The organism is Streptomyces sp. NPDC032822 (genome assembly GCF_055578825.1).
On the sequence record NZ_JBVIOL010000001.1, the window covers coordinates 1,140,039 to 1,196,834 of the forward strand.

Sequence of the window (56,796 nt, forward strand, 5' to 3'; positions counted from 1 at the left end):
GTCCAGTGTCGTCTGAGGGCGTCCAGCAATGCGTACAGGATGCCTTGACCGCGTCCTTTCGCTGGGGAACAGGTAAAGGGCTTCGGTCGGCAGTTGCCAGATAGGCATCGGTACGCACCTCCAGGCCCGCAGCGTCCTGATGCCTACAGCGGTGGACTCTATGCCAACTTCGGGATCGTCGCCGGCTAGTCGCTGGGCCTTGACGCCCTCTCCTCGGAAGATGTTAGAAGCAGGCGTTCGAGAAACTCGACTATGGCTGTGATGCGACGTGATACCTCGGCTTTGAACTGGTCCGTGTTGTAGATGAAATCATTCGTCTTCTTGAGGCTGGGTCTGTCGAGCGAAATGCTCCCTGCCTCGGATGCGAACCGGTGGCATTCCTCGAACTCCGAGACGACACCGTTGACGTAGTGTTCGATGTTGCCGTAGTGCACGGCGAGTGTTCCCTCCGCAGGCCCGCGCTTGCCTCCGTTCTTGGGGCCGGCCTCCTTAACCACGATGGTGGAGTCGTCGGGCAGAAGCTTCTGGATGAGTGGAGCTCTGCGTGCCAAGGTCTCGAAAACGAGTTGGTACTCAGAGAGTTCGGGTAGCAGTCGGGAGTACGCCTCGGCCGTGATGGCCGACGATGTTCTGGAGGCCGTCTCGGCCTTGAGTAAGCGGCGAATCTGCTTGATGCCGTGGTAGGCGTCCAGCATCTCGGTAAGGAAGGCCCGGATTCGGTCGTCTCGACGCTGCCTCTCCAGGTGTGCCTGCTGCACGATGAAGGTCGCCCATCCCACGAAGAACCCCACGACGGAGATGCCGAGCACCTGCACGCACACGCGCACCACTTCGTAGGGCACTGTGTTCGACTCAGGCTTGAAGGGCAGCACAATTCCCAGGACCACGGCCGCGGTCGCTGCAACAACGGCGACGAAAGCCAGGGCACGTCGCTCGGCTCGACCACCTAACCACTGCTTGTCTGCGGTCGACTTCTGATGGGTCACCGTGTGGGCGTGATCGCGCTCCTCGGGAACGTCCATGAGGGCAGCATCCAGCGCAGGACCGGAGGGCGCCATAGGCAGGAACGGAACGATGAAAGCGTTGCTTTGCCTGTGGTTCCTCCAGCCACACCTGCAACCTGATCGGTCGGAGGGGCCGAGAAGCTGTTGTTGTGCCGTTGAAGGGCGGCCCACAGCGACCAACAACGATTTTGCACGACCGCACGGTGGTGTGAGTCACTCGAGGACCGCCGCACGCCGCACAAGTTCCTGCGCTACAAGCGCCAGGAGTGGGAGGAGTACCGCAGCGAGGTCACGGCCTTCGAGCTGCGGAAGAATTTGCCGGTGCTGTAGGGGCTTCGCCGTAGAGGCGCGGGGTCTGCCTGAGCGCGGTCGCGGCCGGTGGGAGCTTCTCGCTCCCACCGGCGCGGAGCCGCGCATACACACGGCCCCGCGCCCCTGGGCGGGCGCTCCTACTCGGTGGTTTGTGCCAGTACCTGGTGCAGCGGCTCCGTAGCCCGCCTCCGGTACTCCTGGATCGCCCAGCCGTTGCCGTCCGGGTCCTGGAAGTACATGAAGGTGGCGCCGTCGTCGGGGGTGTACTGGACCGGCTCGGAGACGTCGAGGCCGCGCTCGGTCAGTTCGGCGTGGGCGGCCTTGATGTCGGCCACGCAGAGTTGGAGGCCCTGGTAGGAGCCGGGGGCGGGGCGCTCGCCCTGGACCATCTCCCAGATGCTGTCGCCGAGAGCGATCGAACAGCCGGACCCGGGCGGGGTCAGCTGGACGATCCGCATCCCCGGCATGACCTCCTGGTCGATGTCCACATGGAAGCCGACCTTGTCCCGGTAGAAGTCCCTGGCCCGGTCGATGTCGGTCACGGGCAGCGGAATCACTTCGAGGGTGAAGTCCATCGCTGGTTCTCCAAGTCGCCGTTGACGGGAGTTGCAGTGGGTGTCTTACGCGTTACGGGTATCAGACGAACCGCCAGCGCGTCTGGCTGAACGGCTCCCCCTTACCGAAGCCGAAAACGGTGTGCGGCGCCACCGCGAAGACGACAGCGTGTCCCGCGCCGTGATGGAAATACCCCTCCTGCACCTCGAAGCTCCAGAAATCTCCGTACTTCGTCTGCCACGCGGCGGCCAGCTCGCGCAGCCGGCCGTCGTCGGACACGCGCACCGCCTCGCCCTCCACCACGAGGTCGTAGCCCTTGTCCCAGATGTTGGTGCCGGTGGTCAGCGTCACGTGCGCGTTGTGCGCGAGGTTCTTCGCCTTGCGTTCGTCGGGCCCGGTGCAGAAGTGCAGCGCGCCGTGCGCCCACACCGCGGGCAGCGGCGTCACGTGCGGCCGCCCGTCCGGCCGTACCGTCGAGATCCAGAACAGCTCGGCCGCGGCGAGCAGCGACTCGGCGTCGGACCAGGGGATCGCGGTCGCTGATTCGTCGCTGTAGCGGGGGTCGAGCCGGGCCTTCGGTGCCTTCGCGGGTTCGTCGTCCGTCATCTGCGGGCCTCCTGACAGGTCTCACCCCACAGGATCACAGGACCTCCGCCTCGGGGAACACCCTGGCCACCGCCGCCGCGCGGCTGGACACGCCCAGCCTGGTGAAGGCGTTCTCCAGGTGCTTGCGGACGGTACTGGGGGAGACAACGAGCTGTTCGGCGATCCGCGGCGTGCTCAGGCCGAGGGCGACGCAGCGCAGGACGTCCAGCTCACGCAGGGTGAGCCGGACGGGCGGGCGGCGCCTGCGGGCGGCCTCACGGTAGAGCGCGTACACGTGGGGAGCCATCAGCCGCAGGGTCGTCATCTCGTGGTCGCTGAACGGCTTCGAGTCAGTGCGGAAAAACTGGAAGACCCGGGTGCGACCCGGCGCGGTGGGCAGGGCGATGTCCGCGATGGAGGGGAAGGGGCGCAGGAACTCGGTATAGATCGGCTGGTTCCGCAACCGGCGCAGGGACAGGAAGTCCGCCATCTGCGTGACCTCCGGGGCGCTGTGCGACTGGGAAACCTGCACGCACTGCAGGTGTTGGTGGCGCCAGCGCCAGTACTCTTCGAAGGGCCCCTGTTCCTCGTCGAACGGCGTCTCCTGCTCGTTGAGCGAGATCCTGGCCGGGATGTCCAGCTCCGAGAAGCCGGCGCAGTCGCAGCGGACGAGCCGTTGGAGGCCCAGCAGCAGGGACTTCGGAGGGACGTCCCCCGACAGATCGTGCGCTGCCTCGTCCAGGACGTCCGCCATGCGGCGCAGCTGGACCTCGGCTGTCGTACCGGCTGATGTCATGACGGCCTCCCGGGGCCGGTTCGTACCTGTTGCGACGGTACGCCCCCGCACCGGCCGGTGGCGCGGGAGATTCGTCAAATGACGAATGGGCTACGGCCGTTGAGGGGGCCACTGTCGACACAGGCAGTCGGCTCGGCTGCCGGGCGAGACGGAGGCACCTCGTGAGCTCACACCCGCACCCGCACCCGCGTCAGCTCCGGCTCACGGCCCTCGCCGCGGGGATCGCCCCGCTGGTCGCCGCCCTGCTGGCCACGGGATGCGACGCGCAGTCCACCGCCTCCGCGGCGGCGGACGAGGCCTTCTCCGGGGTCCGGTTCACGCTCGGGTCCCGCGGCGGCATCGAAGTGTCCGGGGTCTCACGAGAGGCGGTCGCACCGGCCGGGTCCTACTCGGTGGCGAACGGCCGCGCGCACCCGTTCGCCCGGCCCGACGACAAGGTGCTCGTGGTGCTGCGCCACTGGCCACAAGACCGCGCCTCGCGCGGACGGGCGCCCCGGCTGCTGCCACCGGAGGACTCCTCGGTCGAGACCGCCTTCCTGGTCGACACCGCGAACTGGGCGCTGGCCGACCTCGACGGGAACCCCTTGCAGTGGCTGCGCCGGGACACGATCCGTGTCGACACCACGAACAACGCCGCCGAGGACGTCACCCGGCTCACGCTGTCCGGACCGCACGGGGGTCGGTCCGGGCAGCCCACACCGCCGCCGGACGACCGCGCGTGCGAGGGGCTCGACCCCTCCGTCCCCCGGAAGGTGGTGCTCCCCGCCGTAGCGCCGGGCGCGCCGGTCCCCGAGACGGTGGCCCACCTGCGGCGGCAGTGTCTCGACGTCCGGTACGCCGCCACCACCGGGGGTGTGCGTCCCGGCACCGTGCGGCAGATCGCGGTGCCGATCGCCGGACGCCCGACCGCCGCGGCCGTGCTGCCGCCCCTGGACGGCCTTGCCGTCCCGCACCGCATGCCCGGCGACACCGTCCTCACCGACCCGTCCCGGCCGGCCACCGTCACGGTGACCCGCTGGAACCGCCCCGGCCCCCCGGCCGCCCCGGCGCTTCCCCCGGCTTCTGCGGTTAGGCTCATGGCCGGACGACCTTGATCCGACAGGAGGCCGGGGATGACGGCGCCGGGGCGCAGGAGCAGTACCTTCACACGGCTGCTGCGGCACGGCTTCACCGATCCCGCCGCCGCCGAACGCCTCCTGGAGAGTGCCGAGCTCGGCGGCCTGCGCGACGACCCGGTCCTGCTGGAGGCCCTCGGCGCGACCGCCGACCCGGACCTCGCGCTGCACGGTCTGGTAGAGCTCCTGGAGGCCCAGCCCGCCCCCACCGCCCGGCGCGAGCTGCTCGACACGGTGATAGCGGCCAAGCCGCTGCGCGACCGGCTGCTCGGGGTGCTCGGCGCCTCCGCGGCCCTCGCCGACCACCTGGCCCGGCATCCGAGCGACTGGCACGCCCTCGTCATGTACGAGCCGCGTGACCTGCACCCCGGGGTGGAGGAGTTCGAGTGGGGCCTCGCGGAGGCCACCGACGCCGTGTCCCTGCGCGTCGCCTACCGCCGCTGCCTGCTGTCGATCGCCGCCCGTGACGTGTGCGGCACCACCGACCTCGCCGAGACCGCCGCCGAACTCGCCGACCTCGCCACCGCGACCCTGCGCGCCGCCCTCGCCCTCGCCCGCGCCGCCGCGCCCGACGACACCGCGCTGTGCCGGCTCGCCGTCATCGCGATGGGCAAGTGCGGCGGCCACGAGCTGAACTACGTCTCCGACGTCGACGTCATCTTCGTCGGGGAGGCCGTCGAGGGGGCCGACGAGACCAAGGCGATCCGGGCCGCCACCCGGCTCGCCTCGCACCTGATGCGGATCTGCTCCGAGACCACCGTCGAGGGCTCGATCTGGCCCGTGGACGCCAACCTGCGCCCCGAGGGCAGGAACGGCCCGCTGGTGCGCACGCTCTCCAGCCACCTCGCCTACTACCAGCGCTGGGCCAAGACCTGGGAGTTCCAGGCCCTGTTGAAGGCCCGCCCGGTGGCCGGCGACCTCGCACTGGGCGAGGCGTACGTCGCCGCCCTCGAACCCCTGGTCTGGAAGGCCGCCGAGCGCGACAACTTCGTCCCCGACGTGCAGAAGATGCGGCGCAGGGTGATCGAGAACATCCCGGTCGCGGAGATCGAGCGCGAACTGAAACTCGGCCCCGGCGGCCTGCGGGACGTCGAATTCGCCGTCCAGCTCCTCCAGTTGGTGCACGGCCGCGCCGACGCCTCCCTGCGCAGCGGCACCACCCTGAACGCCCTGCAGGCCCTCGCCACCGGCGGCTACGTCGGCCGCGCCGACGCCGTCCAGCTCGACGACGCCTACCGCTTCCTGCGCTCCATGGAGCACCGCATACAGCTCTACCGGCTGCGCCGCACCCACCTCGTCCCCGAGGAGGAGGCCGACCTGCGCCGCCTCGGCCGCTCCCTGGGCCTGCGCGCCGACCCGGTCGCCGCGTTGACCCGCGAGTGGAAACGGCACGCCAGTGTCGTACGACGGCTGCACGAGAAGCTCTTCTACCGCCCGCTGCTCGACGCGGTCGCCCAACTCGCCCCCGGCGAGACCCGGTTGAGCCCCGAGGCGGCCAGGGAGCGGCTGGTCGCGCTCGGGTACGCCGACCCGGCGGCGGCGCTGCGGCACCTGGAGGCGCTGGCGTCCGGGGTCACCCGCAAGGCGGCCATCCAGCGCACGCTCCTGCCGGTGCTGCTCGGCTGGTTCGCCGACTCGGCCGACCCGGACGCCGGACTGCTCAACTTCCGCAAGGTGTCGGACGCGTTGGGCAAGACGCCCTGGTACCTGCGGCTGCTGCGGGACGAGGGCGCCGCCGCCGAGAACCTCGCCCGCGTCCTGTCCGCCGGCCGCCTCGCCCCCGACCTGCTGATGCGCGCCCCCGAGGCCGTCGCCCTGCTCGGGGACGGCGACGGCGGCGGCCTGGAGCCGCGCGGCCGGGCGGCCCTGGACCAGGAGATCCTGGCCGCGGTCGGCCGCGCCGACGGTGCCGTGCAGGCGGTCACGTTCGCCCGCGGGGTCCGGCGCCGCGAGCTGTTCCGTACGGCCGCCGCGGACATCGTCGGCTCCTACGGCACCGAGTCCCAGCCCGTCGAGGCCGACCGGGGCACCCTCGTGGACCTGGTCGGCGGCGCGGTGTCCGACCTGACGGCCGCCACCCTCGCCGGCACCCTGCGCGCGGTGGTCCGGGACGGCTGGGGCGACACCCTGCCCACCCGGTTCGCGGTCATCGGCATGGGCCGCTTCGGCGGCCACGAACTCGGCTACGGCTCCGACGCCGACGTGCTCTTCGTGCACGAACCGCGCGAGGGCGTCGCCGAACGCGAGGCCTCCGAGGCGGCCAACAAGGTGGTCTCCGAGATGCGCCGCCTGCTACAGATCTCCAGCGCCGACCCGCCACTGCTCATCGACGCCGACCTGCGCCCCGAGGGCAAGTCCGGGCCGCTCGTACGGACGTTGAACTCGTACGGGGCCTACTACCGCCGCTGGTCCCTGGTCTGGGAGGCACAGGCCCTGCTGCGGGCCGAACCCGTCGCCGGGGACGAGGAGTTGGGCCGCCGCTTCATCGAGCTGGTCGACCCGCTGCGCTACCCGGCGGCCGGCCTCGGCGACGACGCCGTACGCGACATCCGGCGGCTGAAGGCCCGGATGGAGTCCGAGCGGCTGCCGCGCGGCGCCGACCCGAAGCTGCACACCAAGCTCGGACCGGGCGGTCTGTCCGACGTCGAGTGGACCGTCCAGCTGCTCCAGATGCGGCACGGCGCGCGGGAGGCGGGCCTGCGCACCACCCGTACCCGCGCCGCCCTCGCCGCCGCCCGGGAGGCCGGTCTCCTCTCCGAGGAGGACACCGCCACCCTCGACGAGGCCTGGATCCTGGCCACCCGGGTCCGCAACGCGGTGATGCTCGTCCGTGGCCGGGCCGGCGACACGTTCCCCTCGGACGGCCGCGAACTGGGCGCGGTGGGACGGTACCTGGGCTACGGCCCCGGTCACGTCGGCGACATGCTCGACGACTACCGGCGTACCGCCCGACGGGCGCGGGGCGTGGTGGACGAGCTGTTCTACGGGGCGTAGGCCCGGGGAGCGGGGGCGGCGGGCACCTCTGCCCGCGGCGCCCGCCGCCCTCGGGTCAGTGCCACGCCCGTCAGCACCACCGCCATCCCCGCGAGCACCCGCGGCCCGACGTTCTCGCCCAGCAGCAGCGCGCCCAGCGACACCGAGACCACCGGCAGCAGATAGCCGACCGTCGCGGCGGCCGTCGGGCCCTCGTCCGCGATGAGCCGGTAGTTGAGGTAGAAGGTCACGCCCGTGCCGAGGACCCCGAGCGCGGTGACCGCGAGCAGCCCGGTGAGGTCGGTGTCGAGGGGGCCGGCGGCCGGGAGGGCCAGGGCGCTCCAGGCGGTCGCCGTCAGGAGCTGGGCCGCGGAGACGGCGAGGGGGTCCCGGCCGGCGGTGAGTGTGCGGGCCATGTACGCGAACGCCACGGCGTAGCTCACGGCGGCGGCCAGCAGCGCCAGGGCGCCCCAGCTCAGCAGGCCGGACCGGTGCCAGGGGGCGAAGATCAGCAGCGTGCCGGCGAAGCCCAGGACGAGACCGGCCAGCCGCAGCGGGCGCGGGGCGCGGTCGGTGCCGAGGCACAGGCCGATGAGGAGCGCCCACAGCGGTGTCGTGGCGTTCAGGACGCCCGCGACCCCGGAGTCCACGCTCTGTTCGCCGATGCTGAACAGGGCGAAGGGCAGTGCGTTGCAGAAGAAGGCGGCGACGACGAGGTGCTTCCACGTCGTGCGGGACCGGGGCAGCCGCTGTCCCGCGGAGCGGGCGAGCAGCAGCAGGACCGCCGCGCCCAGCGCGCACCGGGCGATGGTGATCTGGGCGGGGGACAGGCCGTGGTTCAGGGCGACCTTGATCCAGAGGAAGCCGGAGCCCCACAGGAGGGCGAGGGCGGCCATGCGCAGGGTGGAGGAGGGCTGCATGACTCCACGGTCCGGGAACAAACGCGTGAGGACAAGTGAAGAGTTGTGGATAGACCGTTAAGCTGGTCTACATGCTTGATGTGAGGCGCATGCAGGTGCTGCGGTCCGTCGTGGCCTGCGGATCGGTGACCGGGGCCGCCGCCCGGCTCGGCTACACGCCGTCCGCGGTGAGCCAGCAGGTCGCCGCGCTGGAGAAGGAGGCTGGGGCCGAGCTGCTGGAGCGGGTCGGGCGCGGGGTGCGGCCCACGGCGGCCGGACTGCTGCTCACCGAGTACGCGGACGCGATCGGCCGCCAGGTCGCCGAGGCGGAGACCGCGCTCGCCGATCTGCTGGCGGGGCGCACGGGCCGGCTGTCGGTGCGGTACTTCGCGACGGCCGGGGCCTCGCTGGTCGCCCCGGCGGTGGCACGGCTGCGGGCGGAACACCCCCGCGTCCAGGTGGAGTTGCGGCTGACCGACCCGCACGACCCGCTGCCGGACGTGCGGGAGGGGCGGGCGGATCTCGCGCTGGTGGTGGGGGAGCGGGCCGGGGGCGATGGCGTACGGCTGCTGCCGTTGTTGGACGATCCGTACCTCGCCGTGCTCCCCAAGGGACACCGGCTCGCGGCCCGCCGGTCCGTGGAGCTCACCGAGCTGGCCGGGGAGCCCTGGGTCGGCAGCGAGTGGCCGGGGCCGTGCCTCGACGCGCAGCTGCACGCCTGCGAGGCCGCCGGGTTCCGCCCGCGCTTCGTGGTCGAGAGCGAGGACTACGTCACCGCGCAGGGCTTCGTGGCCGCGGGCCTCGGGGTGGCCCTGATCCCCCGCCTGGGCCTGGGCGGACGTCACCCGGACGTGGTCGTCCGCCCGGTCCGGCGCCCGGAACCGGTGCGGAGCATCCACGCGGCCGTACGGGAGACGGCACCGCCGCAGCCGGCCCTGGAGGCGTTCGTCGAGGCGCTGCGTTCGGCGGCCGGCTAGGCCTTCGCGGGAACCCGGGGCGCGTTTCGCGCGGGGACCGTCCTCGGCAGGGTGTACGGCAGGGCGCCGTACCAGAGGCGGGCCACGGCGAAGCCGAAGGCGAGGCACAGGAGGCCGCCCACCGCGTCGAGCCAGAAGTGGTTGGCGGTGGCGACGATGACCACCAGCGTGGCCGCCGGGTAGAGCAGGCCCAGCACCCGCACCCAGGGGACCGACGCCAGCGCGAAGATCGTCAGGCCGCACCACAGGGACCAGCCGATGTGCATCGACGGCATCGCGGCGTACTGGTTCGACATGTTCTTCAGGTCGCCGGAGGCCATCGAGCCCCACGTCTGATGGACCATGACGGTGTCGACGAAGTCGCCGCCGTTCATCAGCCGCGGCGGGGCGAGCGGGTACAGGTAGTAGCCGGCCAGGGCGACGACGGTGGTCGCGAAGAGCGCCAGGCGGGTCGCGGCGTAGCGGCCGGGGTGGCTGCGGAAGAGCCACACGAGCACACCCAGCGTCACCACGAAGTGCAGGGTGGCGTAGTAGTAGTTCATTCCGACGATGAGCCAAGTCACCGAGTTCACCGCGTGGTTGACGGACTCCTCGACGGCGATGCCGAGATGGTGCTCGGCGCTCCAGATCCAGTCGGCGTTGCGCAGCGCCTCGGACTTCTGCTCCGGGACCGCGTTGCGGACCAGCGAGTACGTCCAGTAACTCACCGCGATGAGGAGGATCTCGAACCAGAGGCGGGGCCGGCGCGGAGCCCGCAGCCGGCACAGGAAACGCTTCCCGGGCCCGGCCGTGACCGGCTGCGGAACGGCCTCGTCGGGCCCTTCCTGCGTCGCCACGGTCGTCTCAGTCATAGGCCCGAGTCTGCCAGAAAAGGGTTCCCCCGCCGATCATCCCGCGGTCGGGTCCGACCCGCATTTCCTACGACTGGAAGACCGCCCGGGGCTCCTACCGACGCACGGCGAAAAGGTCGTTTTCTCCGCCTTGGGGAGGAGCCCGGCGGGGCGCGGCCTCAGGGGCGTCCGCGCTCCCCGGGAGCCGACGCGGTCGACCCGCGCACCACCAGTTCCGGCATGAACACGAACTCGCTGTGGGGTGCGGGCGTCCCGCCGATCTCCTCCAGGAGGGTGCGGACCGCCGCCTGCCCCATCGCCGGGACCGGCTTGCGGACCGTCGTCATCGGCGGGTCGGTGAAGGCGATCAGCGGGGAGTCGTCGAAGCCCACCACCGACACGTCCTTCGGCACGTCCAGGCCGCGCTGGCGGGCCGCCCGTATAGCGCCCAGCGCCATCATGTCGCTCGCGCACACCACCGCCGTGCAGCTCCGCTCGATGAGCGCGCCGGCCGCGGCCTGGCCGCCCTCCAGGGTGTACAGCGAGTGCTGGACGAATTCGGTCTCGACGGTGTCGGCGGCCAGGCCCAGCTGGTCCTGCATGGTGCGGACGAAGCCCTCGATCTTGCGCTGCACCGGCACGAACCGCTTCGGGCCGAGCGCCAGACCGATCCTGGTGTGCCCCAGCGACACCAGGTGCGTGACCGCCAGGGCCATCGCCGCCCGGTCGTCGGGGGAGATGAAGGGCGCCTGCACCTTCGGCGAGAAGCCGTCCACCAGCACGAAGGGCACGCCCTGCGCGCGCAGCTGCTCGTAGCGCTGCATGTCGGCGGAGGTGTCCGCGTGCAGTCCGGAGACGAAGATGATGCCGGCCACGCCCCGGTCGACGAGCATCTCCGTGAGCTCGTCCTCCGTGGAGCCGCCCGGGGTCTGGGTGGCGAGCACCGGCGTGTAGCCCTGCCGGGTCAGCGCCTGGCCGATGACCTGGGCCAGCGCCGGGAAGATCGGGTTCTCCAGCTCCGGGGTGATGAGGCCCACGAGGCCCGCACTGCGCTGCCGCAGACGCACCGGGCGTTCGTACCCCAGCACGTCCAGGGCGGCCAGCACGGACTGGCGGGTGGTGGCGGCGACGCCCGGCTTGCCGTTGAGGACACGGCTGACGGTCGCTTCGCTCACCCCCGCCTGAGCGGCGATGTCGGCAAGCCGTGTGGTCACAGGGGTGGACTGTACCGGCCAGGTGTCACCTTGCGCACCAATGCGGCGACGTAGGCGCCCTGTTGACCGGCCCGGTCCGGGCTGCTGGGTCATCGCGCTCCCTCGTGAAAGTGATGGCAAGAGCTTGCAGAGTCTTGCACAGGCCGCCCCAACCGCTCTACGACGGCAAATAAGCGTCTCACAGCGGTCGCTGCCAGGTCACGTCCGGATAACTGCGGAGATCTCTTGCACTTTTTTGCTGCAAGGCCTTTCGTCGCGCTTGCATCGCTGTTACGTTCACGTCGCCCGGCGGCGGCAACGGCGCGGTCGGCAAGTCGACAGAGGCGGCGGACGGGCCCGTCTTCTGCGAGCACACGGGCTTTCACCCTCAAGGAGAACTCAATGCGGCGTGGCATAGCGGCCACCGCGCTGGTGGCGTCCTTCGCCCTCGCGGCGACGGCCTGCGGCGGAAGTGACGGCGGAGACTCGGCCGACGGTCCGGTCACCATCACCTGGTGGGACACCTCCAACGCCACCAACGAGGCGCCGACGTACCAGGCCTTGATCAAGGAGTTCGAGGCCGCCAACAAGGACGTCAAGGTCAAGTACGTCAACGTGCCCTTCGACCAGGCGCTGAACAAGTTCGACACCGCGGCCGGCTCCAAGGGCGCCCCGGACATCCTGCGTTCCGAGGTCGGCTGGACCCCCGCCCTCGCGAAGAAGGGCTACTTCCTGCCGCTGGACGGCACCGAGGCCCTCACGGACGAGAGCAAGTTCCAGCCCAACCTGATCGAGCAGGCCAAGTACGAGGGCAAGACCTACGGCGTCCCGCTGGTCACCGACACCCTCGCGCTGGTCTACAACAAGGAACTCTTCGACAAGGCCGGCGTCGCCGCCCCGAAGACCTGGGACGACCTGAAGAAGGCCGCCGCCACGATCAGCACCAAGACCGGCGTCGACGGCTACTGGGGCTCCACCCAGGCCTACTACGCGCAGACCTTCCTCTACGGCGAGGGCACCGACACCGTCGACGCCGACGCCAAGAAGGTCACCGTCGCCTCGGCGCCCGCGAAGAAGGCCTACGGAACCTGGCTGAGCCTCTTCGACGGCAAGGGCCTGCACAAGGCCGACACCACCGCCGACGCCTACGCCCACATCCAGGAGGCGTTCGTCAGCGGCAAGGTCGCCTCGATCATCCAGGGCCCGTGGGAGATCACCAACTTCTACAAGGGCACGGCCTTCAAGGACAAGGGCAACCTCGGCATCGCGACCGTCCCGGCCGGCTCCACCGGCAAGGCGGGCGCCCCGACCGGCGGCCACAACCTCTCGGTCTACGCCGGCTCGGACTCCGCCCACCAGAAGGCGTCCCTGAAGTTCGTCGACTTCATGACATCCGCGAAGTCCCAGGCGTCCATCGCCCTGAAGAACTCCACCCTGCCGACCCGCGACGACGCCTACACCGCCGAGGTCAAGGCCGACCCGGGCATCGCCGGCTTCCAGACCGTCCTGCCCGCCGCCCAGCCGCGCCCGGCCCTGCCCGAGTACAGCTCCCTGTGGGGCCCGCTGGACAGTGAACTGCCGCAGATCGCCGGGGGCAAGGAGTCCCTCGACAAGGGGCTCGGCACCGCCGAGACCGCGATCGCCAAGCTGGTCCCGGACTTCGCCAAGTGACCTCGGGTGACCGCCGGATCCCCCACGAACCGGGGGAGGGATCCGGCGGTCACCGGTCTGCGCCCGAGCAGCCGTGCGGCCATGGCCGCCGAGGCCGTTCAGTCCGCCACGGCCGCCGAGGCCGCCCAAGCCGTCCAGGCCGAAGAACTTCCAGAAGGTGTCGAACCATGACAGTCGCCATCGACCGCGCGACCGGCAAGCGCCGCGGTGACCGTGCGCCGAAGCCCGGGTGGAGCCGGCGCCTGAGGCACGCCTACCAGAAGCACTGGTACGCCTACGCCATGATCGCCCCGGTGGTGATCGTCCTCGGCGTCCTCGTGCTCTACCCCCTGGTGTACGGCGTCTACCTCACGTTCACCGACGCCAACAGCCTCAACACCGCCCGCACGATCGGCGTCAACCACATCGACGCCACCTACCAGTTCATCGGCCTCGACAACTACGCCGACATCCTGTGGGGCGACACCGCCTACGACCGCTTCTGGTCGCACTTCATCTGGACGATCGTCTGGACCGCGCTCTGCGTCACCCTGCACTACACGATCGGCCTCGGCCTCGCCCTGCTGCTCAACCAGAAACTGCGCGGGCGCACCCTCTACCGGCTGGTCCTGATCCTGCCGTGGGCCGTGCCGACCTTCGTCACCGTCTTCGGCTGGCGGTTCATGCTCGCCGACGGCGGCATCATCAACTCCTTCCTGGAGACGCTCCATCTGCCGACACCGCTGTGGCTGGAGGACACCTTCTGGCAGCGGTTCGCCGCGATCATGGTCAACACCTGGTGCGGGGTGCCCTTCATGATGCTGTCGCTGCTCGGCGGCCTGCAGTCCATCGACACCTCGCTCTACGAGGCCTCCGAGATGGACGGTGCGGGTGCCTGGCAGCGCTTCCGGTACGTCACCCTGCCGGGCCTGAGGTCCGTCAGCTCCACCGTCGTCCTCCTCGGCGTCATCTGGACCTTCAACCAGTTCGCCATCATCTTCCTGCTGTTCGGCAACACCGCCCCCGACGCGCAGATCCTCGTCACCTGGGCCTACTACCTCGGCTTCGGACAACAGCCCCGCGACTTCGCGCAGTCGGCCGCCTACGGCATCCTGCTGCTGGCCATCCTGATCGTCTTCACCTCCTTCTACCGCCGCTGGCTGAACCGCAATGACCAGCAGCTCGCGATCTGAGGCAGGAGTCCCCATGAGCACGCCCACCGCCGAGACCACCGCCCCGGTGACCGAGAAGGACCCCATGGCGCCGTCGCCGAAGAAGAAGGTCACCAGGCGTGGCGACAGCACCCCCGCCGCCCGCCTCGCCTCCCACGCCGTCCTGACCGTGGCGAGCCTGATCGCGGTCTTCCCGGTCGCCTGGCTGGTGTTCCTCTCCCTCGGCCCGGACAAGGACGACTACCTGCACCCCGGCGGCATCTGGGACAAGATGACGCTCGACAACTACGCGTTCGTCCTGGAGCACACGCAGTTCTTCGACTGGATGAAGAGCACCCTGATCGTCACCCTCGGCACCACCCTCATCGGCGTGGTCATCGCCTCGACCACCGGCTACGCCGTCTCGCGGATGCGCTTCCCGGGCTACCGCAAGTTCATGTGGGCGCTCCTGGTCACGCAGATGTTCCCGGTGGCCGTCCTCATGGTGCCGATGTACCAGATCCTCTCGGAACTGCAGCTCATCGACACCTACCTCGGCCTCATCCTGGTGTACTGCACGACCACCGTGCCGTACTGCGCATGGCTGATGAAGGGCTACTTCGACACCATCCCCTTCGAGATCGACGAGGCCGGACGGGTCGACGGGCTGAGCCCCTTCGGCACGTTCGCGCGACTGATCCTGCCGCTCGCCAAGCCGGGCCTGGCGGTCGCCGCCTTCTACAGCTTCCTCACCGCCTTCGGCGAGGTCGCGTTCGCCGCGACGTTCATGCTGTCCGACACGAAGTACACCTTCGCCGTCGGTCTGCAGACCTTCGTCAGCGAACACGACGCGCAGCGCAACCTGATGGCCGCCACCGCGGTGCTGATCGCCATACCCGTCTCCGCGTTCTTCTACTTCGTGCAGAAGAACCTGGTGACCGGCCTGACGGCAGGCGGAACCAAGGGCTGAGACGCCGGTTCACGAACGCGCCCCAAAGGGCTGCGGGACCGTATCGATATGCGGCTCCGCCGTGTGGGCCCGACCGGCCCCCACGCAGCCGCACTCAAACTCGAGGTGGCCGCGGTGACCATCCGACCCCGCTGTCACCGCGGCCGCCTCGTCACCAACTCCCCATGACCAGAACCTCGTTACGTACCTAGGACGCCATGACCCAGCAGCACTCCGTCATCGCCCCGGCACCCGACGCCGCCAAAGCCAAGCGCGGCGACTGGTGGCGGGACGCGGTGATCTACCAGGTCTATCCGCGCAGCTTCGCCGACAGCGACGGCGACGGCACGGGCGACCTGGAGGGCATCCGCGCCCGCCTGCCGTACCTGCGCGACCTGGGCGTGGACGCCGTGTGGCTCAGCCCCTTCTACGCCTCCCCGCAGGCCGACGGCGGCTACGACGTCGCCGACTACCGGGCCGTGGACCCCATGTTCGGCAACCTCCTCGACGCCGACGCCCTGATCCACGACGCCCGCGCACTGGGCCTGCGGATCATCGTCGATCTCGTCCCCAACCACTCCTCCGACCAGTACGAGTGGTTCAGGCGGGCCCTTCAGGAGGGACCCTGCTCACCGCTGCGCGAGCGCTACCACTTCCGGCCCGGCAAGGGCGAGAACGGCGAACTCCCGCCCAACGACTGGGAGTCCATCTTCGGCGGCCCGGCGTGGACCCGCGTCACCGAGCCGGACGGCACCCCCGGCGCGTGGTACCTGCACCTCTTCGCCCCCGAGCAGCCCGACTTCAACTGGGACCACCCGGCCGTCGGCGACGAGTTCCGCTCCATCCTCCGCTTCTGGCTCGACATGGGCGTCGACGGCTTCCGCATCGACGTGGCCCACGGCCTGGTGAAGGCGGCCGGTCTGCCGGACCTCGGGTCCCATGAACAGCTCAAGCTGCTGGGCAACGATGTCATGCCGTTCTTCGACCAGGACGGCGTGCACGAGATCTACCGCCAGTGGCGCCGGGTCCTCGACGAGTACGCCGGGGAGCGGATCTTCGTCGCAGAGGCGTGGACGCCGACCGTCGAGCGGACCGCGAACTACGTCCGACCCGACGAGCTGCACCAGGCCTTCAACTTCCAGTACCTGGCCACGGACTGGGACGCCGAGAAGCTGCGCGAGGTCATCGACCGCACCCTCGACGCGATGCGCCCGGTCGGCGCCCCCGCCACCTGGGTGCTGTCCAACCACGACGTCACCCGCCACGCCACCCGCTTCGCCAACCCGCCCGGCCTCGGCACCCAGATCCGCACGGCGGGGGACCGGGAACTGGGCCTGCGCCGGGCCAGGGCCGCCACCCTCCTCATGCTGGCGCTGCCCGGATCGGCCTACGTCTACCAGGGCGAGGAGCTCGGCCTCCCGGACGTCGTCGACCTGCCCGACGAGGTGCGCCAGGACCCCGCGTACTTCCGGGGCGCCGGCCAGGACGGCTTCCGCGACGGCTGCCGGGTGCCGATCCCGTGGACCCGCGAGGGATCGTCGTACGGCTTCGGCGCGGGCGGCAGCTGGCTCCCGCAGCCGGACGGCTGGGGCGAGTGGAGCGTCGAGGCACAGGAGGGCACGGCGGGCTCGACCCTGGAGCTGTACCGCTCCGCCCTCGCCGCCCGCCGCGCACAGCCCGACCTCGGCGCCGGTGACGCGGTGGAGTGGCTGAAGGCCCCCGAGGGCGTCCTCGCCTTCCGCCGCGGCGCGTTCGTCTGCGTCGCGAACACCGGCGGCGAGCCGGTGACCACCGTGGCCCACGGCCGCCTCCTCCTCGCCAGCGGTGAGATCGCCGAGGCGGACGGCGAGGCGAAGCTGCCGGCCGACACGACGGTGTGGTGGACGACCGCCTGACGGTCACGCAGACGTCGGTCGAGGGCCTGCCGCCCAACGGGGCGGCAGGCCCTTCGGCATGGGGTCGCCCCGGGACGATGTGAAACTTCTTGCCGTCAGTTGCATGTCTCTTGCTGTAAAGCTTTCGTCAGCGGTACGTTCACGCCGCGCCCGGCAACGAAGCCGTGCCGCGGTGCTGGGGGGACCCGACCGAGCCGCAATCGCAAGGAGTTCACGCCTGTGATATCGAGATGGTCCGTCACCGCGACCGCGCTGGCCGCCGCGGCAGCCGTTCTGGCCCCCGGCGCGACCGCCCACGCCTCCCCGCCCGGCACCAAGGACGTCACCGCCGTCCTCTTCGAGTGGAACTTCGCCTCGGTGGCGAAGGAGTGCACCAACACGCTGGGCCCGGCCGGTTACGGCTACGTCCAGGTCTCCCCGCCCGCCGAGCACATCCAGGGCCCGCAGTGGTGGACCTCGTACCAGCCGGTGAGCTACCGGATCGCGGGCCGTCTCGGTGACGCGACCGCCTTCAGGAACATGGTCGACACGTGTCACGCGGCCGGCGTGAAGGTCGTCGTCGACACCGTCGTCAACCACATGTCGGCGGGCAGCGGCACCGGCACCGGCGGCTCGTCGTACACGAAGTACACCTACCCCGGCCTGTACTCCTCCTACGACTTCGACGACTGCACGGCCACCGTCAGCGACTACACCAACCGTGCCAACGTCCAGAACTGCGAACTCGTGCAGCTCGCCGACCTGGACACCGGTGAGGAGTACGTCCGTTCGGCCATCGCCGGGTACATGAACTCCCTGCTCGGGTACGGCGTCGACGGCTTCCGCATCGACGCGGCCAAGCACATCCCGGCGACCGACCTCGCCAACATCAAGTCCCGGCTGAGCAACACGTCGGTGTACTGGAAGCAGGAGGCCATCTACGGCAGCGGCGAGGCGGTCCAGCCCACCGAGTACACGGGCAACGGCGACGTCCAGGAGTTCCGCTACGCGTTCGACCTCAAGCGGGTCTTCAACAACGAGAACCTCGCCTACCTGAAGAACTACGGCGAGGGCTGGGGCTACCTGAGCAGTTCCGTCGCCGGCGTCTTCGTCGACAACCACGACACCGAGCGCAACGGCTCCACCCTCAGCTACAAGGACGGCGCCACCTACACCCTGGCCAACGTCTTCATGCTGGCCCACCCGTACGGCGCCCCGGACGTCAACTCCGGCTACGAGTTCTCCGACACGGACGCCGGCCCGCCCAACGGCGGTTCGGTGGCCGCCTGTTGGCAGGACGGCTGGAAGTGCCAGCACGCCTGGCCGGAGATCCTGCGCATGGTCGCCTTCCGCAACGCGGTGCGCGGCGAGTCCGTCACCAACTGGTGGGACAACGGAGGCGACGCGATCGCCTTCGGGCGGGGTGCCAAGGGTTTCGTGGCCATCAACCACGAGTCGGGCAGCCTGGCCCGCACCTACCAGACCTCGCTGCCCGCCGGGACGTACTGCGACGTGCAGAGCAACAGGTCGGTGACCGTGAACTCCAGCGGCCAGTTCACCGCGACGCTGGGTGCCAACACCGCACTGGCGATCTACGCGGGCAAGACGAGCTGCTGAAACCCGCGAGGCCTCGACCCCTCGCGTGACCACGCCCGGTGCGACCGGTACGCGAGGGGTTGACGCATCCGGATGGACGGCTCGCACAGCATGGCCTGGATCGAGGACCCACCGATCTGAAAGTTCTTGCCAGTACTTTCAGGACTCTTGCTGTAAGCGTTTCGTCGGCGATACGGTCGCGCGGGGTCGGACCCACCAGAGCCGCCAGCGCAAGGAGTCCACTGCAGTGATACCGAGATGGCCGGTGCCGCGCAGGCGCCCTACCGCCCACGCCGGACGGATCGCGGCGGTCACCGTGACCGCGTTGGCCGCCGCACTCGTCCAGCCCCTGGCGGCCCGCGCGGACACCCCGCCCCCACCGCCCTCCGACGCGCGACTCGCCGCCGAGCCCGCCCGGCACGACGCCACCCGCGAGCAGTTCTACTTCGTCCTGCCGGACCGGTTCGCGAACGGCGAGACCGCCAACGACCGGGGCGGCCTGACCGGTTCCCGCCTCAGCACCGGCTACGACCCCACCGACAAGGGCTTCTACCAGGGCGGCGACCTCAAGGGCCTGACCCGGCGGCTCGACTACATCAAGGGCCTGGGCACCACCTCCATCTGGATGGCCCCGATCTTCAAGAACCAGCCCGTGCAGGGCACCGGGGACAACGCCTCGGCCGGCTACCACGGTTACTGGATCACCGACTTCACCCAGGTCGACCCGCACTTCGGCACCAACAAGGACCTGGAGACCCTCATCTCCCAGGCGCACGCCAAGGGCATGAAGGTCTTCTTCGACGTCATCACCAACCACACCGCCGACGTCGTCGACTACGAGGAGAAGTCCTACGACTACCTCGCCAAGGGCGCCTTCCCCTACCTGACCGAGGACGGCGAGCCCTTCGACGACGCCGGCCACGCGGGCACGGAAGACTTCCCCGAGGTCGACGCCGACTCCTTCCCGCGCACCCCCACCGTGCCCGCGGCGAAGAAGAACACCAAGGTCCCGTCCTGGCTCAACGACCCGACGATGTACCACAACCGCGGCGACTCCACCTTTACCGGCGAGAGCTCCACCTACGGCGACTTCTCCGGCCTCGACGACCTGTGGACCGAGCGTCCCGAGGTCGTCGAGGGCATGGAGCGGATCTACGAGAAGTGGGTCCGCGACTTCGACATCGACGGCTTCCGCGTCGACACCGTCAAGCACGTCGACAGCGCGTTCTGGACCCGGTGGGCCACGGCCCTCGACGCCTACGCGGCGAAGCGGGGCCGGGACGACTTCTTCATGTTCGGCGAGGTGTACTCCGCCGACACCTCGGTCACCTCGCCGTACGTCACCCAGGGCCGCCTCGACGCCACCCTCGACTTCCCCTTCCAGGAGGCGGCCCGGCAGTACGCCTCCCAGGGCGGCAGCGCCCGGCGGCTCGCCTCGGTCTTCGGCGACGACTACAAGTACACGACCGACAAGGCCAACGCGTACGAGCAGGTCACCTTCCTCGGCAACCACGACATGGGCCGCCTCGGGTACTTCCTGAACCAGGACGACCCGAAGGCCACCGACGCCGAACTCCTCACCAAGGACAAACTCGCCAACGAGCTGATGTTCCTCAGCCGCGGCAACCCCGTCGTCTACTACGGCGACGAACAGGGCTTCACCGGAGCGGGCGGCGACAAGGACGCCCGCCAGACGATGTTCGCCTCCCGAACCGCCGACTACCTCGACGACGACGAGATCGGCACCGACCGCACCCACGCGAGCGACGCCTACGACCCGAGCGCGCCCCTGTACCGGCAGATCGCCGCACTCGCCAAGCTCCGCAAGGCCAACCCGGCCCTCACGGACGGCGTCCAGACCGAGCGGTACGCGGCGGACGGCCCCGGCGTCTACGCCTTCACCCGCACCGACCCCGGGACGGGCACCGAGTACGTCGTCGCCTTCAACAACGCCGCTGAGGCGAAGTCGGCCACCTTCGCGACCGGTTCGGCGACCATGACGTACACCGGCATCCACGGCACCGACGCCACAGCCAGGTCGGACGCCGCCCGGAAGGTCACCGTCACCGTCCCGGCCGGCTCGGCCATCGTCCTCAAGGCCGCCGGCAGGCTCGCCAAGCCCGCCACCGAGCCGACGATCACCCTGAAGGCCCCAGCGGCCGGCGCCACCGGCACCGTCGAACCGAACGCCGACGTCGACGGCGGCCGGCTGAACCGGGTCGTCTTCGCGGCCCAGATCGGCAACGGCAGGTGGCGCACCCTCGGCTCCGCCGACCACGCCCCGTACCGGGTCACCCAGACCGTCGGCAAGAACGTCCCGGCCGGAACCCCCCTGCGCTACAAGGCCGTTGTCATCGACTCGGCCGGCCGCACGGCGAGCGCCACCGCCGCCACCACCGCCGGCACCCCGCCCGCCGAGGAGATCCCCTCCGCCTCCTCCCGCGACTACGCGGTCGTCCACTACCGCCGCACCGACGGCGAGGCGAGCGACCGGCCCGCCGACCACCCGTTCACCGGCCGGGACGCCTACGGGGCCTTCGCCTACGTCAAGTTGCGGCCCGGAGCGTCGAGCGTCGGCTTCACCGTGGTCGACAAGGACGGCACCAAGGACGTCTCCGCCGACCGCACGATCGACGTCACCAGGACCGGCGAGATCTGGATCGAACAGGGCAAGGAGGCCGTCCGCACGGAACGGCCCGAGTACCCGGCGCAGGACAAGACCAAGGCCGTCCTGCACTACCAGCGGGCCGACGGCGACTACGACGGCTGGGGCCTGCACGTCTGGACCGGCGCCGCGAACCCCACCGACTGGTCCAACCCGCTGAAGCCGGTGCGGACCGACAGCTACGGCGCGGTCTTCGAGGTACCGCTCGACGAGGGGGCCACCAGCCTCGGTTACATCCTCCACAAGGGCGACGAGAAGGACCTGCCCACCGACCGGTCGCTCGACCTCACGACCGACGGTCACGAGGCGTGGCTTCTGAGCGGCCAGGAGAAGTACCTGCTCCCGCAGCCGGCCGGCTCCGCCGCCGCGCTCGACCCGACCACCTCCAAGGCCGTCTGGATCGACCGGAACACGGTCGCCTGGAACGGCCCGGACGCGGCGGCCTCCACCCAGTTGCTGTACTCCCGCGACGGTTCGATCGAGGTGAAGGGCGGCACGCTGACCGGGGACGCCAAGTGGCTGAGGCTCTCCAGGAGCGCCCTCACCGACAGCCAGAAGGCCGCGTTCCCGCACCTGAAGGACTACACCGCCTGGTCCGTCGACCCCCGCGACCGCGACCGGGTGCGCGCGGCCCTCGGGGGCCAGCTCGTCGCCTCCGGGCGGGCCGCGAACGGCGCGGTGCTGGCGGCGACCGGCGTCCAGATCGCGGGCGCACTCGACGACCTGTACGCGGGGGCGACGAAGGCGGAGCTGGGCCCGGCCTTCCACAACGGGCGTCCCACCCTGTCCCTCTGGGCGCCGACCGCCCAGTCGGTGAAGCTGGAACTCGACGGCTCCACCGTCGCCATGAAGCGTGACGCCGCCACCGGCGTCTGGTCCGTCACCGGCCCCAAGTCCTGGAAGAACAAGGCCTACCGGTACGTCGTGACGGTCTGGGCGCCCAGCGTCCGCGAGGTCGTCACCAACAAGGTCACCGACCCCTACTCGGTCGCCCTCACCGCGAACTCCGAGCGCAGCCTCCTCGTCGACCTCGACGACAGGTCCCTCGCCCCCCGCGGCTGGTCCTCGCTCGCCAAGCCCGAGGCCGTTCCCCTCAAGGACGCCCAGATCCAGGAACTCCACATCCGGGACTTCTCGGTGGCGGACAAGACCGTGCCCGCGAAGGACCAGGGCACCTACCTCGCCTTCACCGACCAGGACAGCGACGGCTCGAAGCACCTGCGGGCACTGGCCGAGGCCGGGACGTCCCACGTCCATCTCCTGCCGGCCTTCGACATCGTCACGATCCCCGAGAAGAGGTCCGACCAGGCGGGCGTCGACTGCGACCTCGCCTCCTACGCGGCCGACTCGGACCGGCAGCAGGCCTGCGTCGCCGCCGTCGCCGCGAAGGACGCCTACAACTGGGGCTACGACCCCTACCACTACACGGTCCCCGAGGGCTCGTACGCTACGGACCCCGACGGCAGCGGCCGTACCGTCGAGTTCCGCAGGATGGTCAAGTCGCTGAACGAGGACGGCCTGAGGGTCGTCATGGACGTCGTCTACAACCACACGGCGTCGAGCGGCCAGGCGGACACCAGCGTCCTCGACAAGATCGTGCCCGGCTACTACCAGCGGCTCCTCGCCGACGGCTCGGTCGCCACCAGCACCTGTTGCGCGGGCACCGCCACCGAGAACGCCATGATGGGCAAACTGGTCGTCGACTCGATCGTCACCTGGGCCAAGGAGTACAAGGTCGACGGCTTCCGCTTCGACCTCATGGGCCACCACCCGAAGGCCAACATCCTGGCCGTCAGGAAGGCCCTGGACGCGCTGACCCCCAAGAAGGACGGCGTCGACGGCAGGAAGATCATCCTGTACGGCGAGGGCTGGAACTTCGGCGAGGTCGCCGACGACGCCCGCTTCGTGCAGGCCACCCAGCGGAACATGGCCGGAACAGGGGTGGCGACCTTCTCCGACCGGGCCCGCGACGCCGTGCGCGGCGGCGGCCCCTTCGACGAGGACCCGGGCGTCCAGGGCTTCGCGTCCGGCCTGTACACCGACCCCAACACCTCCACCGACAACGGCACGTCGGCCGAGCAGAAGGCCCGGCTCCTGCACTACCAGGACCTCATCAAGGTGGGCCTCTCCGGCAACCTCGCCGCCTACCGGTTCACCGACACCGACGGCAAGGAGGTCACCGGCGCCCAGGTCGACTACAACGGCGCCCCCGCCGGCTACGCGGACGCCCCGGGAGACGCCCTCGCGTACGCCGACGCCCACGACAACGAGACCCTGTTCGACGCACTCGCCTTCAAACTGCCCGCGGGCACGTCCGCCGCCGACCGGGCCCGGATGCAGGTCCTCGCGATGGCCACGGCCACCCTCTCGCAGGGCCCCGCCCTCTCCCAGGCGGGCTCCGACCTGCTGCGTTCCAAGTCTTTGGACCGCAACTCCTACGACAGCGGCGACTGGTTCAACGCCGTCCACTGGGACTGCCGGGACGGCAACGGCTTCGGACGCGGACTGCCGACGGCCGTCGACAACGCGTCCAAGTGGCCCTACGCCAAACCCCTGTTGGGGGCTGTCAGTGTCGGCTGCCCGCAGATCGAGGGTGCCTCGGCCGCGTACCGGGACCTGCTGACCATCCGCACCACCGAGCGGGACTTCTCCCTCGGCACGGCCGGCCAGGTGCAGTCGGCGCTCTCCTTCCCGCTGTCCGGGAAGGACGAGACACCCGGCGTGATCACCATGGAACTCGGTGATCTGGTCGTGGTGTTCAACGCGACACCGGACACCAGGGAACAGCGGATCGGAGCCCTCGCCGGGAGCGGCTACCGCCTGCACCCGGTCCAGGCGTCGGGCGCGGACGGGACCGTGAAGTCGTCGTCCTATGAACGGGATTCGGGCACGTTCACCGTTCCGGGGCGGACCGTCGCGGTATTCTCCCCGAATTCCTGACAAGGGCATTACCTTGGTGGGGCAGGCCCCGAACCCCGGTCTGCTCCACCGGCGGGTCATAGGGCTGGCATATGGACGTCAACGGCAAGCGGACCGGCATCACCGTGCTGGTCGTGGACGACGCGGCGGACAGCAGGTACGCCCTGGCCGCTGTACTCAGCCGCGCCGGCCACCAGGTCCTCACGGCCGGCTCCGGCCAGGAGGCGCTCGCCGAGACCGACGCGCGGCTGCTCAAGGGGAACCTGCCCCACGTGGCACTGATCGACGTGCACCTGCCGGACATGAGCGGCTTCGAACTGTGCCGCCGGCTCAAGGAACGGCCGCGCATGGCCGGCCTGTCCGTCGTGCACTGCTCGGCCCTCGCCGCGATCCCCGGCGACCGCTGCCAGGCACTGGCCGAGGGCGCCGAGGCGTATCTGACCCTGCCCGCCGAACCCGTGGAGATCGAGGCGGCGGTCCGGGCCGCGGCGCGCTCCGCCCGGCTGCGCGCCGACGACCAGGCGCTGGTACGGCGGCTGACGCTGCTCTCGAAGACGATCGTCACCATCCAGTCCGCGCGCACCCTCCAGGAACTCGTCGACGCCGCCGCCGACGGCACCGCCCGGCTCACCGGCTCACCCGCCGCCGTCTTCGTCCTCGACCAGAACGACGAGCTGTACTGCGGCCTCTCCCAGGAGCGCACCTCGGTCGCGCTGCCGGACGAGGGCGCCCACCGGACCGTGGCCGGACTGCTGCGCCGGCTCACCCGCGGACAGGCCGGGGTGCAGATCACCACCGTGCCCGCGCCGCTGTGGCCCACCGGGTTCTTCCGCCCCGGAGTGCAGCACGACGCCCGACTGGCCCTGGTCCTCACCCAGGACGGCAGCGCCCCGGTGTGCCTGGGCGCCCCCACCCGCGCGCTGCGCCGGATGGGCCCCGAGGCCGAAGCCCTGCTGGCCCAGCTCGCCGAGGCCACCGCGCTCGCCGCCCAACCCCTGCTCATGTACCAGGTCGAGCGGCATGTCGCGCTCACCCTCCAGCACAGCTTCCTGCCCCAGCCGCACCGGCTGCCCGAGCTGCCCGGCGTCGACGTCGTGGTCCGCTATGTGCCGGCCTCCCGGCAGACCGAGATCGGCGGCGACTTCTACGCCGCGCTGCGCACCCCCGACGGTGTGCTCACCGCCGTCGGCGACGTCGTCGGGCACTCGCTGGAGGCGGCCACCGTGATGGTCGAGATCCGGCACGCGCTGCGCGCCTACTGCGTCGACGAGAGCGACCCGGCCGTCCTCGCCGAACGCCTCGACCGGATGCTCCAGCACTACCACGTCGACGTCACGGCCACGGTCTGCCTGATCCTGCTCGACCCCGCCACCGGCCGCATCCGCATCGCCAACGCCGGGCACATCCCGCCGCTGCTCATCCGGGACACCGGCAGCGCCGACTACGCCAAGGCCGCCGGCCCGCTGCTCGGCCTCGGCCTGCCGCACCCCCCGCCCACCGAGCTGTTCCTCGAACCCGCCGACCGGCTCCTCGTGGTCACCGACGGCCTCATCGAGACCCGCGGCACCGACCTCGCGGTCTCCATGGAGCAGCTGCGCGCCGCCGCCACCGGCGCCCTGCCGGGCCTGGACGCCCTGTGCGACACCCTGCTGGCCTCCTTCGGCCACGACCGTGAGGACGACATCGCGATGCTGGCGCTGCAACTGAAGAACTAAGGTGGCCCCTGTTGCCCAGAACGGGCTGGAACAGGAGTGCCCACCCATGCCGCAGATCACCGTCGACTACTCCGCCGAACTGGAGACCGCCTTCGACCGGCCCGGCTTCGCCAAGGCCCTGCACTCGGCGACGATCGAGATCGCGGCGGCCAAGGCCGAGGCGTGCAAGACGCAGTTCCGCCGCAGCGATTACACGCTGGTCGGCTTCGAGGAGGGCCACGGGGTCGTCCACGTCACGATCGGCCTGCTGGCCGGACGCACCGCCGAGGTCAAGGCCCAACTGACCGAGACTGTGGTGGAGTTGCTGCACCAGCACATTGAGGACGACGGCCGGGGTCCCCTGCACACCACCGCCGAGATCCGCGACCTGGACCCCTCCTACCGCAAGCTGGAACGCCTCTAGGAGCCGTCGGCTCCGGCTCGGCGGCCGGTCAGGCCGGTGAGGCGAGCGCGATCAGTTTGACGACCAGGTCGGTGAACGGACCCTCGGCCGGCTCGTCCCGGAGGGTGTGCCGCATCAGCGTGGCCATCTCCTCGTCCTGCGCGGCACTGACGGCGGCCAGCGCGGCGAAGTCGTTCACGAGCTGCAACTCCAGCTCGCCGCGCGGGATGCGCCGGCCGTCCAGCCAGATCAGCGCGGTCGACTCGGCGAGCGAGATCCAGGAACGGATGACCAGTTCCAGCCGCGCGGGCGGGTTCTCCACCCGCAGATGCGACAGGATCTGCTCGTACGCGGCCTGCCGTACGGAGTCGACGAGCGCGTTGGTCGCGGACGAGCCGACGGCCGGGCCGCCCCGCATCAAGGCCGAGAAACCGGGCCCGTGGTCGTCGACGAAGTCGAAGAACCGGCGCATCACCCGCAGCAGCCGGCCCCCGAGCGGACCCTCCCGCGGCTCCACGAACCGGCTCGCCAGATCCTCCGAGGCACGCTTCAACGCGGCCTCGTACAGGCTGAGTTTGCCGGGGAAGTAGTGGTAGACCAGGGGGCGCGAGATGCCGGCGGCGGAGGCTATCTCGTCGATGGAGACCTCGTCGGGCGAGCGCCGGCTGAACAGGTCGAGGGCGACGCCGATCAGCTGCTGCCGCCGCTCCTCGACACCCATTCTGCGGCGCACCCCGGTAGTCATACGAACACCTTACCGATCGGATCCGGCCTCGAACGGACGGGACCTGCCGGTGGTGTTCACATATCCAGCACGAGACGTGCACTCCGGGACCGGGATACACAGATCAGCATCGAGTCGGCCCGCTCCGCATCGGTCAGCAGCTCGTCCCGGTGCTCCACCTCGCCCTCCAGCACCCGCTGTTGGCACGTCCCGCAGAACCCCTGTTCGCAGGAGTACACCACCCCCGGCATCTCGGCACGCACCGCGGACAGCACCGTCGCATCCGCCGCCACCGTCAATGTCCGCCCACTGCGCCGGAGTTCGACCTCGAAGGCGCCGCCGCTCCCCGAGGCGCGGGGCGCGAACCGCTCCAGATGCAGCGCGGCCCCTTCCGGGAGCCGTTCCTCGACGGCCGCCAGCAGCCCCTCCGGACCGCAGCAGTAGACCGCGGCTCCCTCGGGAAGACCCGCCAACACCGCGTCCGGATCGGGCCGTCCGTCCTCGTCCTCGGCGACCACGGTGACCCGGTCCCCGCCCAGCTCCTCGACCTCCGCCAGGAACGGCATCGAGGCCCGTGTCCGCCCGCAGTACAGCAACCGCCACGCGGCGCCCTCGGGCAGCGCCCGCAGCATCGGCAACAGGGGCGTGATCCCGATGCCGCCCGCGACGAAGACGTACGCGGAGGCCGCCACCAGCGGGAAACGGTTCCGCGGCCCGCGCACCTCCAACTCCACGCCCACACCCAGCCGTTCGTGCACCTCCCGGGAGCCGCCCCGCCCGTCCGCGACCAGCCGGGTGGCGACGGTGTACGAGGAGGTGTCCGCCGGGTCGCCGCACAGCGAGTACTGCCGCACCAGCCCCGACGGCAGCACCAGATCGAGATGCGCCCCCGGCTCCCAACGCGGCAGACCCACGCCGTCCAGGCGCAGTTGCACTACCCCTTCGGCGACCGTCTCGCAGGAGGCCACCGTGACGCGCAGCGCCCTGGACCGGGGCCGCCCGGACACCGGCTCCGCAAGGGCGGGCAGCGGCCACAGCGGCGCGAGCCGGATCCGGCGGCGCACGGCCCGCCGGCCGAGCAGCGCGGCGCCCGCGACGACGGCGAGGGTCAGTGGCCTCGGCATCACGCGCCGCCCTTCCGCTCGGCCGCGTCGGCGGCCGTCGCGGCGGGGGAGGAGGCCAGATAGGCGACGGCCTGAGCGGTCGAGCCCTCCTGCGAGGGGTGGTAGGCGCGGCTCAGATAGCGGGGTATGGACCGCAGGGTCGCTCCGGTCGAGGGGAGTACGCCCTGGCGGCCGCGTACGTGGAAGTCGCGGAAACCGGCGCGGCCGTCGACGAGGGTCGGGTCGTTCGCCATGAAGAACCGCGCCCCGCGCTGCCACAGGAACACCAGCGCCGCGAAGGCCGTGGCCCAGGTGCGCACCCGTCGCCGGTAGCTGCCGTCGAGATGGGTGAACAGGTCGAAGGCGACGGACCGGTGCTCGACCTCCTCCGCCCCGTGCCAGCGCAGCAGGTCCAGCATCGTCGGGTCGGCGCCCCGCCGGTCCAGCTCCTCGGCGTTCAGGATCCAGTCGCCGAGGAACGCCGTGTAGTGCTCGATCGCGGCGATGAGCGCGACCCGCTCCTTCAGCCACCACCTGCGCGGCCGGCCCGGCGGCAGGGTCCGGTCGCCGAGCAGCTTCTCGAACAGCCAGTCCACCTGGGCGGTGTACGGCGTCGGGTCGAGGCCGAGCGCCTTGAGGTGGGGCAGCACCTCGTCGTGGGCCTGGGAGTGCATCGCCTCCTGCCCGATGAACCCGATGACGTCCTCGCGCAGTCGCTCGTCCCGGATGAGGGGCAGCACCTGCTTGTAGACGTGCACGAACCAGCGCTCGCCCGCGGGCAGCAGCAGGTGCAGCACATTGATGGTGTGCGTGGTGAACGGGTCTCCGGGCACCCAGTGCAGCGGAGTGCCGTCCCAGGAGAAGGAGACGTTCCGCGCCTTGAGGGGCACCCGGGGCTGCTTGTTGGACATGGCGTCAATGTACTGACCGGTAATCCCGAGGGGAACCCTCGTGCGGCGACTTGCTGACGCCAGTGTCAGCAAGTCGCCCGTCGAGGCCACCCGAACCGGGTCGATCCCGTCCGACCCCGCTCGGCTCGACCCGGCTCGGTCTAGCGCAGGCCGTTGATCGCCCGCCCGCTCTTCAAGTTCCCCTTCAGACCGGCCTGAGCGCCCTGCTTCGTCCGCACCGCCAGCAGACGGCCCGACGCGGAGCCGCCGACGCCGCCCGTCGCCGTGATCGACGCCGTGTCCCGGCTGCCCGCCGCCAGCAGGTACCAGGAGTCGGCCGCCGACTTCCACAGCACCCCGGCCAGCACATGCGGGTCACGCGGACCGCAGGCCGGCACGTTCTCGGCCTTCGCCGCGACCGCCCCGTAAGCCCCGCCCGGCGTGTGGAACTGCGCCAGCACACGCGTCCCGTCGCCCCGCCAGGTCTCGGCGCGGGTGCACACCCAGGTCGCCGACCCGCCCGCGTCGGGCAGCGGCTGGGTGGCGTACGCCCAGGCGTTCACGGACCGCACGCCCTGGGAACGCACCGCCGACAGGGAGCAGGCGAAGGGAGCCCAGGCGCGCAGCCCCGCCGCGCCGGACACCTCGCGCTCCGAGCCCGGGCGGCCGGTGGTGAGGCGGGCCGGGACCAGTTCACCGAGATCGGTGGCCAGGCGGGTGCCGGAGCCGTCCGTCAGCTGGAGCACGTTCCACGAGCTGCAGGCACCGGTCTGCTGGACCGGGCCGGCCAGCGGTGAGGTGACCCCGTCGGTCAGGGTGAGGTCCATCGCCCCGGAGCCCGGCTTCATCAGGTCCCGCTCGGCCGCCCCCCGCACCCACGGGGCCGTCAGATAGCGCACGTTGCCGTCGGCCCGGCCCAGCACCACCGCGCTCGACTCGGCGCCGCCCGCGCCGTCCACCCGCGCGAAGTCGAGGGCGGCGCCCTTCGTGCTGTCCTTCGGCTCGGCATAGCGGGCGATGCGCAGTCCGTCGTAGAGGATCACCACGCGCGCGTTGTCGACGCTCCCTGCGTACAGCAGCTGCGGCGGGCCGGCCGGGCCGCCCGAGGGGGTGCCCGGGGTCGCGGAGACCTGGACGGTCTCGCCGGGACGGGCCCAGACGGCCAGGGCGCGCCGCAGCAGCGCACTGTCGTCGGTCAGGTCGCCGCGGGCCGGCCAGACGGAGAAGTCGGTGCGCGCGGAGGACTCCCACGCGGTGGCCGGCGCACGGGTCAGCCGCGCCGGGTCCAGGGCTGCCTGGGCGGCCGGGTTCTGCGCGTACGCGGGGGCGGCGGCACCGTCGGGCGCCCAGCCGTCGCCGGGCAGGCCGAGCAGCGCCCCGCACACCGCGACGGCCGCCGCGGCGGCGAGCGCGGCCTTCAGATGCTGGCGGCGCCGCATCAGGTCGGTGGGCCGGGCCTGCAGCGAGCAGGCGTCGAACTCGGGGGAGTCGAGCAGCGCGTACTGCGCGGGGACCTCGTCGGCCTCGGCCAGCGCGGCGTCCACGTCGTCGACGCCCGCGGCCGTCAGCACCTCCCGTACGTCGCCGTCCGGGAGCTTCTCCAGGCCGCGCAGCACATAGCCGGCCCGGGCCGGTCCGGACAGCGCGGACAGCCGCTGGTCCAGCGCGAGTTCGTCGGCGCCCCCCGAGCGCGGGAACAGCCGCAGACCCCACACCTGGGGCAGCAGCGGCGGCAGCTGGGACCGCCTGGGCCACGCCCTGAACGTCAGCGGCAGGCCCGCCCGCAATGCCGTGCGCAGCACCTGGAGCCGGACGAAGGCATAGCCCGGGTCGCCCTCACGGCCGGTCGACTGGGCCGGGATCACCGGGGCGGACGCCCGCCCCCGCGGCAGGGCGCGCTGGGTGAGCGCGTGCGCGGTCAGGACCCGCCGGTTGCGGCCGAGACCCGGTGGCAGCACCAGATAGGCGAGCCGGACGAGCCGGGGATAGTGCTCGACGAGCGCCGCCTCGGCCTGCTCCACGTCGACGACCGGGTCGTGCGACGAGGAGGCGGCGGAGCCGGAGGCGGGTGCGGGGCGCGGGGCGACATCCTGTGACTGCACGTTCAGCAGAACGAGCGAATCGGTGGTTGGTCACCGCCACCCGGGTGAATCAACTCTCCGGTGCGGCTACGGGGTTTCCGAGAGAGCCCGCGCGTAGTTGGCCATCGACCGCTGGTAGCGGGGCAGATGCGGGGCGAGGGCCTCCAGGACCAGGGCGAGACCCTCCCGGTCGCGCCCGAGACTGGACAGGCACAGGGCGAGACATCCCCGTACGGCGTCGTCCAATTCGTCCGACGGGCCGTCCAGTTCGGGTGTCAGCAGCTTGACGCCCTCCTCGGCCAGGCCGAGGTTGCGCAGCGAACTGGAGAGCTGGATCTTGGCGCGCCGCCCCTTGTACCCGTCGAGCCCGCGCGCGAGCGCCTCGCGGTACAGCGGCACCGCCCGGTCCGAGTGACCCGTCGAGTCCCAGGCGCAGGCCTGCTCGAAGGGGCCGAGCGGGCTGTCCGCCGGAAGCTCGGCGACCAGGGCGTCGACCACCGCGCGGAAGTCGGCCGCGCGCTCCTCCGGATAGTCGTCGAAGGTCGCCCAGGCGGCGGTCACGCGATCTTCCCAGTTCCGGTTCACCGGGACACCCTTGCACAGCGGTACGGGTGTGTGCAGAGGATGGCTTTGAGCGTCGAGCGGCCCGCAGCCGTATGGAACCCAAGCAGGTGCTGCTCGACGCCCCGACCGGAGGAACGAATGAAGCTGACCCGACCGACGCTCGCGCTCAGCGGCGCGGCGCTGCTGCTGGCGCTGGCAGGCTGCGGATCCGGCGACGAGCAGGCCGCCGTACCCGAGACGGCCACCGGCAGCCTGGAGCACATCGCCGCCGAAGCGAAGTGCGAGCCGGACATGCAGACGGACGCGGACACGATCCGGCAGGCCCTGTGCAAGAAGGGCACCGAGAAGTACGTCCTCGCCACCTTCGCCACCGACCGCGGCCAGCGTGAGTGGCTGAACGGTGCCAAGGACTACGGCGGCTACTACCTGGTCGGCCGCAAGTGGGTCGCCGTCGGCGAGGAGAAGACGGTCACCGCGCTGCGGACCACACTCGGCGGGACCATGGAGGAAGGGTCGGCCCACATGAACCACCACGGTGGCGGGGCCACGGCGAGCACGCCCTCCGGCGACGACGGCTGACCACGAGGGAATCCCGCGAGGGGCTCCGCGAGGAACCCGGGGCAGACGGAGGAAGCCGGCGGTGGGATTTCCCACCGCCGGCTTCCTGCTGCGTCAGAACGACCGCGTCAGAACTTCTGTGCCAGGGCTACTGGCAGTTCTGGCCGCTGTTGATGCAGTCGACCACCTGGTTCATCGTGTTCCCGTCGAAGAAGTTGATGAAGTCGTTGTGGTCGGTGATCGCCTTGTGCAGCTGGTCCGGGAAGGAGTCCACCGCGAAGGCGTTCTGGACCTGCCCGTTCTGGATCTGCGGGGCCTGGACGTCGTAGACGAGGCGGACCTGCAGCTGGGGGATGGCCTGGAAGTTGTTGGCGCAGGTACCGTCCCCCTGCACGAAGGCCACGTGCGTGCGGTGGTTGGCGCTGTCGATGTTCTGTCCGTCCCAGCAGCTCTGGAAGTTGGACGTCCGCACCACGGAGCTGCCCTCGGGGCAGATCGGGAGCTTGTCGTGCAGCTGGACCTTGTCCTCGAAGCCGGTGCAGCTCCAGTTGGCGTTGGCGTTGGCGTTGCCGTTGACGAAGGCCTTGGCGTCACCGGTGATGATGCGCAGGGCCGTCGGCATCGCGACGACATCGCTCGTCTTGTTGCCGACGAACTTCAGCTGAGCCTCGCTGGCCTGGACGATCGTGCCGACGTTGCTGTCCTGACCGCCACCGGGGGCGTTGGCGTCGATGTCGTTCTGACCGTCCTGCACACGCAGCACCGGCCAGAAGTACGACGACTTGTCACCCTGGTTCTCGCAGGTGGTGTCGCCGTTCGCCAGGTCCTGGTCGCTCGCGAAAGCGTTGTTGGCCTGGTTACCGACGTAGTCGTGCTGGTGCTGCGCACCGTTGCTGACACCGGGAGCGACGATCACGTTGTCCGAGTTGCGGTTCTCGTTCTCGTTGGTGCCACAGCTCGTGGTGAAGCTGCCGGTCGAACCGCTGTCCCCGTTCGCGGGGAGCCCGTTCGCACCGACGCCCAGCTGCGCGTTGCCCTGGACCTGGGTGATGTCCACGAAGTCGTTCGCCGACGGGCCGTTGCCGGCCTGACCGCCGTTGCCCTGGTCCTGACCCTGGTCCTGGCCGTTGTCCTGGCCCTGGTCCTGACCGCCGTTGTTCTGGTCCTGGCCACCGTTGTTGTTCTGGCCCTGACCGTTGTCGCCCTGACCGTTGTCGCCCTGGCCGTTGCCCGCGTTGGTGTCCGGCTGCTCGGCCGGCACCCCCTGGCACTGGGCGAGCTGGTCCAGGCCCTGGTTGCCCTTACCCCCGGCGCGCTTGATGTTGATGTTGATCCGGTCGAGAGTGGCCACCCGCTTGGACTTCAGCGGGCCGAGGATGGCGTTGTCGACGTAGCCGGCGTCCCCCGCCTGGGCCTGACGCGTACTCGCGAGACGCGTATAGGCATCCGTGACCTGCCTGTCGAGCAGTGCCAGCTCCTTGGCGACACCCTGGCGCGCGCCCTTCGGCACGCTCGTCAGCTTCTGGCCGACGTCCGGGCAGTTGATCGTGGCGACCTGCGCGGCACTGGCCTTGGTCTGGTTCTGCGACGAGTTGGACTCGTGCGCCGAAGCGTAGAAGTTCGCCCAGATCAGCCCGCCCCCACCGAGCGCTAGGGCCGCCGACGCGGCTATGGCCTTGGTAGCCATCGACGAGCGGCGTTTACGTGTGTTGCGTCCCATGGAACTCCTCTGACTTCCTTTTCCGGGCCATCGAGGCGCCCGACAGGAGTAAAGCGGCTCCCACCAATACGGAAGCAGTCCCACGAGTGTTCAGCCGTCTCAGAAACTCATGAGAGGTCTCTACGACAATTCGGTTTCAACTGCACAGGAAATACCTGGAGTTGCCGAACCCTCACTACAGGTGTCCGGACCGGGTGCGGATTTCAGCGGCCCTGGTCGAGATAGGCGAGAACCGCCAGGACGCGACGGTTGTCGTCGTCCGACACCTCCAGGCCCAGTTTGGCGAAGATGTTGGCGGTGTGCTTGGCGATCGCCCGTTCCGTGACCACCAGCTTGGCGGCGATGGCCGCGTTGGTACGGCCCTGCGCCATCAGCTCCAGCACCTCCCGCTCCCGGGGCGTGAGCCGGGCCAGCGGCTGGTCGGCGGCCCGCCGGGACAGCAGCTGCTGGATCACCTGCGGGTCCATCGCCGTACCGCCCGCCGCGACCCGCCGCACGGCGTCCACGAACTGTTCCGCGTCGAACACCCGGTCCTTGAGCAGATAGCCGACCCCGCCGCTGCCGTCGGCGAGCAGCTCACGCGCGTACAGCTGCTCCACGTGCTGCGACAGGACGAGCACCGGCAGGCCGGGTCTGTCCCGGCGGGCGTTCAGCGCGCACTGCAGGCCCTCGTCGGTGTGCGTCGGCGGCAGCCGTACGTCGACCACCGCGATGTCCGGGGTCAGTTCGGCCAGCGCCGCGGCGAGCTCCGGGCCGCTCTCGACGGCCGCGGCGATCTCGAAGTCGTAGGCCTCCAGAAGCCGGACGAGTCCGTCGCGCAGCAGGAACAGGTCTTCGGCTAGGACAACGCGCAAGGGATCTCCATGGTGACCATGGTGGGACCGCCCGCGGGGCTGCTGACGGCCAGGACACCGTCGAATGTACCGAGGCGCCGCTCCACGCCGGCGAGTCCGGACCCGGCGCCGATCACCGCGCCGCCCCGGCCGTTGTCGGTGACCGAGATCCGCAGCATCTCCCGGGCGTGATGCAGGTCGATCCAGATCCGGTCGGCGTCCGCGTGCTTGACCGTGTTGGTGAGGATCTCACTGACCGCGAAGTACGCCGCCGACTCCACGGGCGCCTCCACCCGGCCCGGCAGGTCCACCGCCACCTCGGTGGCGACGGGCAGCCGCAGCGCCAACGCCCGTACCGCGTCCCCGAGTCCGCGCTCCGCGAGCACCGGCGGGTGGATCCCGCGCACCAGGTCGCGCAGTTCGCCAAGGGCGTCCACGGACGACTGGCGGGCCTGCGCGAGCAGCCTCCTGGCCTGCTCGGGGTCCTTGTCGAGGAGCATCTCGATGGTGCCGAGGTCCATACCCATCGCGACCAGCCGGGCCTGCGCGCCGTCGTGCAGATCCCGCTCGATGCGCCGCAGTTCGGCCGCGGAGCTGTCGACGGCGTCGCGCCGGGTCTCGGTCAGCACCCGCACCCGCTCGGCCAGTTCGCCCTGCCCCGCGGTCAGCACGGCCCGGGTCAGCCGGAAGTGGCCCTCCAGCAGCCGCGGGGTGAGGAAGTGCGCGAAGAACAGGAGGACGAGGCCCAGGGCGGCGGCGCCGAACGCGGAGGCCTGCCCGGTCACCGGCACGAACCCGTACCAGTACCCGTCGGGGAAGACCCGCCACAGGCCGGCCGCCAGCGCGAACCCCTCCAGCGGGTAGAGCAGCAGCGCGGCCGGCAACAGCGCGGTGACGAACCCGGCCGTCATGTCCACGGGCAGCCACCGCAGATCACGCCAGGTCGCCGGATCGCCCAGCATCCCGAAGGTGCGCCCCCACGGATTGGCGTCCTTGGGGATCGGCCGGTACGCCGACGGGATCCGCACCCCGCACCACTGTGCCGCGAGCACCCGCCGCCAGTCGGCGAAGGCCCGCACGCCGGTCAGCACCCAGGGGGTCGTGACGATCCCGACCCCGATCGGGATCAGCGCGAGGGACACCGCGGTGAGGACGAAGCAGAGCACCGCCCCGGGCAGCACCACCAGCGCCAGCCCCAGCGCCCGTACCGCCGCGCGTCCCACGCCCCGCATCCTCGTACGGCCATCGCCGTTCGTCGTCTCCATGGTCATGGCGTCAGTCTGGCCGAGGGGGCGGCGCCGGTCACTGGGGCTGGGCGGCCGGTCAGGGGGTGGTGCTGGATACACCCCCGCCCGCCGCGAGGACCTTCGCCTCCAGCTCCGGGTCCAGACCCACCGGCGGCCGGTCCGGGCGCCGCGGCGCGACTTGGCCAAGGCTCCGCAGCCAGGTCCAGGTGTCGGCGACGGTCTCGGCGACCGGGCGGCAGCGCAGACCGGACCCGAGGGCCCGGGTGACGTCCGCGCGGTGCACGCTCGCGTGCTCCTCGCTGCCCGGCGGCATCCACACCGGCAGCTGCAGCCAGGGCTCGATGCCCGCGTCGAGGATCACCTCCGGCGCGGTCCAGCGCAGCTCGGCCGCCCCGCCGGTCGCCTCCGCACAGGCGTCGAGCAGGGTCCCCATGGTGGCGTGCCCCGAGGGCCCGAGGAGGTTGTACGGCCCGCTCGCCTCCCCCTCCACCGCGTCGAGGATCCATTCCGCGAGATCGCGGACGTCGACGTACTGGACGGGAAGGTCGCGCGGACCGGGTGCGAGGACCGGGCCGCCGCGGGCGACCCGGTTCAGCCACCAGGGGAGCCGGCCGACGTTCTCGTACGGGCCGAGGATCAGCCCGGCCCGCACGAGCAGGGAACGCTCCGCGCCGAAGGCCCCGACGGCGGCCAGCTCGCCGCCCCGCTTGTCCCGGGCGTAGTCGGTCTGCCCGGCGTCGGGCGCGGCCCCCTCGACCAGGGGCGCGTCCTCGGTGTACCCGGCGCCCCGCGGCCAGGCGTACACCGAGCAGCTCGACACGTACACATAGCGGTCGGCGCGGTCCCGCAGCAGCCGCGCCGACGCGTGCACCGCCCGGGGCGCGGCCGACCAGGTGTCGACGACCGCGTCCCAGTGGCCGTCCGCCTCGGACAGCGCGGCGAGCCCGTCGGGTGTGGTGCGGTCACCGTGCAGCGACCGCACACCGGCCGGGGGCGCGTGCCGTCCCCGGTGGAAGACGGTCACCTCCCAGCCGCGCCCGAGGGCCGCCTCGACGACGGCCCGGCCCGCGAACTCCGTACCACCCAGCACCAGAAGTCTCATGCGGGTGACTGTGCCCGGATCGGACGCGGGAGGGAACCCGGATCTGCCGTCGGCAGAGCGGACTCAGCGCCCGGTCGGCGGCGCGTACTTGTAGCCGACCCGGCGCACCGTCTGGATCGCCTGCCGGTGCTGGGCACCGAGCTTGCGGCGCAGCCGGGCGATGTGGACGTCGACCGTGCGACCGTCGCCGACATGGCCGTAGCCCCACACCGTGGTGACCAGCTGGTCGCGGGTGTGCACCCGGTGCGGGTGGGTGACCAGATGGGCGAGCAGCTCGAACTCCAGGTAGGTGAGGTCGAGTTCCTGCCCGTTCACCTCGGCCGTGCGCTGCACGGTGTCGATGCGGACCAGCGCGTCGCCGGTGTCGACGACGGCGCCCGGCCGGACGGCCTCCGGCGCCTGGGGCACCGCCACCGGCAGGAAGGGCGGCTGCTGGTCGGCCGGGACGAGCACCAGGTAGCCGACCATCGGCGGCTGGCCCGGCAGGGTGGGCAGGGTGTGCTGCGGGGCGGGCAGCCAGGTGGCACCCGGCGGCAGGAAGTCCGCCGGCTCGATCACCTCGTCCCGGTCGACGGCGCGCAGCCGGTGACGCGGGGAGACGCTCGCCGACGCGGCGGAGGGGGCGGGGAGAGGGGCGGTGGAGAGAGAACGAGTGGTCGCCATGAGAAGTCAGCTCTTTCGCGCGAGAGATTCGTCAGGAAGGTCGACGGCCGAGTTCGTGGTCGGGCTCGTCGAGAGGACCTACGTCGTTTCGCGCTGGCCGAAGGCCGGGGGTGTACGGCGTTAGAGGGCCGGCGCGTTCATCGCGCGGCAACACACCCGGTCGAAGTCATGGTGCTGACGGGAAGGCCAGAACGGCTCAAGGTCGTGGCGACCCGTCGCGGTGTGGTTCTGGAAGCTGGCCATGGGCCCATTGAAGCAGACACACGCCCGCAACAGGAGCCTCCTCTCACTGCTTGGACGCCACCCCGGCGTGAGACTGGTCTCTCCCGCCTCAGCCCACCAGGCGTTTGCGCCAGGTCAGGGGCGCGACGTCGATGGCCCGGTCCGGATCGCCGTCCCACTGTGCGGACAGCCCGGCCGCACCGAGGGCCGCGACGACCTGGTGTCCGACGGCCTTCGTGGTCTCCTCGGAGCCGTCGAAACCGCCGTAGTACAGCGAGAGTCCGTGTCCTTCCACCGCGCCGCGGGTGCACTGGTGGTGGAAGAAGACGAAGCCCCGCGCCCCCTTGAGGCCGTCCGCCTCCGCGCCGATCTCCGTCATGCCGCAGCCGCGGCAGCAGGCGAAGTTCTCGCGGGCGACGACACCCGCGCCCTCCAGGGCCGCGAAGGCCTGTTCCAGGCGGTCCGGGTCGGTCGGGGCGGTCCACGCCGTCTGCTCCTCGACGCGCTCCAGCCACAGCCGCTCCACGATCACACGGGCCTGCGCGGGGGACAGGGGCGGCTCGGGCGCGCTGTCCTGCACCAGGTACACCGTCTCCCGGACCAGTTCCGCGATACCCAGGTAACCGTCGGCGAGCATCTCGCGCACGTGTCCCTCGGCCCGCGCCGCGAGCTCCGGATCGGGTGCGGGCACCTCTTGCGGCGGCGCGAGCTCGTCGCGCCGCCAGGTGATCCCGGCGTCCCAGCCGCTCTCGCCGCGCGCCCAGCGGGCCATCACGCCGGCGACGAGATCCGGGTCCGTCACCTCGGTGATCCACAGGTACGGCACCGAACCCGTGCGGTGCTGGAACTCGTACACCCCGCCCCGCTCGTGGGCGACCTGGATGAAGACGCACGGCCGGTCCGGGATCCGCTGCACGACGAGGAAGTGGTCGCCCTCGCCGCCGACGCGGTGCACCAGCTCGCTGAGCCGCGCCGCCGAAATCCGGGTGTGCGTCTGCCTGTTCTCCGTCTCGACCTTGATCGCAAGGCCCCCGTCGATCTCCATGCCCCCACGATGGCACGTCCCACCGACAACGCCCGGCGCACGGTACGCACAAGGGGCGCCCGCCGAGATGGCGGGCGCCCCTTGTGGGAAGGCTGCGGGGATCAGACCTGGCCGGCCTTCTCCAGCGCGGAGCAGCAGGTGTCGACGATCAGGCGGGTCACCAGGTACGGGTCGACGTTGGCGTTCGGACGGCGGTCCTCGATGTAGCCCTTGCCGTCCTGCTCGACCTGCCACGGGATACGCACCGAGGCGCCACGGTTGGAGACACCGTAGGAGTACTCGTTCCACGGGGCGGTCTCGTGCAGACCCGTCAGACGGTCGTCGATGCCGGCGCCGTAGTGCTTGACGTGGTCGAGGGGCTTGGAGCCCTCACCGAGCGACTCGCACGCGGTGATGATCGCGTCGTAGCCCTCGCGCATCGCCTTGGTGGAGAAGTTGGTGTGCGCACCGGCGCCGTTCCAGTCGCCCTTCACCGGCTTCGGGTCCAGGGTCGCGGCGATGCCGAAGTCCTCGGCGGTGCGGTAGAGCAGCCAGCGGGCCACCCACAGGTGGTCGGAGACCTCCAGCGGGGAGACCGGGCCGACCTGGAACTCCCACTGGCCGGGCATGACCTCGGCGTTGATGCCGGAGATCGCGAGACCCGCCTTCAGGCAGTTGTCCAGGTGCGCCTCGACGACGTCACGGCCGAAGATCTCGTCCGCGCCGACACCGCAGTAGTAGCCGCCCTGGGGGGCCGGGAAGCCGCCCTTGGGGAAGCCGAGCGGGTAGCCGTCCTGGAAGAACGTGTACTCCTGCTCGATGCCGAAGATCGGCTCCTGGCCGGCGAACTTCTCGGCGACCTCGGTGAGCGCGGCGCGCGTGTTGGACTCGTGCGGCGTCAGGTCGATGTTGAGGACCTCGCACAGGACGAGGATGTCGTCGCCGCCGCGGATCGGGTCGGGGCAGGTGAAGACCGGCTTGAGGACACGGTCCGAGGAGTGGCCCTCGGCCTGGTTCGTGGAGGACCCGTCGAAGCCCCAGATACCCAGCTCGGCGCCCTTGGCGTCGTCCGCCAGGATCTTCGTCTTGGAACGGAGCTTGGCCGTCGGCTGGGTGCCGTCGATCCAGATGTACTCAGCCTTGAAGGTCACGAGCCACTTCCTTCGGGGGTGTGTCTAGACGCACTTGCGGGTGCAGCGGCGCTGCGGCACCGGGGCGCCGCTTTCCATGCCCGGCAGCCTGTCAACAGGCGATTTCCCGATCATTGCTCGAATGTGAACCCCGTGTTACCTGGTGGTGCTGTGTCGCGATTCATACCGTGAGGGCCCGTAGGGTGCGGAGCGCGCTGTGCGAAAAGGCCTCGGGGCTACGCCGGGACGGCTCGTATGCGATGGGGTTGGGGTACCGGGCCGGCCGGAGCCGGGAGCCCTGGACATGCCGGTCCCGCCACCCCTGGCCGGGGGCGGCGGGACCGGTGACACGTACGGTCAGGTGTCGTCCGGCCTCACCCCACCTTCTCGATCACGGCCCGGCGGATCAGGAACTTGCCGGGCTCCCGCACCTCTTCGAAGGCGGCGTTGTTGAGCAGGGCACAACTGCCGGAGACCGAGGTGACCTCCACCGTCGTGGACCTGCCGTTGTCCAGGTTGGTGACCTTCAGCTTCGTGCCGGCCGGGAACCGGTCGCTGGACGCGGCCGGGGCGCCGTCCTCGCCGGACAGCGTGACCGTCGAGCCGGTGCACACCTGCTCACCGGAGACGGCACCGTCACCGGCGCCCGCGGAGGGGGCCCGGGAGGGCTCCTCGGCCTGGGCGGGCGGCGCGGCCTGGGCGGGAGGTGCACTCTGCGCCGGCTGTGTCGCCTGGGAGTCCTGAGCCGACTCCCCGACGACGCACCCCGACGCCTCCTGCTGCACCTCGATCTGCGCGATGACGGCCTCGCGGTTGTCGATCCGGGCCTCGGACTGCGCGTCCGGGGCGGCCCGCTGGCCGTCGATGAACCGCTGGTTGTTGCCGAGCGCGGTGGCCAGGCCCTGGCAGACGGTCGACTCGGCGGCCGTCTGCGGGGACTGCGCGGCGTTCGAGGTGGACGCCATGACGAAGGCGCCGCCTCCCGCCACCGTCGCGGCGCTCACCAGCAGGGCGAGCTTCTTCTTCGTACCGAGCGTTCTCCTACGGGACATGCGCGGCTCCTGAAGGGATGGGGGAGCGTACGCCGCTATGTACGAGATACCGAACCGACGCCACTCAGAGGTGACAGGAGTCAAATGAAGTGGTGTGCGTCACACCGGAGTCGGCCCCGCCGGCCCTGTCGTCGGTCCTGCAGTCCATCCTGCAGACAGTCCTGTTGTCGGCCTCGCCGTCAGCCCATCGTGGTCTGCTCGTACGTCATCACCGTGTCGTGCGCGTACCGGAGCAACCCCTCGGTCTGGAGCGTGAGTTCGGCCTTCCCGGCCGTCGACCCGTCGCCCCACCGCCCGTCCGCGAACACCACCGAACGCCCGGTCGTCAGCCGCCGGAGCACTCCGGCCGAACCGGGAGGAACGGTCGCCAGCCCCGCCCCGGACGGCGGTTCGAGCGCGTCGACCTGGTAGGTCACCGGGTCCGTCGAGGCCTTCGCGAACACCGCGGAGGCGTCCTCGACGCGCCGGAAACTCAGCACGCTCACCGTCACCTGCGAGCGCCGCGCGGTGTCCGTGAACAGCGCCGCGGTCAACCGCGCGCACTCCTCGCCCTGTTCGAGCAGCGCGGCCAGCCCGGGGGAGGCACCGCGCGTGCAGTCGGTGGTGGTGGCGAGGTCGACACGGTGGAACCGGGAGCCGTCCCGCGACAGCACGTTCTGCTGCGGGAAGGCCTGCTCGGGCCGGATGACGGGCCGCGCGGACAGCGCGGACAGGGAGGGCGGAGGGGACAGGGAGGGCAGCCCGGTCGGAAGGCGGGAGGCGAAGGAGACGGTGACGGTCGGGGCGGGAGTGCCGGAACCGATGGCGGCCGACGCGGGAGGAGCGGGCGTCGCCGCCCTGCCGCCGTCACCGCCGCCGCCCGTGTACGTCACCGTGCCCACCGCGATCGCGGTCACGAGGACCACTCCCGTGCCGGCGGCGACCGCCCGCCGGGGTTGCCGCTCCCCGCGTGCGCGTTGCCGCTCGGCCGCCCGCGGGGCCTCGGGGGCGTGCGGGGCCGTGCCCAGATCGCCGAAGGTCATGGCGGCGGAGAGTAACAGCGAACGCCCCTCGAACTCCCGCCACTCGGGAAACAGTTGGCCGGACGGTCCTTATCGCGCCAACGCGTCCCGCACGGCCTCCTCGGTGCGGCCCACCACCGCCGTGCCGTCGTCCGCGGTGATGATCGGGCGCTGGATCAGCCTGGGATGCTCGGCGAGGGCGGAGATCCAGCGCTCGCGCGCGCTGTCGTCCCGCGGCCACTCCTTGAGGCCGATCTCCTTCGCGACGGCCTCCTGGGTGCGGGTGATGTCCCAGGGTTCGAGGCCGAGGCGGTCCAGTACGTCCCGGATCTCGTCCTTGCTCGGCACGTCCTCCAGATAGCGGCGCACGGTGTACTCCGCGCCCTCCGCGTCGAGCAGGGTGAGCGCGCCACGGCACTTCGAACAGGCCGGATTGATCCAGATCTCCATACGGCTCACGGTACGCGAAAACCCGTCTTGCACCTGTGTCACAGGACCCCCGAAAGCCCTTGTGGCCAGGGGCGATTGTCAGTGCCGGGCAGTAGAATAGAAGCAGTGTTCGAGGGTGTCGCCGGGGTGTCGAGATCCCCGGGGGGACACCCTGACCGCGACAGGAGGATGCCTGTGCCCGCTGCCGCACTGAAGCCGAAGCCGCTGCCCACCCAGTCCACCGCGAAGCGCCCCGTGCTGCTCGACATGCCGTTCGCACCCGTGGAGAAGCGCCCGCTGCCGCCGGGCCGTCCGCGGGAGTGGTACGTCAGCCACAACCGCCGCCTCAAGGCCATGCGCCTCGCCATCGCCCTGCTCGACTCGGGCGTCTACCTTCCCAACCAGGCCCGCAACGAGACGATACGGAGCACCGCGGAGACGGTCGGCATCCACCCGCCGTCGGACACGACGTGCCACATGGTGCGAGCGCTGATGCGGTACTCGCGCTGAGCCCGGGCGCCGGGTGCCCTGAGGAGACCAGGGCACCCGGCACCGATCCGCTCTGCGACGGCGCCCGGAACCGTCGCGCGCACCCGTCCCACAACCCTTCCGCCTGCGCGCCGCGCCCCGTCCGCCGTCCGTGCCCGGCGGACACCACACGATCTCCCCGTCCCGGTCGACCACCCGGGTCGAAGGGCCGGCGGTTCCCTTTCGACTCACCGAGCCGGGTGGTGGGTGGGCGAGGTCCTGGGGGTCTGGGGGCGGAGGTCCCGGGGCGGTCCACCCGGACGCCGGGGGCCCGCTCATGGCCCGGGCCGACCGTTCCGCCGTACCCGGGGCGTCCGTCACCCGTTCGCCGTACCCCGCATGCGTGCGCCCGGGGCCGGGCCTTCACTGCGATCAGGAGGTGCGGAACCCAGGAACACCCTCAGGGAGGCGCGCACGATGCAGAGGCTCGGCGGATGACCGCCTCCGACGATCCCGCCGCCCGCGCCGCCCGTGGCAGAGCCGCCCGCAAACGCGTCCCCCGCTCCGCGCACGCCCTCTGGATCCCCGCCGTCGACCGCCCCGACCCCGTCGGGATCCTGGAGCGGCAGGGCCGTGACCGGCTCCCGGAACTGCTGCCCATCCGGTACGGGCGGATGGCCGCCTCGCCCTTCGCCTTCCTGCGCGGCTCGGCCGCCGTGATGACCGCCGACCTCGCCGCCCAGCCGCACACGGGCCTCGTCGTACAGCTCTGCGGCGACGCCCACCTGCTCAACTTCGGCCTGTACGCCTCCCCGGAGCGTGCCCTGCTCTTCGACCTCAACGACTTCGACGAGACCTTCCCCGGCCCCTTCGAGTGGGACGTCAAACGCCTCGCCGCCAGCGTCGCCGTCGCCGCCCGCGAGAACGGCCACAGCGAGGCCGGGGCCCGTCGCGCGGCCCTGGCGTCGGCCGCCGCCTACCGGGTCGCCATGGTCCGCCTGGCCCGGCGCGGCGAACTCGACGTCTGGTACGAGCGCCTCGACGCCGACAGCCTGCTGCCCCTGGTGCGCTCCGGCCGCCACCGCCGCCGGGTCGAGTCCAGCCTCACCCGCGCCCGCCGCCGCACCAGCCTCCAGGCCCTCGGCAGACTCACCGAGGTCGTCGACGGACGGCGGCGCATCATCCACGACCCGCCGCTGCTGGAACCCGCCGGCGCCCCCGACATGGCCGCCCTGCGCAAGATCTTCAGCGACTACCGCTCCACCCTCGCCGAGGAACGCCGCCTCCTCCTCGACCGCTACCGCTTCGTCGACGCCGCCCGCAAGGTCGTCGGCGTCGGCAGCGTCGGCACCCGCTGCTTCATCGTGCTGCTCACCGGCCGCGACGCGGACGACCCGCTGTTCCTGCAGATCAAGGAGGCGCGGAAGTCCGTACTGGAGGAACACCTGCCGAACGGGCCCTACGTCCATCCCGGGCGCCGGGTCGTGGCCGGGCAGCGGCTGCTCCAGGCCGCCGGCGACATCTTCCTGGGGTGGATGAGCGGACCGCAGGGGCGGGCGTTCTACTGGCGGCAGTTGCGCGACATGAAGGGATCCGCGGACGTCGCCGGGATGAACCCGGCCGACCTCGTGGCGTACGCCCGGCTGTGCGGCACCGCGCTGGCCCGCGCGCACGCCCGCGCCGGGGACCGGATCGCCATCGCCGCCTACCTGGGCGGCGCGGACACCTTCGAACGGGCCGTCGCCGACTTCGCGTCGACCTACGTCGGCCAGACCGTCCACGACCACGCGACCCTGGGCGCGGCCGTCGCGGCGGGCGTGGTGACCGCCGACCCCGGGGTGTGAGACCCACCCCGGCCGGTCACGCGTACGCCTCCAACAGGCCTGTCACATACGCCTCCAGCCGCCCGCCCAGCACCTCCGCCGTCAGATCGGTCCGGCCCAGCTCGCGCCAGGGGCCCGCGAGCTTCGCCGCGTCGGGGGAGTAGCCGAGGGCGTCCAGCAGCCGCCAGTACAGGTGGTCGGGTCCGGTGGCCAGACGGCGACCGCCGTGCGCCTCGTAGCGGGCGCGGAAGCCGAGCCCGTGCTCCGGGCCGTGCAACAGCGCGAGGGCCGTCGAACAGTGGGCGACGTCCAGGTCGGCGGGACCCCACGAGGTCTCCACCCAGTCCACGACCCCGCTGATCCGCAGTCCCGCGCCGCCGCCCTCGAACAGGACGTTCCCCGGGTGGTAGTCCCGGTGCAGGAAGCAGCCCTCGTAGAACGGGGGTGCGCGGCGGATCACGTCGACGGCCCGGTCCCACGGCGGTCCCGGCGGGGCTACCACCCGCTCCGGCGACGTCCACGCCTGGTAGGGGCGCGGACGTTCGTCCGGTACGACGTCGTGGATCCGGACGAGCTGCGCCGCCAGCAGATCGATACGCCGCTCCAGATCCGGGCCGCCCTCCGCGCCGACCTCCCCGCCCGCCCCGCCTTCCCCGGGTGCCCCGTCGTCCGAGTCGACCCGCACCCGGCCCGGCAGCAGGGACATCAACAGCGAAGGGTGGTCGCAGTGTTCGGCCGACGGGTCCACGGCGACCGGACGGGCGGCCGGGATCCCCTCCTGCCCGGCGAGGAGCGCGAGGACGGACGCCTCGCGGGCCAGCAGGGCGGGCGCGTGCCGGCGGAAGAAGGGCTTCACGAAGGTCCGCAGGACCAGGCCGGAGCCGTCGTCGAGGGTGAGGCGGCGCATCTGCGCGCTCCAACCCCCGGACAGCGGACGGCTGTCCCGGACCGTACGCCCCGCCGGGAGCTGCTTGGCCACCCACGACCGGGTCGCCGCCCACCCCTCGGCGAGCACGGCCGTGACGAACTCCCGCCGGTCCTCGGCGTGCTCCCGGAACCAGGCACCCAACCCGTGGTCCGCGCCGCTCAGTTCGAGGCGTGTGAACCGCGCCCGGGTGCAGAGCGCGTCCTGCACCGCCTCCGTCACGTCCGGCGGGATCACCGCGTCCGTCTCCGGCACCGCGAGTACCGCCCGGCCCTCGTAGGCCCGCAGGACGTCGAGCGCGGGTGACGTCCGCCAGCTCCCCGGGGTGCGGATGATCGCGCTGAACCGCCCGTCGCCCTCCCCGAACGGCACGTCCCACGCCTGGGGCGCGTACACGGCGGGCGCACACAGCCCCAACGCCGTGACCCGCTCCCCGTAGTGGGCGGCGAGGTCGGCGACCGTCTGGCCGCTCATGCTGAACCCGACCAGGACCAGCGGCCCGTCCGCCGGGGCGAACGCGTCGACGACCGCCACCGCCTGCTCGAACCGGCGGCGCAGGCTCAACTCCCGCAGGGTGCCCGTGCTGTCGCCGTGCCCGGAGAAGTCGAGGGCGAGCGCACGGCAGCCCTGGTCCACGAACTCCGTCAGCAGCGGGAGGAGCCGCTCCTTGCTGCCGCTGCCCGCCCCGTGCAGCAGAACGACGGTGGCTCGTTGTGGACCGTCCTCGTCACCGCCGTACACCCCGCTGAGCAGTTCATCGGAGTAGCCGTACGTGAAGGTGGAGAGCTCGCTCATGCCCCCATTCACTCACGGCCCACCGGCCTCAGGACGTCGATTCCGTCCTCGGCGCCCGGGCCGCCTCGATCGCCTCGCGCGGCGCCTCCTCGCCGGCCCTGCCCAGCGAGGCCTGCACCAACTGGCCGCCGAACGGTGTGAGGTGAGCAAGCACCTTGTCCTCGGCCGCGTGCTGGACCAGGACGAACAGAGCCCCGGCGCCCGGGCGCAGATTCTGGCTGAGATCCTTCATGAAGTGGTCGTTGATCCAGGTGTCGGTGAACGACCCACCGCCGCCCCGCCCACCGCCGCCCCGCCCACCGCCGCCCCGAGCCGCGGCGCCAGGAAGAGCAGCCCGATCACACCGCCCCACACCGCACCGCCCGCCGCCCCGACGGCCGTTTCGCTCGACTCCAGGTCGCGGGAAAAGGAGGTGCACGCCGAGTGACGGCCTCCCTACGCTGGACACGCGCCGAAGAGTTGCCCAGGCCGCGTTCCGCAGAACAGGCATCACCCCGCGGACTCGGGGCTACTCTCTACGCACCGACGGACGGCCGCCCACCCCCAGTGCCCGTCGGGGCACCCATCACCGCTTGGACCTACCCACGCCCACGGAGGCCCGTCATGGGCACCATTGTCATATCCGGGACCGTTGTCCTGGTCGTCCTCGGCTTCGAGAACCACCTCTGGTGGCTCGTCGCCGTCGCCGTGCTCTTCCTGTACACGCAGTACGGACGCGGTGCGTCCACGCCCTCCTCACCGGCCGGAGGACCGCCTTCGGCGGGAGGTGCCCCCTCAGCGGGGGGAGCCGCGCCCGGCAGCTACCGCGCGTACCGCGCCCGCCGTGACAAGCAGGCTCGGTGGGAGCGCCGCTACCGCCGCGAGCGTCCCTTCGAGTCCCGCCGGCAGTCACGCGAGAAGAGCAAGTGAGACTGCCCGTGCCGCCGGTGGGGCCGTAGTCCGAGGCCGGTCACAGACCGGGCGCACCCCACACCGGGAACCAGCGGCTCAGGTCCGGCTCGATCCGCAGATCGTCCGCCAGCGCCGCCTTCACCCGCAGTTCCAGTGCGTTGTCGCGCCGCTGTCCCTCGCCGGGCAGCGGCGCGAACGGGTAGTAGGACCCGCGCTTGTAGAGGTAGACCAGTGCCAGCGAGCGGCCCTCCGGAGTCCGGAAACCGGCCAGTGAGCAGAGCAGTTGCGGCCCGAAGCCGTTGACCTCCATCGAACTGTTCACCGCGTGCAGGTCGTTGACCAGGGACGACAGCTGATCGGGGGTGCGCTCCGACACCAGCCACGAGTACCCGTAGCGATCCCGCCGCAGTTCCACCGGCGGCCCGTCGCGATCGGTGTCCGCGTCGAGCAGGGCCTGCACCTCGCGGTGCGTCTGCTCGAAGGCCGAACCCTCCACCGTGGCGAAGCACACCGCGCCGCGGCCGGTCGGCGTGAAGGAGGCCGCCGCCTCCAGCGTCACCGCCGCCGACGGCAGCGCGAACAACTGGTCGAGATCGGGCGCGACCGGCTTCGTCCGGCCGAGCAGGATGTCCAGCAGCCCCATCCTCAGCCCGCCCTCCCCGGGGCCGCGGCCTCGCCCAGCTCGCCGGAGATCCGCCCCAGCTGCTCCAGCCGCTGCTCCAGGCTCGGGTGGGTGGAGAAGAGCCGTGCCGCACCGGGCTCCCGGCCCAGGGCCGGGGTGAAGTAGAAGGCGTTGAAGGCCTGGGCGGTGCGCAGGTCCTTGGTGGGGATCCGGGCGATGTCGCCGGAGACCTTGGTGAGCGCGGACGCCAGCTCCGAGGGGCGGCCGGTGAGCAGCGCCGCCGACCGGTCCGCCGCCAGCTCCCGGTACCGGGACAGGGCCCTGATCAGCAGGAAGCTGATCGCGTACACGGAGGCGGACACTCCCATCACGGCGGCGAAGACGATGGCGGTGTTCTGGTCCCGGCGCCCGCCGCCGAACACCTGGGAGTAGAAGGCGAACCGCACGATCAGGCCCGCGACCACGCCGAGGAAGGACGCGACGGTGATCACGGCGACATCCTTGTGCGCCACGTGCGACAACTCGTGCGCGAGGACACCCTCCAGCTCCGCGGGCTCCAGCCGCCGCAGCAGTCCGGTGGTCACACAGACGACGGCGTGGTCGGGGTTGCGCCCGGTGGCGAACGCGTTCGGCATGTCCATCGTGGAGACGGCGACCACCGGCTTGGGCATGTCCGCGAGCGCGCACAACCGGTCGATCACGGCGTGCAGTTCGGGATACTCCTCGCGTTCCACGACCCGTCCGCGCATCGCGAACAGCGCGATCCGGCCGGAGAACCAGAACTGTGCGACGAACATGGCCGCCATCAGCGCGACGACCATCACCCACGACTTGAGCAGCACGATCAGTGCCGCTATGAAGGCCACGTACAGCAGCCCGAGCAGAAACATCGTGACCGTCATCCGTACGGTCAACCGCCGGTCGCTCCGGAAACGGCTCTGCATCTCGCATCACCCCGCAGTCAGGCACTCGCCCCGATGCCAGTGTGCACCCGGCCCTGCCATGAAGCGGTTGTGATCAGCCCTAGGTGCAGCAAAGGCTCAGCCCCGGATCCCGGCCTTCGGTTTCCGCCTGCCGAGCACATACGCACCGAACGGATGCCGCCCCCGGTCGAGCGGTTCGCCGACCTCCGCCGACCCGCGCGGCACCGCCCTGATGTCCTCGCGCACGGCTCAGTACGGCGCTCGGAAGTTCGCGTACCCGAGCAGCACGATGATCGCCGCCACACTCCCGAGCACGATCACCGTCGACAGCCACGAGGACCGCCGGGGTCCCACACCCTCGGGCTCCGCCCGGAACGGCACCGCCTCCGGAGGCTTCTCCTTCCACCGGGCGGCCAGCATCCGGGCCCGCGCGGAGGGCTCCTTGTGCTCGGCGTCGTCGGCCCACCTGATGTCGAACTCCCGCTCGGCGTCGTCCTGTTCGGACATCCCCGTAACCCCCGCCCCTGACTCTCGAACAGTTGTGCAGGAAACCATACGACGGCGCCCCCGTCCTGAGAAACCAGGAAACGGGGGCGCCGTCGAAGGGTCTACGGACCGATCACACGTCGAAGTAGAGCTCGAACTCGTGCGGGTGCGGACGCAGCTGCAGCGGCGCGATCTCGTTGGTGCGCTTGAAGTCGATCCACGTCTCGATCAGGTCCGGCGTGAAGACGTCGCCCTGGAGGAGGAACTCGTGGTCCGACTCCAGGCGGTCCAGGACGGCCGGGAGGGACGTCGGGACCTGCGCCACGCTCGCGTGCTCCTCGGGAGCCAGCTCGTACAGGTCCTTGTCGATCGGCTCGGCCGGCTCGATCTTGTTCTTGATGCCGTCCAGGCCCGCGAGCAGCAGCGCGGAGAACGCCAGGTACGGGTTGCCGGAGGAGTCGGGCGCGCGGAACTCGACGCGCTTGGCCTTCGGGTTGGAGCCGGTGATCGGGATACGCATGGCCGCGGAGCGGTTGCGCTGCGAGTACACCAGGTTGATCGGCGCCTCGAAGCCCGGCACCAGACGGTGGTACGAGTTCACCGTCGGGTTGGTGAAGGCGAGCAGCGACGGGGCGTGCTTGAGGATGCCGCCGATGTAGTAGCGGGCGGTGTCCGACAGGCCCGCGTAGCCGGCCTCGTCGTAGAAGAGCGGGGAGCCGTTCGTCCACAGCGACTGGTGGACGTGCATGCCCGAGCCGTTGTCACCGAAGATCGGCTTCGGCATGAAGGTCGCGGTCTTGCCGTTGCGCCAGGCCACGTTCTTCACGATGTACTTGAAGAGCTGGAGGTCGTCGGCCGCGGCGAGCAGCGTGTTGAACTTGTAGTTGATCTCGGCCTGGCCGGCGGTGCCCACCTCGTGGTGCTGGCGCTCGACCTGGAGGCCGGAGTTGGCCAGCTCCAGGGAGATCTCGGCACGCAGGTCGGCGAAGTGGTCGACCGGCGGGGTCGGGAAGTAACCGCCCTTGTAGCGGACCTTGTAGCCGCGGTTGTTCTCCAGCGCACCGGTGTTCCAGGCGCCGGCCTCGGAGTCGATGTGGTAGAAGGACTCGTTCGCGCTGGTCGCGAAGCGGACGGAGTCGAAGACGTAGAACTCGGCCTCGGGACCGAAGTACGCGGTGTCCGCGATACCGGTCGACGCCAGGTACGCCTCGGCCTTCTTGGCCACGTTGCGCGGGTCACGGGAGTACTGCTCACCCGTGATCGGGTCGTGGATGAAGAAGTTGATGTTGACCGTCTTGTCGCGCCGGAACGGGTCGACGCGTGCGGTGGACAGGTCGGCGCGGAGCGCCATGTCCGACTCGTGGATGGCCTGGAAGCCGCGGATGGAGGAGCCGTCGAAGGCCAGTTCCTCGTCCGGGTCGAAGGCCGTCGCCGGCAGCGTGAAGTGCTGCATCACCCCCGGCAGGTCGCAGAAGCGGACGTCGATGAACTTGACGTCCTCGTCCGCGATGAACTTCTTGGCCTCGTCGGCGTTCTGGAACATCCAACTCCTCCTACTCCCGACCGTTCCCTGTCGGGGTGGTAGCTCGTTCGTGCGGCCAGTGCGGTGGCACACGCTGACCTCGACCCTAGGGACGGGTGGTTTCTCGCGCGTGACTCATTTGTTTCGCACAAGTTAACCGGACATCGACGTGCCTACCCCACCTGTCCGCATCGCGAAACGGCCGCAGTACCGTGGACGGGTGGACAACAGGCAAGCAATCGGATCGTGGCTTTCCGGACCGCGCGCGGCCGCGGAGGAAGCCGGTGTCGACTTCGGATACCGCGGCGAGCAGCTCGGTCTGCCGGAGGAGGGACCGGGTTCGATCGCCCGCCCCGGCCGCCGTCTCGGCGCCATCGCCGTCGACTGGGCCCTGTGCCTCTTGATCGCATACGGCCTTGTCACGCACGGCTACGACCAGGCGACCAGCAACTGGGCGCTCCTCGTCTTCTTCCTGCTCGGCGCCCTCACCGTCGGCACCATCGGCTTCACGCCGGGCAAGCGCCTGTTCGGCCTGCGCGTGATCGCCCTCGACACCGGCCGCGTGAACCCGCTGCGCGCCCTGCTCCGCACCGCCCTGCTCTGCCTCGCCGTCCCCGCCCTGATCTGGGACCGTGACGGCCGGGGCCTGCACGACCGACTGGCCCGCACCGCGGAAGTACGCGGCTGACACCGGTACGACGCAGGCAGGCCGAAGCCCTACGGCCGGCCGACGCCCGTACGACGAAGGGGGCGCCCGGAGTGATCCGGGCGCCCCCTTTTCCTGTACGAGGGATTTCCTGCGCGGGTGGTTCCGGACGAGCGGGGCTCAGCGGGCCTTCGGCCCGCCCTTCGGGAGCTTCATGCCCTTCGGCATCGGGCCCTTCGGCAACGGCATGTTGCTCATCAGGTCGCCCATGGCCCGCAGCCGGTCGTTGGTCGCCGTCACCTGCGGGCCGGTCAGCACCCGCGGCAGCTTCAGCATGGCCGTGCGCAGCTTCTTCAGCTGGACCTGGCCCTCGCCCGCACCCACCATCAGGTCGTGCACCGGCACGTCCGCGACGATACGGTTCATCTTCTTCTTCTCGGCGGCCAGCAGGCTCTTGACCCGGTTCGGGTTGCCCTCGGCGACCAGGACGATGCCGGCCTTGCCGACCGCCCGGTGCACCACGTCCTGGCTGCGGTTCATCGCCACCGCGGGGGTGGTCGTCCAGCCCCGGCCGATGTTGTCGAGGACCGCCGCGGCAGCGCCCGGCTGGCCCTCCATCTGCCCGAAGGCCGCTCGCTCGGCCCGGCGCCCGAACACGATCGCCGACGCGAGGAAGGCGAGCAGGAGGCCCAGAATGCCGAGATAGATGGGGTAACCGATCAAGAAACCGATCGCGAGGAAGGCACCGAAGGTGACGATTCCGACAGCCGCGAGTACAAGACCGATCTTCTTGTCGGCCCTGCGAGTCATCTTGTAGGTCAGAGCGATCTGCTTGAGTCGCCCGGGATTCGCAGCGTCCGCTGCCGTGTCCTTCCTCGCCATGCGGTGAAGTCTACGTGCCCCCGGAAGCGCCGACGACGGCAGTGTCCGCGGGACGGGCGCGGGAGGGCGTCAGGGGCGCACGGTGAAGGCCTGCTCCACTATGCGCTGCGCCTCGACCCGGTCCTTGGCGCGGCGGCGGTCCTCCATGACGGAGGTCCAGGCGTTGCGGCGAGCGGTGCGCTGGCCGCTGCTCATCAGCAGCGACTCGACGGCACGGAGTGCGTCGGTGATGGACGGAATGGCGGTGGCGCGAACCGGCGCGGCCTGCATGGTGGAGGTCCCCCTCGTAACGGCTCTGGGTGTGGGTCTACGTGGTGTGAGTACAGCGTCACTGATTGGTGTTACCAGGGCGTGACCGACCGGTCAAACGACGATGAAGCCTTGGTGCGCAGCTCCCGGACATCGACGCGGCCCTGACGTACGCCCTCATCAGGGCGGACGGTCAGGGCCGCGTCAAATCAGCCGTTACTGGCGAGTAGTCTCTTGTGCGCGAATTCACACAGCTTGGGAGGCGGCGTACGAGCCACCCCGCTGCGCGGCATCCGACTGACGCAGGTCGGTCGCCATCTGGAAGAGCCGGCCGGCGCGGTACGAGGAACGCACCAGCGGACCGGACATCACGCCGGAGAAACCGATCTGCTCGGCCTCCTCCTTCAGCTCCACGAACTCGTGCGGCTTGACCCAGCGCTCCACCGGGTGGTGGCGCACGGACGGGCGCAGGTACTGCGTGATGGTCACCAGCTCGCAGCCCGCGTCGTGCAGCTGCTGAAGCGCCTCGCTGACCTCCTCGCGGGTCTCGCCCATGCCGAGGATCAGGTTCGACTTGGTGACCAGGCCGTAGTCGCGGGCCTCGGTGATGACCTTGAGCGAGCGCTCGTAGCGGAAGCCCGGGCGGATCCGCTTGAAGATCCGGGGGACCGTCTCGACGTTGTGCGCGAAGACCTCGGGGCGGGAGGCGAAGACCTCCGCCAGCAGCTCCGGGACCGCATTGAAGTCGGGGGCGAGCAGCTCGACCTTGGTCCGGCCGGCCTCGCGGCCGGCGGTCTGCTCGTGGATCTGGCGGACGGTCTCGGCGTAGAGCCACGCACCGCCGTCCTCCAGGTCGTCACGGGCGACGCCGGTGATGGTGGCGTAGTTCAGGTCCATGGTGACCACGGACTCGCCCACACGCCGGGGCTCGTCACGGTCGAGGGCCTCGGGCTTGCCGGTGTCGATCTGGCAGAAGTCGCAGCGCCGGGTGCACTGGTCGCCACCGATGAGGAAGGTGGCCTCGCGGTCCTCCCAGCACTCGTAGATGTTGGGGCAGCCGGCTTCCTGGCAGACCGTGTGCAGGCCCTCGCTCTTCACGAGGTTCTGCATCTTCGTGTATTCGGGACCCATTTTCGCCCGGGTCTTGATCCACTCGGGCTTGCGCTCGATGGGGGTCTGGGCGTTCCGGACCTCCAGGCGCAGCATCTTGCGTCCGTCGGGTGCGACTGCGGACACATCGGCTCCCTGTAGCTTCGATTCTTTGGCGTACACCAGGGTACGCCCGTGCGTTTTGGGTCCCCGGGGTGGCCAACCTTGCGGAACCGGAGGGCATTCCCGCGCCCGTCCCGTTCCTGGGGGCTGCCGCCCCCAGACCCCCGCTTCGGCCCTGAAGGGGCCTCGTCCTCAAACGCCGGACGGGCTGACATCAGCCCCTCCCGCGTTTGAGGAGCGGGGGTCCGGGGGCTGGCCCCCGGGTCGGGACGGGAAGGGGCGGCGGGGGCGAGGAAGATCGGTGGGCCGGCCCGCAGGGGTTATGTCGACGCCGGCTCGATCTCCCGCGGCCTCAGCTCGGCGTTCTCCAGCACATCACGAAGGTGCCGCTCGGCCACCGGCAGCACCTCGTCGATCGTCACGTCCCGGCCCAGCTCACCCGCGAGGGAAGCGACCCCCGCGTCCCGGATACCGCACGGGATGATGCGGTCGAACCACTTGTTGTCCGGGTTCACGTTGAGCGCGAAGCCGTGCATGGTCACCCCCTTCGCCACCCGGATCCCGATCGCCGCGATCTTGCGGTCCTCGCGGCGCTGGCCGGCGTTGGAGGGGGCGTACTCGGGGCCGTTCATCCGCGGGTCGAACTCCTCGTCGTGCAGACGGGGGTCGAAGTCCAGGGACAGGCCGCCGAGCGACGGGCGCTGCGCGGCCTCTTGCCGGGGATCGCCCAGCACCCACACCCCGCTGCGGCCCTCGACCCGGCTGGTCTCCAGGCCGAACTCCGCACAGGTGCGGATCAGGGCCTCTTCCAGACGCCGTACGTGGGCCACCACGTCCACCGGGCGCGGGAGCTGCTGGATCGGGTAGCCGACCAGCTGGCCCGGGCCGTGCCAGGTGATCTTGCCGCCGCGGTCGACGTCGACGACCGGGGTGCCGTCCAGCGGTCGCTCGCTGTCCGCCGTGCGCCGGCCGGCCGTGTAGACCGGGGGGTGCTCCAGGAGCAGCACGGTGTCGGGGATCTCGCCGGCGAACCGGGCCGCGTGCACCCGGCGCTGCTCGTCCCACGCCTCCTGGTACTCGACGGCGTCCGCACCGAACCCCATACGGACGAACCGCAACTCACTCACGGCAAGCGCCTCCCTAGAACCCCTGGCAGGTGGTAAGGCACGAATCGTGCCTACGCCACTGTACGTCCGGCCGATGCCCGTCAGCCGTGCGGCCAATCCTCACACGATCGGATGAACGAACGTCGAAATGTGCGATCAGGTGCTCACTCTCCGCTACATTCGCGCCGTTCACCGAGGCCATAAGGGCTGCTCACAGGCAATCCGGGCAACGCAGGCACCGCAGCGGCCTCCGCGAGGCCCGAAGGCAGGAGACCGCACCGCAGATGACGGAACGACCCGCGCAGCGCACTCCCAACCGCCAGCTCGCCGCGCTCATCGCAGAAGCGGGGTTCTCCAACGCTGGTCTCGCCCGTCGGGTGGACCAGCTCGGTCTCGAACACGGGCTGGACCTCAGATACGACAAGACCTCCGTGACCCGGTGGCTGCGCGGGCAGCAGCCCCGCGGCACCACCCCCGCCCTCATCGCCGAGGTCTTCACCCGCCGCCTCGGCCGCAGACTCACCGCCCAGGACCTCGGGCTCGACGCCTGCGCCCCCGTCTACGCGGGCCTGGAGTTCGCCGCCACCCCCGAGGAGGCCGTCGACATCGTCGGCGGGCTGTGGCGCAAGGACTCCGGCAGCCACGCCGAACTCCGCAAGATCGCGTTCACCCCGGCCGGCCTGGTCGTCCCCAGCCGGGACTGGCTGATCGGCCGGGCCGACGACAAGGTGGCCCACGGCGGCGAGCCCCCTCAGCGGGTCCCCGCGCAGGGACGTCCGGGAGTACCCCGGCAGCGCGGCCAGGCCGAACGCGGCCCCGGCCAGAAGGTCACCGGCGGCGACATCTCCGCCCTCCGCTCGGTCGGCGAGCTGTTCCGCTCCCTCGACGACATGTACGGCGGCGGCCACGCCCGCCAGGCCCTCGTGCGCTACCTGGAGCACGAGTGCGAGCCGATGCTGCGCGGCACCTACGGCGAGCAGACCGGCCGCCGCCTGTTCGCCGCCGCCGCCGACCTCACCAGACTCGCCGGCTGGACGTCGTACGACATCGCCGCGCACGGCCTCGCCCAGCGCTACTTCGTCCAGGCGCTGCGGCTCTCGCAGGCGGCCGGGGACCGGGCGTACGGCTCCTATGTGCTGGTGACGATGAGCAGACAGGCCGTTTATCTCGGGCACGGGCGGGAGGCCGTGCAGCTCGCGCGGGTGGCGCAGCAGGGGGTGGGGACCAACGCCCCGCCCATGGTGCAGGCGCTGCTGCACGCGGTCGAGGCGCGCGGGCACGGGGTGCTCGGCGAGGTGCGCGCCTGCACCGGATCGCTGGTCCGGGCCGAACGCGCCCTGGAGGCGGCCCGGCCCGGCGACGAGATCCCGCACTGGGCCCGGTTCTTCGACGAGGCCCAGCTCGCCGACGAGTTCGGGCACTGCCACCGCGACCTCCAGCAGTTCCGCTCGGCCGTCCAGCACGCCGAACGCTCCCTGCAACTGCGCGCCCCCGCCTACGCCCGCAGCCGCCTCTTCTGCCGCATCGTCCTGGCCACCGCCCGACTCGGCCTCGGCGAACTCGACCAGGCCTGCGCGCTGGGCGCGGAGGCGGCCGGCCAGGCGGCGGAGATGCGGTCGGTCCGGGCGATCGAGTACGTACGGGACTTCGAGCGCAGGCTGGAGCCGTACAAGGACGCGGCACCGGTCCGGGGCTACCGCGACAAGATCGCGGCCCTCGGCTAGTCCGGCCGATCCCGACTCCGCCGTCACGGCACCGAGCCA

49 protein-coding genes and 1 pseudogene are annotated in these 56,796 nt (G+C 71.0%); 18 read left to right on the plus strand and 32 right to left on the minus strand.

The features are described from left to right. Positions 1-185: 185 nt before the first annotated feature. Positions 186-1,022: a hypothetical protein gene (locus ACZ5VD_RS05260; RefSeq protein ID WP_468680849.1), complete on the minus strand. Its 837-nt coding sequence runs from the start codon at positions 1,020-1,022 to the stop codon at positions 186-188. A 225-nt stretch (positions 1,023-1,247) separates the two neighbouring features. Here ACZ5VD_RS05260 and ACZ5VD_RS05265 point away from each other — a divergent pair. Then, positions 1,248-1,334: pseudogene (locus ACZ5VD_RS05265) on the plus strand (glutamine synthetase); the annotation flags it as partial. A gap of 119 nt (positions 1,335-1,453) precedes the next feature. Here ACZ5VD_RS05265 and ACZ5VD_RS05270 read toward each other — a convergent pair. The 3 genes from ACZ5VD_RS05270 to ACZ5VD_RS05280 all read right to left on the minus strand — a co-directional run bounded on the left by ACZ5VD_RS05270 (position 1,454) and on the right by ACZ5VD_RS05280 (position 3,252). After that, positions 1,454-1,891, minus strand: a complete 438-nt coding sequence (locus ACZ5VD_RS05270) for a VOC family protein (RefSeq protein ID WP_468549269.1) — start codon at positions 1,889-1,891, stop codon at positions 1,454-1,456. Positions 1,892-1,952: 61 nt separating this feature from the next. Beyond that, positions 1,953-2,477 (minus strand): pyridoxamine 5'-phosphate oxidase family protein, encoded by a 525-nt coding sequence (locus ACZ5VD_RS05275; protein ID WP_468680850.1) that lies wholly within the window; start codon positions 2,475-2,477, stop codon positions 1,953-1,955. A gap of 34 nt (positions 2,478-2,511) precedes the next feature. Further along, entirely contained in the window at positions 2,512-3,252 is a 741-nt protein-coding gene (locus ACZ5VD_RS05280) for a helix-turn-helix transcriptional regulator (protein ID WP_468549271.1), read from the minus strand. A 161-nt stretch (positions 3,253-3,413) separates the two neighbouring features. Here ACZ5VD_RS05280 and ACZ5VD_RS05285 point away from each other — a divergent pair, with 161 nt between their 5' ends. Together ACZ5VD_RS05285 and ACZ5VD_RS05290 are read left to right on the plus strand one after the other, a co-directional pair. Continuing rightward, the gene (locus tag ACZ5VD_RS05285) at positions 3,414-4,346 is read left to right on the plus strand and encodes a hypothetical protein (protein WP_468680853.1); all 933 of its coding nucleotides are present in this window, start codon (positions 3,414-3,416) and stop codon (positions 4,344-4,346) included. Positions 4,347-4,364: 18 nt separating this feature from the next. Next, the gene (locus ACZ5VD_RS05290; RefSeq protein ID WP_468549273.1) at positions 4,365-7,361 is read left to right on the plus strand and encodes a bifunctional [glutamine synthetase] adenylyltransferase/[glutamine synthetase]-adenylyl-L-tyrosine phosphorylase; all 2,997 of its coding nucleotides are present in this window, start codon (positions 4,365-4,367) and stop codon (positions 7,359-7,361) included. Here ACZ5VD_RS05290 and ACZ5VD_RS05295 read toward each other — a convergent pair. Then, the gene (locus ACZ5VD_RS05295; RefSeq protein WP_468549274.1) at positions 7,349-8,260 is read right to left on the minus strand and encodes a DMT family transporter; all 912 of its coding nucleotides are present in this window, start codon (positions 8,258-8,260) and stop codon (positions 7,349-7,351) included. The two genes, ACZ5VD_RS05290 and ACZ5VD_RS05295, sit on opposite strands and share 13 nt — an antisense overlap. A gap of 71 nt (positions 8,261-8,331) precedes the next feature. Between ACZ5VD_RS05295 and ACZ5VD_RS05300 the strand changes: the two genes are divergently transcribed. Beyond that, positions 8,332-9,216, plus strand: coding sequence for a LysR family transcriptional regulator (locus ACZ5VD_RS05300; protein ID WP_468680855.1), 885 nt, complete (start codon positions 8,332-8,334; stop codon positions 9,214-9,216). On the opposite strand, the gene ACZ5VD_RS05305 is transcribed toward ACZ5VD_RS05300, so the two are convergent. Both ACZ5VD_RS05305 and ACZ5VD_RS05310 read right to left on the minus strand, forming a co-directional pair. After that, positions 9,213-10,067 carry a phosphatase PAP2 family protein gene (locus tag ACZ5VD_RS05305; RefSeq protein ID WP_468549276.1) on the minus strand — a complete coding sequence of 285 codons (855 nt, stop codon included), beginning with the start codon at positions 10,065-10,067 and terminating at the stop codon, positions 9,213-9,215. The two genes, ACZ5VD_RS05300 and ACZ5VD_RS05305, sit on opposite strands and share 4 nt — an antisense overlap. A 158-nt stretch (positions 10,068-10,225) precedes the next feature. Next, entirely contained in the window at positions 10,226-11,260 is a 1,035-nt protein-coding gene (locus ACZ5VD_RS05310) for a LacI family DNA-binding transcriptional regulator (RefSeq protein ID WP_468549277.1), read from the minus strand. Positions 11,261-11,641: 381 nt separating this feature from the next. Here ACZ5VD_RS05310 and ACZ5VD_RS05315 point away from each other — a divergent pair, with 381 nt between their 5' ends. The 8 genes from ACZ5VD_RS05315 (at position 11,642) to ACZ5VD_RS05350 (ending at position 26,161) form a co-directional block, all read left to right on the plus strand. Further along, complete coding sequence (locus ACZ5VD_RS05315) at positions 11,642-12,910, plus strand: extracellular solute-binding protein (RefSeq protein WP_468680858.1); 1,269 nt, start codon at positions 11,642-11,644, stop codon at positions 12,908-12,910. Between the two features lie 167 nt (positions 12,911-13,077). Beyond that, entirely contained in the window at positions 13,078-14,082 is a 1,005-nt protein-coding gene (locus tag ACZ5VD_RS05320) for a carbohydrate ABC transporter permease (RefSeq protein ID WP_468549279.1), read from the plus strand. A 13-nt stretch (positions 14,083-14,095) separates the two neighbouring features. Beyond that, positions 14,096-15,010, plus strand: coding sequence for a sugar ABC transporter permease (locus ACZ5VD_RS05325; protein ID WP_468549280.1), 915 nt, complete (start codon positions 14,096-14,098; stop codon positions 15,008-15,010). A gap of 197 nt (positions 15,011-15,207) precedes the next feature. After that, the gene (locus tag ACZ5VD_RS05330; protein ID WP_468680860.1) at positions 15,208-16,884 is read left to right on the plus strand and encodes a glycoside hydrolase family 13 protein; all 1,677 of its coding nucleotides are present in this window, start codon (positions 15,208-15,210) and stop codon (positions 16,882-16,884) included. Positions 16,885-17,103: 219 nt separating this feature from the next. After that, positions 17,104-18,480, plus strand: coding sequence for an alpha-amylase (locus ACZ5VD_RS05335; protein ID WP_468680862.1), 1,377 nt, complete (start codon positions 17,104-17,106; stop codon positions 18,478-18,480). Between the two features lie 226 nt (positions 18,481-18,706). Further along, complete coding sequence (gene pulA / locus ACZ5VD_RS05340; RefSeq protein WP_468680865.1) at positions 18,707-24,064, plus strand: pullulanase-type alpha-1,6-glucosidase; 5,358 nt, start codon at positions 18,707-18,709, stop codon at positions 24,062-24,064. A gap of 71 nt (positions 24,065-24,135) precedes the next feature. Next, positions 24,136-25,758, plus strand: a complete 1,623-nt coding sequence (locus tag ACZ5VD_RS05345; protein ID WP_468549284.1) for a SpoIIE family protein phosphatase — start codon at positions 24,136-24,138, stop codon at positions 25,756-25,758. Between the two features lie 46 nt (positions 25,759-25,804). Continuing rightward, complete coding sequence (locus ACZ5VD_RS05350; RefSeq protein ID WP_468549285.1) at positions 25,805-26,161, plus strand: 5-carboxymethyl-2-hydroxymuconate Delta-isomerase; 357 nt, start codon at positions 25,805-25,807, stop codon at positions 26,159-26,161. 28 nt (positions 26,162-26,189) lie between these two features. Here the strand turns inward: ACZ5VD_RS05350 and ACZ5VD_RS05355 are convergent, their stop codons facing one another. From ACZ5VD_RS05355 to ACZ5VD_RS05375, 5 genes are all read right to left on the minus strand, one after another. Further along, positions 26,190-26,885, minus strand: a complete 696-nt coding sequence (locus ACZ5VD_RS05355) for a TetR/AcrR family transcriptional regulator (protein WP_468549286.1) — start codon at positions 26,883-26,885, stop codon at positions 26,190-26,192. A 56-nt stretch (positions 26,886-26,941) separates the two neighbouring features. After that, a complete protein-coding gene (locus ACZ5VD_RS05360; RefSeq protein WP_468680867.1) occupies positions 26,942-27,988 on the minus strand; it encodes a PDR/VanB family oxidoreductase in 1,047 nt (348 codons plus the stop codon). Further along, the gene (locus ACZ5VD_RS05365; RefSeq protein ID WP_468680868.1) at positions 27,988-28,878 is read right to left on the minus strand and encodes a metal-dependent hydrolase; all 891 of its coding nucleotides are present in this window, start codon (positions 28,876-28,878) and stop codon (positions 27,988-27,990) included. The genes ACZ5VD_RS05360 and ACZ5VD_RS05365 overlap by 1 nt, the downstream gene beginning before the upstream one ends. Before the next feature lie 140 nt (positions 28,879-29,018). Further along, positions 29,019-30,959 carry a hypothetical protein gene (locus tag ACZ5VD_RS05370; protein WP_468680870.1) on the minus strand — a complete coding sequence of 647 codons (1,941 nt, stop codon included), beginning with the start codon at positions 30,957-30,959 and terminating at the stop codon, positions 29,019-29,021. A 66-nt stretch (positions 30,960-31,025) separates the two neighbouring features. Further along, positions 31,026-31,541, minus strand: a complete 516-nt coding sequence (locus tag ACZ5VD_RS05375) for a tetratricopeptide repeat protein (RefSeq protein ID WP_468549599.1) — start codon at positions 31,539-31,541, stop codon at positions 31,026-31,028. Between the two features lie 99 nt (positions 31,542-31,640). On the opposite strand from ACZ5VD_RS05375, the gene ACZ5VD_RS05380 reads away from it, so the two are divergent. Continuing rightward, the gene (locus ACZ5VD_RS05380) at positions 31,641-32,081 is read left to right on the plus strand and encodes a hypothetical protein (protein WP_468549290.1); all 441 of its coding nucleotides are present in this window, start codon (positions 31,641-31,643) and stop codon (positions 32,079-32,081) included. Between the two features lie 127 nt (positions 32,082-32,208). Here ACZ5VD_RS05380 and ACZ5VD_RS05385 read toward each other — a convergent pair whose 3' ends face one another. The 10 genes from ACZ5VD_RS05385 to ACZ5VD_RS05430 all read right to left on the minus strand — a co-directional run bounded on the left by ACZ5VD_RS05385 (position 32,209) and on the right by ACZ5VD_RS05430 (position 42,504). Continuing rightward, positions 32,209-33,780, minus strand: a complete 1,572-nt coding sequence (locus tag ACZ5VD_RS05385) for a DUF1996 domain-containing protein (RefSeq protein WP_468680872.1) — start codon at positions 33,778-33,780, stop codon at positions 32,209-32,211. A 203-nt stretch (positions 33,781-33,983) separates the two neighbouring features. Next, positions 33,984-34,634 (minus strand): LuxR C-terminal-related transcriptional regulator, encoded by a 651-nt coding sequence (locus ACZ5VD_RS05390; RefSeq protein ID WP_468549292.1) that lies wholly within the window; start codon positions 34,632-34,634, stop codon positions 33,984-33,986. Further along, on the minus strand, positions 34,619-35,884 hold the full coding sequence (locus tag ACZ5VD_RS05395) for a sensor histidine kinase (protein ID WP_468549293.1): 1,266 nt from the start codon (positions 35,882-35,884) through the stop codon (positions 34,619-34,621). The genes ACZ5VD_RS05390 and ACZ5VD_RS05395 overlap by 16 nt, the downstream gene beginning before the upstream one ends. A 52-nt stretch (positions 35,885-35,936) precedes the next feature. Continuing rightward, positions 35,937-36,962: an SDR family oxidoreductase gene (locus tag ACZ5VD_RS05400; RefSeq protein WP_468680873.1), complete on the minus strand. Its 1,026-nt coding sequence runs from the start codon at positions 36,960-36,962 to the stop codon at positions 35,937-35,939. Between the two features lie 63 nt (positions 36,963-37,025). After that, complete coding sequence (locus ACZ5VD_RS05405; protein ID WP_468549295.1) at positions 37,026-37,625, minus strand: winged helix-turn-helix domain-containing protein; 600 nt, start codon at positions 37,623-37,625, stop codon at positions 37,026-37,028. 331 nt (positions 37,626-37,956) lie between these two features. Further along, the gene (locus ACZ5VD_RS05410; RefSeq protein WP_468680876.1) at positions 37,957-38,892 is read right to left on the minus strand and encodes a DUF6891 domain-containing protein; all 936 of its coding nucleotides are present in this window, start codon (positions 38,890-38,892) and stop codon (positions 37,957-37,959) included. 101 nt (positions 38,893-38,993) lie between these two features. Further along, on the minus strand, positions 38,994-40,022 hold the full coding sequence (glnII, locus tag ACZ5VD_RS05415) for a glutamine synthetase (protein ID WP_468549297.1): 1,029 nt from the start codon (positions 40,020-40,022) through the stop codon (positions 38,994-38,996). A 353-nt stretch (positions 40,023-40,375) separates the two neighbouring features. Further along, a complete protein-coding gene (locus ACZ5VD_RS05420; protein ID WP_468680877.1) occupies positions 40,376-41,053 on the minus strand; it encodes a hypothetical protein in 678 nt (225 codons plus the stop codon). A gap of 179 nt (positions 41,054-41,232) precedes the next feature. Further along, entirely contained in the window at positions 41,233-42,075 is an 843-nt protein-coding gene (locus ACZ5VD_RS05425) for a hypothetical protein (RefSeq protein ID WP_468680878.1), read from the minus strand. A gap of 69 nt (positions 42,076-42,144) precedes the next feature. Then, a complete protein-coding gene (locus ACZ5VD_RS05430) occupies positions 42,145-42,504 on the minus strand; it encodes an arsenate reductase family protein (protein WP_468680879.1) in 360 nt (119 codons plus the stop codon). Positions 42,505-42,678: 174 nt separating this feature from the next. On the opposite strand from ACZ5VD_RS05430, the gene ACZ5VD_RS05435 reads away from it, so the two are divergent. Further along, positions 42,679-42,993: a hypothetical protein gene (locus ACZ5VD_RS05435; protein WP_468549301.1), complete on the plus strand. Its 315-nt coding sequence runs from the start codon at positions 42,679-42,681 to the stop codon at positions 42,991-42,993. 452 nt (positions 42,994-43,445) lie between these two features. Beyond that, entirely contained in the window at positions 43,446-44,795 is a 1,350-nt protein-coding gene (locus ACZ5VD_RS05440) for a DUF2252 domain-containing protein (RefSeq protein ID WP_468549302.1), read from the plus strand. 16 nt (positions 44,796-44,811) lie between these two features. Here the strand turns inward: ACZ5VD_RS05440 and ACZ5VD_RS05445 are convergent, their stop codons facing one another. Both ACZ5VD_RS05445 and ACZ5VD_RS05450 read right to left on the minus strand, forming a co-directional pair. Continuing rightward, on the minus strand, positions 44,812-46,494 hold the full coding sequence (locus ACZ5VD_RS05445; protein ID WP_468680881.1) for an alpha/beta fold hydrolase: 1,683 nt from the start codon (positions 46,492-46,494) through the stop codon (positions 44,812-44,814). Positions 46,495-46,522: 28 nt separating this feature from the next. Beyond that, entirely contained in the window at positions 46,523-46,726 is a 204-nt protein-coding gene (locus ACZ5VD_RS05450) for a DUF1269 domain-containing protein (RefSeq protein ID WP_468680883.1), read from the minus strand. Between the two features lie 371 nt (positions 46,727-47,097). On the opposite strand from ACZ5VD_RS05450, the gene ACZ5VD_RS05455 reads away from it, so the two are divergent. Beyond that, entirely contained in the window at positions 47,098-47,403 is a 306-nt protein-coding gene (locus ACZ5VD_RS05455; RefSeq protein ID WP_468549304.1) for a hypothetical protein, read from the plus strand. A 40-nt stretch (positions 47,404-47,443) separates the two neighbouring features. Here ACZ5VD_RS05455 and pspAB read toward each other — a convergent pair whose 3' ends face one another. The 4 genes from pspAB to glnA form a co-directional block, all read right to left on the minus strand. After that, entirely contained in the window at positions 47,444-48,028 is a 585-nt protein-coding gene (gene pspAB / locus ACZ5VD_RS05460; RefSeq protein ID WP_468549305.1) for a PspA-associated protein PspAB, read from the minus strand. 2 nt (positions 48,029-48,030) lie between these two features. Then, a complete protein-coding gene (htpX, locus tag ACZ5VD_RS05465) occupies positions 48,031-48,951 on the minus strand; it encodes a zinc metalloprotease HtpX (protein WP_468549306.1) in 921 nt (306 codons plus the stop codon). Positions 48,952-49,179: 228 nt separating this feature from the next. Continuing rightward, a complete protein-coding gene (locus ACZ5VD_RS05470) occupies positions 49,180-49,437 on the minus strand; it encodes an SCO2583/SCO2584 N-terminal domain-containing protein (RefSeq protein WP_468549307.1) in 258 nt (85 codons plus the stop codon). A 112-nt stretch (positions 49,438-49,549) separates the two neighbouring features. Further along, positions 49,550-50,959: a type I glutamate--ammonia ligase gene (gene glnA / locus ACZ5VD_RS05475; protein WP_468549308.1), complete on the minus strand. Its 1,410-nt coding sequence runs from the start codon at positions 50,957-50,959 to the stop codon at positions 49,550-49,552. Positions 50,960-51,158: 199 nt separating this feature from the next. On the opposite strand from glnA, the gene ACZ5VD_RS05480 reads away from it, so the two are divergent. Continuing rightward, on the plus strand, positions 51,159-51,626 hold the full coding sequence (locus ACZ5VD_RS05480) for an RDD family protein (RefSeq protein WP_468680885.1): 468 nt from the start codon (positions 51,159-51,161) through the stop codon (positions 51,624-51,626). A 138-nt stretch (positions 51,627-51,764) separates the two neighbouring features. Here ACZ5VD_RS05480 and ACZ5VD_RS05485 read toward each other — a convergent pair whose 3' ends face one another. From ACZ5VD_RS05485 to lipB, 4 genes are all read right to left on the minus strand, one after another. Further along, complete coding sequence (locus ACZ5VD_RS05485) at positions 51,765-52,466, minus strand: DUF4191 domain-containing protein (RefSeq protein WP_468549310.1); 702 nt, start codon at positions 52,464-52,466, stop codon at positions 51,765-51,767. A gap of 69 nt (positions 52,467-52,535) precedes the next feature. Then, positions 52,536-52,736: an SCO2195 family GlnR-regulated protein gene (locus tag ACZ5VD_RS05490; protein ID WP_468549311.1), complete on the minus strand. Its 201-nt coding sequence runs from the start codon at positions 52,734-52,736 to the stop codon at positions 52,536-52,538. 225 nt (positions 52,737-52,961) lie between these two features. Continuing rightward, entirely contained in the window at positions 52,962-53,951 is a 990-nt protein-coding gene (lipA, locus tag ACZ5VD_RS05495; protein WP_468549312.1) for a lipoyl synthase, read from the minus strand. A gap of 296 nt (positions 53,952-54,247) precedes the next feature. Beyond that, a complete protein-coding gene (lipB, locus tag ACZ5VD_RS05500) occupies positions 54,248-55,054 on the minus strand; it encodes a lipoyl(octanoyl) transferase LipB (protein ID WP_468549313.1) in 807 nt (268 codons plus the stop codon). Between the two features lie 263 nt (positions 55,055-55,317). Here lipB and ACZ5VD_RS05505 point away from each other — a divergent pair, with 263 nt between their 5' ends. Continuing rightward, entirely contained in the window at positions 55,318-56,757 is a 1,440-nt protein-coding gene (locus ACZ5VD_RS05505; RefSeq protein WP_468549314.1) for a regulator, read from the plus strand. The last annotated feature ends 39 nt before the right edge of the window (positions 56,758-56,796 follow it).

Bases quoted from the DNA above. Each gene is read 5' to 3' on its own strand.
- ACZ5VD_RS05260 (WP_468680849.1), bottom strand. From the start codon at position 1,022: ATGGACGTTCCCGAGGAGCGCGATCACGCCCACACGGTGACCCATCAG.
- ACZ5VD_RS05270 (WP_468549269.1), bottom strand. From the start codon at position 1,891: ATGGACTTCACCCTCGAAGTGATTCCGCTGCCCGTGACCGACATCGAC.
- ACZ5VD_RS05275 (WP_468680850.1), bottom strand. From the start codon at position 2,477: ATGACGGACGACGAACCCGCGAAGGCACCGAAGGCCCGGCTCGACCCC.
- ACZ5VD_RS05280 (WP_468549271.1), bottom strand. From the start codon at position 3,252: ATGACATCAGCCGGTACGACAGCCGAGGTCCAGCTGCGCCGCATGGCG.
- ACZ5VD_RS05290 (WP_468549273.1), top strand. From the start codon at position 4,365: ATGACGGCGCCGGGGCGCAGGAGCAGTACCTTCACACGGCTGCTGCGG.
- ACZ5VD_RS05295 (WP_468549274.1), bottom strand. From the start codon at position 8,260: ATGCAGCCCTCCTCCACCCTGCGCATGGCCGCCCTCGCCCTCCTGTGG.
- ACZ5VD_RS05300 (WP_468680855.1), top strand. From the start codon at position 8,332: ATGCTTGATGTGAGGCGCATGCAGGTGCTGCGGTCCGTCGTGGCCTGC.
- ACZ5VD_RS05305 (WP_468549276.1), bottom strand. From the start codon at position 10,067: ATGACTGAGACGACCGTGGCGACGCAGGAAGGGCCCGACGAGGCCGTT.
- ACZ5VD_RS05315 (WP_468680858.1), top strand. From the start codon at position 11,642: ATGCGGCGTGGCATAGCGGCCACCGCGCTGGTGGCGTCCTTCGCCCTC.
- ACZ5VD_RS05320 (WP_468549279.1), top strand. From the start codon at position 13,078: ATGACAGTCGCCATCGACCGCGCGACCGGCAAGCGCCGCGGTGACCGT.
- ACZ5VD_RS05325 (WP_468549280.1), top strand. From the start codon at position 14,096: ATGAGCACGCCCACCGCCGAGACCACCGCCCCGGTGACCGAGAAGGAC.
- ACZ5VD_RS05330 (WP_468680860.1), top strand. From the start codon at position 15,208: ATGACCCAGCAGCACTCCGTCATCGCCCCGGCACCCGACGCCGCCAAA.
- ACZ5VD_RS05345 (WP_468549284.1), top strand. From the start codon at position 24,136: ATGGACGTCAACGGCAAGCGGACCGGCATCACCGTGCTGGTCGTGGAC.
- ACZ5VD_RS05350 (WP_468549285.1), top strand. From the start codon at position 25,805: ATGCCGCAGATCACCGTCGACTACTCCGCCGAACTGGAGACCGCCTTC.
- ACZ5VD_RS05355 (WP_468549286.1), bottom strand. From the start codon at position 26,885: ATGACTACCGGGGTGCGCCGCAGAATGGGTGTCGAGGAGCGGCGGCAG.
- ACZ5VD_RS05360 (WP_468680867.1), bottom strand. From the start codon at position 27,988: ATGCCGAGGCCACTGACCCTCGCCGTCGTCGCGGGCGCCGCGCTGCTC.
- ACZ5VD_RS05365 (WP_468680868.1), bottom strand. From the start codon at position 28,878: ATGTCCAACAAGCAGCCCCGGGTGCCCCTCAAGGCGCGGAACGTCTCC.
- ACZ5VD_RS05380 (WP_468549290.1), top strand. From the start codon at position 31,641: ATGAAGCTGACCCGACCGACGCTCGCGCTCAGCGGCGCGGCGCTGCTG.
- ACZ5VD_RS05385 (WP_468680872.1), bottom strand. From the start codon at position 33,780: ATGGGACGCAACACACGTAAACGCCGCTCGTCGATGGCTACCAAGGCC.
- ACZ5VD_RS05395 (WP_468549293.1), bottom strand. From the start codon at position 35,884: ATGACCATGGAGACGACGAACGGCGATGGCCGTACGAGGATGCGGGGC.
- ACZ5VD_RS05400 (WP_468680873.1), bottom strand. From the start codon at position 36,962: ATGAGACTTCTGGTGCTGGGTGGTACGGAGTTCGCGGGCCGGGCCGTC.
- ACZ5VD_RS05405 (WP_468549295.1), bottom strand. From the start codon at position 37,625: ATGGCGACCACTCGTTCTCTCTCCACCGCCCCTCTCCCCGCCCCCTCC.
- ACZ5VD_RS05410 (WP_468680876.1), bottom strand. From the start codon at position 38,892: ATGGAGATCGACGGGGGCCTTGCGATCAAGGTCGAGACGGAGAACAGG.
- ACZ5VD_RS05420 (WP_468680877.1), bottom strand. From the start codon at position 41,053: ATGTCCCGTAGGAGAACGCTCGGTACGAAGAAGAAGCTCGCCCTGCTG.
- ACZ5VD_RS05425 (WP_468680878.1), bottom strand. From the start codon at position 42,075: ATGACCTTCGGCGATCTGGGCACGGCCCCGCACGCCCCCGAGGCCCCG.
- ACZ5VD_RS05430 (WP_468680879.1), bottom strand. From the start codon at position 42,504: ATGGAGATCTGGATCAATCCGGCCTGTTCGAAGTGCCGTGGCGCGCTC.
- ACZ5VD_RS05440 (WP_468549302.1), top strand. From the start codon at position 43,446: ATGACCGCCTCCGACGATCCCGCCGCCCGCGCCGCCCGTGGCAGAGCC.
- ACZ5VD_RS05445 (WP_468680881.1), bottom strand. From the start codon at position 46,494: ATGAGCGAGCTCTCCACCTTCACGTACGGCTACTCCGATGAACTGCTC.
- ACZ5VD_RS05450 (WP_468680883.1), bottom strand. From the start codon at position 46,726: ATGAAGGATCTCAGCCAGAATCTGCGCCCGGGCGCCGGGGCTCTGTTC.
- ACZ5VD_RS05455 (WP_468549304.1), top strand. From the start codon at position 47,098: ATGGGCACCATTGTCATATCCGGGACCGTTGTCCTGGTCGTCCTCGGC.
- pspAB (WP_468549305.1), bottom strand. From the start codon at position 48,028: ATGGGGCTGCTGGACATCCTGCTCGGCCGGACGAAGCCGGTCGCGCCC.
- htpX (WP_468549306.1), bottom strand. From the start codon at position 48,951: ATGCAGAGCCGTTTCCGGAGCGACCGGCGGTTGACCGTACGGATGACG.
- ACZ5VD_RS05470 (WP_468549307.1), bottom strand. From the start codon at position 49,437: ATGTCCGAACAGGACGACGCCGAGCGGGAGTTCGACATCAGGTGGGCC.
- glnA (WP_468549308.1), bottom strand. From the start codon at position 50,959: ATGTTCCAGAACGCCGACGAGGCCAAGAAGTTCATCGCGGACGAGGAC.
- ACZ5VD_RS05485 (WP_468549310.1), bottom strand. From the start codon at position 52,466: ATGGCGAGGAAGGACACGGCAGCGGACGCTGCGAATCCCGGGCGACTC.
- ACZ5VD_RS05490 (WP_468549311.1), bottom strand. From the start codon at position 52,736: ATGCAGGCCGCGCCGGTTCGCGCCACCGCCATTCCGTCCATCACCGAC.
- ACZ5VD_RS05505 (WP_468549314.1), top strand. From the start codon at position 55,318: ATGACGGAACGACCCGCGCAGCGCACTCCCAACCGCCAGCTCGCCGCG.